Origin of the sequence: Paracoccus sp. SSJ (assembly GCF_030234105.1) — a bacterium.
Lineage (GTDB): Bacteria > Pseudomonadota > Alphaproteobacteria > Rhodobacterales > Rhodobacteraceae > Paracoccus > Paracoccus denitrificans.
In genome coordinates this window covers 115,344-167,510 of the sequence record NZ_JASSPE010000009.1, presented here as the reverse complement: position 1 = coordinate 167,510, position 52,167 = coordinate 115,344, and the positions used below count along the sequence as shown (strand labels likewise).

The 52,167-nt window shown below is 66.3% G+C and carries 62 protein-coding genes, 1 pseudogene and 1 riboswitch (1 of these 64 cut by a window edge); of the genes and pseudogenes, 42 read left to right on the top strand and 21 right to left on the bottom strand.

What is annotated here, in order from left to right; all coding sequences use genetic code 11:
- Positions 1 to 63 precede the first annotated feature (63 nt).
- From QPR87_RS12365 to QPR87_RS12335, 7 genes are all read left to right on the top strand, one after another.
- On the top strand, positions 64 to 321 hold the full coding sequence (locus QPR87_RS12365) for an H-NS histone family protein (RefSeq protein ID WP_285049695.1): 258 nt from the start codon (positions 64 to 66) through the stop codon (positions 319 to 321).
- Positions 322 to 336: 15 nt separating this feature from the next.
- On the top strand, positions 337 to 954 hold the full coding sequence (locus QPR87_RS12360; protein ID WP_017998435.1) for a plasmid pRiA4b ORF-3 family protein: 618 nt from the start codon (positions 337 to 339) through the stop codon (positions 952 to 954).
- A gap of 74 nt (positions 955 to 1,028) precedes the next feature.
- Entirely contained in the window at positions 1,029 to 1,397 is a 369-nt protein-coding gene (locus QPR87_RS12355) for a hypothetical protein (RefSeq protein WP_285049691.1), read from the top strand.
- Positions 1,394 to 1,777, top strand: a complete 384-nt coding sequence (locus tag QPR87_RS12350; RefSeq protein ID WP_028714414.1) for a DUF2200 domain-containing protein — start codon at positions 1,394 to 1,396, stop codon at positions 1,775 to 1,777. The genes QPR87_RS12355 and QPR87_RS12350 overlap by 4 nt, the downstream gene beginning before the upstream one ends.
- Before the next feature lie 209 nt (positions 1,778 to 1,986).
- A complete protein-coding gene (locus tag QPR87_RS12345; protein WP_028714415.1) occupies positions 1,987 to 2,403 on the top strand; it encodes a hypothetical protein in 417 nt (138 codons plus the stop codon).
- Between the two features lie 439 nt (positions 2,404 to 2,842).
- Positions 2,843 to 3,520, top strand: coding sequence for a DNA methyltransferase (locus tag QPR87_RS12340; protein ID WP_028714416.1), 678 nt, complete (start codon positions 2,843 to 2,845; stop codon positions 3,518 to 3,520).
- A 70-nt stretch (positions 3,521 to 3,590) separates the two neighbouring features.
- Complete coding sequence (locus tag QPR87_RS12335) at positions 3,591 to 3,893, top strand: hypothetical protein (protein ID WP_028714417.1); 303 nt, start codon at positions 3,591 to 3,593, stop codon at positions 3,891 to 3,893.
- A gap of 303 nt (positions 3,894 to 4,196) precedes the next feature.
- On the opposite strand, the gene QPR87_RS12330 is transcribed toward QPR87_RS12335, so the two are convergent.
- Complete coding sequence (locus QPR87_RS12330) at positions 4,197 to 4,622, bottom strand: VOC family protein (protein ID WP_028714418.1); 426 nt, start codon at positions 4,620 to 4,622, stop codon at positions 4,197 to 4,199.
- Positions 4,623 to 4,743: 121 nt separating this feature from the next.
- The gene (locus QPR87_RS12325) at positions 4,744 to 4,974 is read right to left on the bottom strand and encodes a hypothetical protein (protein WP_285049690.1); all 231 of its coding nucleotides are present in this window, start codon (positions 4,972 to 4,974) and stop codon (positions 4,744 to 4,746) included.
- A gap of 559 nt (positions 4,975 to 5,533) precedes the next feature.
- Between QPR87_RS12325 and QPR87_RS12320 the strand changes: the two genes are divergently transcribed.
- The 4 genes from QPR87_RS12320 (at position 5,534) to QPR87_RS12305 (ending at position 7,356) form a co-directional block, all read left to right on the top strand.
- Entirely contained in the window at positions 5,534 to 5,944 is a 411-nt protein-coding gene (locus tag QPR87_RS12320; RefSeq protein ID WP_104494140.1) for a single-stranded DNA-binding protein, read from the top strand.
- A gap of 550 nt (positions 5,945 to 6,494) precedes the next feature.
- Positions 6,495 to 6,698 carry a hypothetical protein gene (locus QPR87_RS12315; RefSeq protein WP_017998427.1) on the top strand — a complete coding sequence of 68 codons (204 nt, stop codon included), beginning with the start codon at positions 6,495 to 6,497 and terminating at the stop codon, positions 6,696 to 6,698.
- Between the two features lie 99 nt (positions 6,699 to 6,797).
- Positions 6,798 to 7,010 (top strand): hypothetical protein, encoded by a 213-nt coding sequence (locus tag QPR87_RS12310; protein ID WP_017998426.1) that lies wholly within the window; start codon positions 6,798 to 6,800, stop codon positions 7,008 to 7,010.
- 79 nt (positions 7,011 to 7,089) lie between these two features.
- A complete protein-coding gene (locus tag QPR87_RS12305; RefSeq protein ID WP_017998425.1) occupies positions 7,090 to 7,356 on the top strand; it encodes a hypothetical protein in 267 nt (88 codons plus the stop codon).
- Between the two features lie 110 nt (positions 7,357 to 7,466).
- Here QPR87_RS12305 and QPR87_RS12300 read toward each other — a convergent pair whose 3' ends face one another.
- Positions 7,467 to 7,724 (bottom strand): helix-turn-helix domain-containing protein, encoded by a 258-nt coding sequence (locus QPR87_RS12300; protein ID WP_017998424.1) that lies wholly within the window; start codon positions 7,722 to 7,724, stop codon positions 7,467 to 7,469.
- Between the two features lie 237 nt (positions 7,725 to 7,961).
- On the opposite strand from QPR87_RS12300, the gene QPR87_RS12295 reads away from it, so the two are divergent.
- The 4 genes from QPR87_RS12295 to QPR87_RS12280 all read left to right on the top strand — a co-directional run bounded on the left by QPR87_RS12295 (position 7,962) and on the right by QPR87_RS12280 (position 10,127).
- A complete protein-coding gene (locus QPR87_RS12295) occupies positions 7,962 to 8,222 on the top strand; it encodes a DNA -binding domain-containing protein (protein WP_024845688.1) in 261 nt (86 codons plus the stop codon).
- Between the two features lie 124 nt (positions 8,223 to 8,346).
- Complete coding sequence (locus tag QPR87_RS12290) at positions 8,347 to 8,655, top strand: transcriptional regulator domain-containing protein (protein ID WP_333484224.1); 309 nt, start codon at positions 8,347 to 8,349, stop codon at positions 8,653 to 8,655.
- Positions 8,573 to 9,124, top strand: a complete 552-nt coding sequence (locus tag QPR87_RS12285; protein ID WP_285049689.1) for a DUF2285 domain-containing protein — start codon at positions 8,573 to 8,575, stop codon at positions 9,122 to 9,124. Before QPR87_RS12290 ends, QPR87_RS12285 begins: the two co-directional genes overlap by 83 nt.
- 103 nt (positions 9,125 to 9,227) lie before the next feature.
- A complete protein-coding gene (locus QPR87_RS12280) occupies positions 9,228 to 10,127 on the top strand; it encodes a DMT family transporter (protein WP_028714423.1) in 900 nt (299 codons plus the stop codon).
- Between the two features lie 183 nt (positions 10,128 to 10,310).
- Here QPR87_RS12280 and QPR87_RS12275 read toward each other — a convergent pair whose 3' ends face one another.
- Together QPR87_RS12275 and QPR87_RS12270 are read right to left on the bottom strand one after the other, a co-directional pair.
- Complete coding sequence (locus QPR87_RS12275; RefSeq protein ID WP_072462948.1) at positions 10,311 to 10,709, bottom strand: type II toxin-antitoxin system VapC family toxin; 399 nt, start codon at positions 10,707 to 10,709, stop codon at positions 10,311 to 10,313.
- On the bottom strand, positions 10,706 to 10,945 hold the full coding sequence (locus QPR87_RS12270; RefSeq protein WP_017998419.1) for an AbrB/MazE/SpoVT family DNA-binding domain-containing protein: 240 nt from the start codon (positions 10,943 to 10,945) through the stop codon (positions 10,706 to 10,708). Before QPR87_RS12270 ends, QPR87_RS12275 begins: the two co-directional genes overlap by 4 nt.
- Positions 10,946 to 11,147: 202 nt before the next feature.
- On the opposite strand from QPR87_RS12270, the gene QPR87_RS12265 reads away from it, so the two are divergent.
- The 12 genes from QPR87_RS12265 (at position 11,148) to QPR87_RS12210 (ending at position 21,495) form a co-directional block, all read left to right on the top strand.
- Complete coding sequence (locus tag QPR87_RS12265) at positions 11,148 to 11,429, top strand: helix-turn-helix transcriptional regulator (protein ID WP_011749445.1); 282 nt, start codon at positions 11,148 to 11,150, stop codon at positions 11,427 to 11,429.
- Between the two features lie 10 nt (positions 11,430 to 11,439).
- Positions 11,440 to 12,585: a replication initiator protein A gene (locus QPR87_RS12260; protein WP_285049688.1), complete on the top strand. Its 1,146-nt coding sequence runs from the start codon at positions 11,440 to 11,442 to the stop codon at positions 12,583 to 12,585.
- 136 nt (positions 12,586 to 12,721) lie between these two features.
- The gene (locus tag QPR87_RS12255; protein WP_017998417.1) at positions 12,722 to 13,237 is read left to right on the top strand and encodes a DUF2840 domain-containing protein; all 516 of its coding nucleotides are present in this window, start codon (positions 12,722 to 12,724) and stop codon (positions 13,235 to 13,237) included.
- Positions 13,234 to 14,568, top strand: coding sequence for a DNA cytosine methyltransferase (locus QPR87_RS12250; RefSeq protein WP_285049687.1), 1,335 nt, complete (start codon positions 13,234 to 13,236; stop codon positions 14,566 to 14,568). Before QPR87_RS12255 ends, QPR87_RS12250 begins: the two co-directional genes overlap by 4 nt.
- Entirely contained in the window at positions 14,565 to 15,167 is a 603-nt protein-coding gene (locus QPR87_RS12245) for a S26 family signal peptidase (RefSeq protein ID WP_104494138.1), read from the top strand. Before QPR87_RS12250 ends, QPR87_RS12245 begins: the two co-directional genes overlap by 4 nt.
- Entirely contained in the window at positions 15,167 to 15,502 is a 336-nt protein-coding gene (locus tag QPR87_RS12240; protein ID WP_017998413.1) for a DUF736 domain-containing protein, read from the top strand. The genes QPR87_RS12245 and QPR87_RS12240 overlap by 1 nt, the downstream gene beginning before the upstream one ends.
- 93 nt (positions 15,503 to 15,595) lie before the next feature.
- A complete protein-coding gene (locus QPR87_RS12235) occupies positions 15,596 to 16,324 on the top strand; it encodes a lytic transglycosylase domain-containing protein (RefSeq protein ID WP_502921612.1) in 729 nt (242 codons plus the stop codon).
- 49 nt (positions 16,325 to 16,373) lie between these two features.
- Positions 16,374 to 16,955 carry a hypothetical protein gene (locus tag QPR87_RS12230; RefSeq protein ID WP_285049685.1) on the top strand — a complete coding sequence of 194 codons (582 nt, stop codon included), beginning with the start codon at positions 16,374 to 16,376 and terminating at the stop codon, positions 16,953 to 16,955.
- Positions 16,952 to 17,209 (top strand): hypothetical protein, encoded by a 258-nt coding sequence (locus QPR87_RS12225; protein WP_285049684.1) that lies wholly within the window; start codon positions 16,952 to 16,954, stop codon positions 17,207 to 17,209. Before QPR87_RS12230 ends, QPR87_RS12225 begins: the two co-directional genes overlap by 4 nt.
- A complete protein-coding gene (locus QPR87_RS12220; RefSeq protein WP_285049683.1) occupies positions 17,206 to 18,999 on the top strand; it encodes a relaxase/mobilization nuclease domain-containing protein in 1,794 nt (597 codons plus the stop codon). The genes QPR87_RS12225 and QPR87_RS12220 overlap by 4 nt, the downstream gene beginning before the upstream one ends.
- A 32-nt stretch (positions 19,000 to 19,031) precedes the next feature.
- Positions 19,032 to 21,032: a conjugal transfer protein TraG gene (locus tag QPR87_RS12215; RefSeq protein WP_074991008.1), complete on the top strand. Its 2,001-nt coding sequence runs from the start codon at positions 19,032 to 19,034 to the stop codon at positions 21,030 to 21,032.
- A gap of 13 nt (positions 21,033 to 21,045) precedes the next feature.
- Positions 21,046 to 21,495: a ribbon-helix-helix domain-containing protein gene (locus QPR87_RS12210; protein ID WP_017998408.1), complete on the top strand. Its 450-nt coding sequence runs from the start codon at positions 21,046 to 21,048 to the stop codon at positions 21,493 to 21,495.
- A gap of 183 nt (positions 21,496 to 21,678) precedes the next feature.
- Here the strand turns inward: QPR87_RS12210 and QPR87_RS12205 are convergent, their stop codons facing one another.
- Together QPR87_RS12205 and QPR87_RS12200 are read right to left on the bottom strand one after the other, a co-directional pair.
- The gene (locus QPR87_RS12205; RefSeq protein ID WP_072462940.1) at positions 21,679 to 22,056 is read right to left on the bottom strand and encodes a hypothetical protein; all 378 of its coding nucleotides are present in this window, start codon (positions 22,054 to 22,056) and stop codon (positions 21,679 to 21,681) included.
- 336 nt (positions 22,057 to 22,392) lie between these two features.
- Positions 22,393 to 22,791, bottom strand: a complete 399-nt coding sequence (locus tag QPR87_RS12200) for a type II toxin-antitoxin system VapC family toxin (RefSeq protein WP_285049682.1) — start codon at positions 22,789 to 22,791, stop codon at positions 22,393 to 22,395.
- A gap of 35 nt (positions 22,792 to 22,826) precedes the next feature.
- Between QPR87_RS12200 and QPR87_RS12195 the strand changes: the two genes are divergently transcribed.
- Positions 22,827 to 23,953, top strand: a protein-coding gene (locus tag QPR87_RS12195) for an IS3 family transposase (RefSeq protein ID WP_152988090.1) whose coding sequence is annotated in 2 segments (ribosomal slippage) — positions 22,827 to 23,091 and positions 23,091 to 23,953 — 1,128 coding nt in all. Because the reading frame shifts where the segments join, the coding sequence is not laid out codon by codon here.
- Between the two features lie 94 nt (positions 23,954 to 24,047).
- Here the strand turns inward: QPR87_RS12195 and QPR87_RS12190 are convergent.
- Positions 24,048 to 24,311, bottom strand: coding sequence for a FitA-like ribbon-helix-helix domain-containing protein (locus QPR87_RS12190; RefSeq protein WP_072462938.1), 264 nt, complete (start codon positions 24,309 to 24,311; stop codon positions 24,048 to 24,050).
- Between the two features lie 326 nt (positions 24,312 to 24,637).
- Here QPR87_RS12190 and trbB point away from each other — a divergent pair, with 326 nt between their 5' ends.
- From trbB to QPR87_RS12135, 11 genes are read left to right on the top strand one after another with little or no spacing between them, the layout of a single operon-like run.
- Positions 24,638 to 25,594 carry a P-type conjugative transfer ATPase TrbB gene (trbB, locus tag QPR87_RS12185; protein WP_425355731.1) on the top strand — a complete coding sequence of 319 codons (957 nt, stop codon included), beginning with the start codon at positions 24,638 to 24,640 and terminating at the stop codon, positions 25,592 to 25,594.
- Positions 25,591 to 25,923, top strand: coding sequence for a TrbC/VirB2 family type IV secretion system protein (locus QPR87_RS12180; protein ID WP_072462936.1), 333 nt, complete (start codon positions 25,591 to 25,593; stop codon positions 25,921 to 25,923). Before trbB ends, QPR87_RS12180 begins: the two co-directional genes overlap by 4 nt.
- Positions 25,923 to 26,204, top strand: a complete 282-nt coding sequence (locus QPR87_RS12175) for a VirB3 family type IV secretion system protein (protein WP_072462935.1) — start codon at positions 25,923 to 25,925, stop codon at positions 26,202 to 26,204. Before QPR87_RS12180 ends, QPR87_RS12175 begins: the two co-directional genes overlap by 1 nt.
- Before the next feature lie 12 nt (positions 26,205 to 26,216).
- On the top strand, positions 26,217 to 28,850 hold the full coding sequence (gene trbE / locus QPR87_RS12170; protein ID WP_285049681.1) for a conjugal transfer protein TrbE: 2,634 nt from the start codon (positions 26,217 to 26,219) through the stop codon (positions 28,848 to 28,850).
- Positions 28,847 to 29,632, top strand: coding sequence for a P-type conjugative transfer protein TrbJ (trbJ, locus tag QPR87_RS12165; RefSeq protein ID WP_181820543.1), 786 nt, complete (start codon positions 28,847 to 28,849; stop codon positions 29,630 to 29,632). Before trbE ends, trbJ begins: the two co-directional genes overlap by 4 nt.
- A 20-nt stretch (positions 29,633 to 29,652) precedes the next feature.
- A complete protein-coding gene (gene trbK-alt, locus QPR87_RS12160; protein WP_072462932.1) occupies positions 29,653 to 29,949 on the top strand; it encodes a putative entry exclusion protein TrbK-alt in 297 nt (98 codons plus the stop codon).
- A 6-nt stretch (positions 29,950 to 29,955) separates the two neighbouring features.
- Positions 29,956 to 31,281, top strand: coding sequence for a P-type conjugative transfer protein TrbL (trbL, locus tag QPR87_RS12155; RefSeq protein ID WP_072462931.1), 1,326 nt, complete (start codon positions 29,956 to 29,958; stop codon positions 31,279 to 31,281).
- On the top strand, positions 31,278 to 31,964 hold the full coding sequence (gene trbF, locus QPR87_RS12150) for a conjugal transfer protein TrbF (protein WP_285049680.1): 687 nt from the start codon (positions 31,278 to 31,280) through the stop codon (positions 31,962 to 31,964). The genes trbL and trbF overlap by 4 nt, the downstream gene beginning before the upstream one ends.
- 23 nt (positions 31,965 to 31,987) lie before the next feature.
- The gene (gene trbG, locus QPR87_RS12145; protein WP_285049694.1) at positions 31,988 to 33,010 is read left to right on the top strand and encodes a P-type conjugative transfer protein TrbG; all 1,023 of its coding nucleotides are present in this window, start codon (positions 31,988 to 31,990) and stop codon (positions 33,008 to 33,010) included.
- The gene (locus tag QPR87_RS12140) at positions 33,010 to 34,179 is read left to right on the top strand and encodes a TraB/TrbI/VirB10 family type IV secretion system protein (RefSeq protein ID WP_072462928.1); all 1,170 of its coding nucleotides are present in this window, start codon (positions 33,010 to 33,012) and stop codon (positions 34,177 to 34,179) included. The genes trbG and QPR87_RS12140 overlap by 1 nt, the downstream gene beginning before the upstream one ends.
- 4 nt (positions 34,180 to 34,183) lie before the next feature.
- Positions 34,184 to 34,435 carry a DUF2274 domain-containing protein gene (locus QPR87_RS12135; RefSeq protein WP_285049679.1) on the top strand — a complete coding sequence of 84 codons (252 nt, stop codon included), beginning with the start codon at positions 34,184 to 34,186 and terminating at the stop codon, positions 34,433 to 34,435.
- A gap of 1 nt (position 34,436) precedes the next feature.
- Here the strand turns inward: QPR87_RS12135 and QPR87_RS12130 are convergent, their stop codons facing one another.
- From QPR87_RS12130 to QPR87_RS12105, 6 genes are all read right to left on the bottom strand, one after another.
- Positions 34,437 to 35,381: a LysR family transcriptional regulator gene (locus QPR87_RS12130; protein ID WP_072462927.1), complete on the bottom strand. Its 945-nt coding sequence runs from the start codon at positions 35,379 to 35,381 to the stop codon at positions 34,437 to 34,439.
- A 421-nt stretch (positions 35,382 to 35,802) separates the two neighbouring features.
- A complete protein-coding gene (hutX, locus tag QPR87_RS12125; protein ID WP_072462926.1) occupies positions 35,803 to 36,306 on the bottom strand; it encodes a heme utilization cystosolic carrier protein HutX in 504 nt (167 codons plus the stop codon).
- Positions 36,287 to 37,744: a heme anaerobic degradation radical SAM methyltransferase ChuW/HutW gene (hutW, locus tag QPR87_RS12120; RefSeq protein ID WP_285049678.1), complete on the bottom strand. Its 1,458-nt coding sequence runs from the start codon at positions 37,742 to 37,744 to the stop codon at positions 36,287 to 36,289. The genes hutX and hutW overlap by 20 nt, the downstream gene beginning before the upstream one ends.
- A complete protein-coding gene (locus tag QPR87_RS12115; protein ID WP_285049677.1) occupies positions 37,737 to 38,099 on the bottom strand; it encodes a hypothetical protein in 363 nt (120 codons plus the stop codon). Before QPR87_RS12115 ends, hutW begins: the two co-directional genes overlap by 8 nt.
- 9 nt (positions 38,100 to 38,108) lie before the next feature.
- Entirely contained in the window at positions 38,109 to 40,133 is a 2,025-nt protein-coding gene (locus tag QPR87_RS12110) for a TonB-dependent receptor (protein ID WP_285049676.1), read from the bottom strand.
- Positions 40,134 to 40,845: 712 nt separating this feature from the next.
- Positions 40,846 to 41,454: a TonB-dependent siderophore receptor gene (locus QPR87_RS12105; protein WP_285049693.1), complete on the bottom strand. Its 609-nt coding sequence runs from the start codon at positions 41,452 to 41,454 to the stop codon at positions 40,846 to 40,848.
- 75 nt (positions 41,455 to 41,529) lie between these two features.
- Between QPR87_RS12105 and QPR87_RS12100 the strand changes: the two are divergent.
- A pseudogene (locus tag QPR87_RS12100) lies at positions 41,530 to 42,063 on the top strand (hypothetical protein); the annotation flags it as partial.
- Between the two features lie 168 nt (positions 42,064 to 42,231).
- Here QPR87_RS12100 and QPR87_RS12095 read toward each other — a convergent pair.
- From QPR87_RS12095 to QPR87_RS12080, 4 genes are all read right to left on the bottom strand, one after another.
- On the bottom strand, positions 42,232 to 42,858 hold the full coding sequence (locus QPR87_RS12095; RefSeq protein WP_072462922.1) for an anaerobic ribonucleoside-triphosphate reductase activating protein: 627 nt from the start codon (positions 42,856 to 42,858) through the stop codon (positions 42,232 to 42,234).
- A complete protein-coding gene (nrdD, locus tag QPR87_RS12090) occupies positions 42,851 to 43,033 on the bottom strand; it encodes an anaerobic ribonucleoside-triphosphate reductase (protein WP_072462921.1) in 183 nt (60 codons plus the stop codon). Before nrdD ends, QPR87_RS12095 begins: the two co-directional genes overlap by 8 nt.
- 14 nt (positions 43,034 to 43,047) lie before the next feature.
- Positions 43,048 to 44,793 (bottom strand): ribonucleoside triphosphate reductase, encoded by a 1,746-nt coding sequence (locus tag QPR87_RS12085; RefSeq protein ID WP_285049675.1) that lies wholly within the window; start codon positions 44,791 to 44,793, stop codon positions 43,048 to 43,050.
- 200 nt (positions 44,794 to 44,993) lie between these two features.
- Positions 44,994 to 45,206, bottom strand: a riboswitch (cobalamin riboswitch).
- Positions 45,207 to 45,452: 246 nt separating this feature from the next.
- Positions 45,453 to 47,531, bottom strand: a complete 2,079-nt coding sequence (locus tag QPR87_RS12080) for a TonB-dependent receptor (protein WP_285049674.1) — start codon at positions 47,529 to 47,531, stop codon at positions 45,453 to 45,455.
- A gap of 359 nt (positions 47,532 to 47,890) precedes the next feature.
- On the opposite strand from QPR87_RS12080, the gene QPR87_RS12075 reads away from it, so the two are divergent.
- Both QPR87_RS12075 and QPR87_RS12070 read left to right on the top strand, forming a co-directional pair.
- Entirely contained in the window at positions 47,891 to 49,558 is a 1,668-nt protein-coding gene (locus QPR87_RS12075) for a (2,3-dihydroxybenzoyl)adenylate synthase (RefSeq protein WP_285049673.1), read from the top strand.
- Positions 49,555 to 50,007, top strand: coding sequence for a chorismate mutase (locus tag QPR87_RS12070; RefSeq protein WP_285049672.1), 453 nt, complete (start codon positions 49,555 to 49,557; stop codon positions 50,005 to 50,007). The genes QPR87_RS12075 and QPR87_RS12070 overlap by 4 nt, the downstream gene beginning before the upstream one ends.
- Here the strand turns inward: QPR87_RS12070 and QPR87_RS12065 are convergent.
- The 3 genes in view from QPR87_RS12065 to QPR87_RS12055 are tightly spaced (at most 13 nt apart) and all read right to left on the bottom strand, a layout consistent with a single transcriptional unit that may run on beyond the window.
- On the bottom strand, positions 49,942 to 50,919 hold the full coding sequence (locus QPR87_RS12065; RefSeq protein ID WP_028716740.1) for an ABC transporter substrate-binding protein: 978 nt from the start codon (positions 50,917 to 50,919) through the stop codon (positions 49,942 to 49,944). The genes QPR87_RS12070 and QPR87_RS12065 overlap by 66 nt on opposite strands.
- A gap of 13 nt (positions 50,920 to 50,932) precedes the next feature.
- The gene (locus QPR87_RS12060) at positions 50,933 to 51,967 is read right to left on the bottom strand and encodes an iron ABC transporter permease (protein ID WP_285049671.1); all 1,035 of its coding nucleotides are present in this window, start codon (positions 51,965 to 51,967) and stop codon (positions 50,933 to 50,935) included.
- On the bottom strand, positions 51,964 to 52,167 hold the 3' portion of the coding sequence (locus QPR87_RS12055; RefSeq protein WP_285049670.1) for a FecCD family ABC transporter permease. Its footprint extends 795 nt past the window's final position; 204 of the gene's 999 nt are visible here — the last part of the coding sequence; its start codon lies off the right edge, out of view; its stop codon occupies positions 51,964 to 51,966. The genes QPR87_RS12060 and QPR87_RS12055 overlap by 4 nt, the downstream gene beginning before the upstream one ends.

Below are 52,167 nucleotides of genomic sequence, written 5' to 3'. Positions count from 1 at the left end.
AGACGCCGCTGGCCCGATCCGGTTGCGCTGTATGGAGGCTACACCGCATCGGGCCAGCTACCCGTGCTGACCAAGCGGGGTCATTATTGGGCGCCGAAAGGGGGTCAAAGTTGCGTGCCGATTGACACGGTGGCAAAGGAGCACGGTTTCTCGCTGGGCGAACTGGCGGAAATTACCCCGGCGCAAAAGCGCGCCACCGTGGCGCCGAAATACCGCCATCCGGAAAACCCCGAGATCACCTGGAGCGGTCGCGGCCGCAAGCCCGCCTGGATCGTCGAGGGCCTGGAGGCCGGCAAATCCCTCGAAGACTTCGCCATCTGACCGGGGAGGGCAGGGGTGTTCCAGCCTCCGAATGCGGTGCGGCTGCATGTCACCCTAGCCGAGATAGAGCCGGAGATCTGGCGGCGGCTGGTGGTTCCCTGCGACTGGACGCTGGACCGGCTGCATCCGGTCCTGCAGGCGGCCTTCGGCTGGACCGACAGCCATCTGCACGAATTCCGCATCGGCGGGCTGCGTTACGGCGATCCGGCCCTGCTGGATGACGGTTCCGGCAGCCCCCGCGTTTTCGACTATGCCGAGGTCCGGCTGCAGGATTTCGTCGGGCGTGACGGCAGTTTCACCTATGCCTATGATTTCGGAGACGGTTGGGCGCACCTGATCCGGATCGAGGATTGGCTGGCGCTCGACCCGGCGCCACGTCATGCCCTCTGCCTGGAGGGCGCGCGGGCAAGGCCGCCCGAGGACGTCGGCGGGCCGTGGGGCTACGAGGATTTCCTCGGGATCATCCGCGACCCGACGCACGATGACCATCGCTCCACGCTGCGATGGGCGGGCGGGCATTTCGATCCGGAATGGTTCGATCTCGACTTGATCAACAAGGATCTGCGCAATGCCTTTCGTGCGAACGCGCGGCGGCGGTTGCATCAGCCGAGGCCGAAGGCGCCGAAGGATTAGCAACGTCTCCCGTTGCGACCCTTCCCCGGCCTGCGCGAAGCTGACCATCCGCCCGACTCTTGCCACGACGCCCCATGACCGAGATCGCACCGCACCCCCGGATCAAGTTGTCGAAGCTGCGCGATATCGGCTGGTCGCTCTGGGATCCCATCGGATTGCTGGACCCGGAAGGCCGGCCGGGCAGATGGGACGACGAAGCCAACCTGTCCTTTGCGGACGAATATGACGGCTATCTGATCTCGGCGGCCTCGCAACTGCGCCGGGGAACGTCCCCCGATGAGGTCGTTGCGTTTCTGGTCGAGATCGAAACCCAACACATGGGAATGGGCGACAACCCGAGCGCCCGGCCAAGGGCGGAAGCGGTCGTGGATGCGATCCTCGCCGACGACAGCATCTGGACATGGCCCGATGCGCAGGGACGGTTCGGTCAGGAGGCGGGATGACCAGGCACCGGATCTTCACCACCAGCTTCGCCAGCGTCTATCCGCATTATGTGGCCAAGGCGGAGAAGAAGGGCCGGACCAGGGCCGAGGTCGACGAGATCATCTGCTGGCTGACCGGCTACACCCCGGAGGACCTGGCAGCCCGGCTGGAAGGCCGGACGGATTTCGAGGCCTTCTTTGCCGAGGCTCCGCGCATGAACCCGGCGCGCTCCCGGATCAAGGGCGTGGTCTGCGGCGTCCGGGTGGAGGAGATCGAGGATCCGCTCATGCGGGAGATCCGCTATCTGGACAAGATGGTCGACGAACTGGCGAAGGGAAAGCCGATGGAGAAGATCCTGCGGAAAGGGTCAGCCGCCCGTGGCGCGGCTGTGCCCGTCTGATCTGGCAAGTTGTCGCCGGCCGCCCGGGGCTCTTGGCATCTATCCGCATTATCTCCTTAGCCTTCCGCCTGTTCGCTTGACCCGCCAACGGGTCTTGGGAATGCTGTTTTTCGCAGCAACGGCGTAGTGAACCTTGGTCGCAGGCGGAGCGTATCATCTTCTGGCAGCCTGACGTGATCGATCCCTGGACCTTTTGTTTGGAGGCTTCCATGACGCTGATCCTGCTTGCCATCATGCTCACTGCGGTCGCCTGCGTCATCGCCTGGTATCTCGCCATCTACGCGCTGCCGGTGATGGTTTTTGTCGAGACGTTCAGCTTCATCCACGCGACAGAGACCGGTTTCCTGTTGTCCGCCCTTGCTGCGGCCGCCGCCGCATTGCTTTCGGTGGGACTGGTGCTTCTGGTGCTGTTCAAGGCGAAGAACCCGATCCTCTGCCTGCTGGCGCGGGCCGTCTTCGTGATCCCGGCGATGATCGCCGGATATGCCGTCGTCCACGGCATCGCCCATGATGCCATCGAAACCGCCATCGCGCTGAAACTGCTCTGCGGTACCGCCGGGCTGATCACCGGCATCGCCGCGCTGATGAACCTGAACGGGTTCGGAGAACTGGCGTCGCAGATCTGAGCCTGGGCTGATAACCTTCCCCGCCTGCCGCACCCACGCCTTGTCGCTTTGAACCAAGGTGATCCGCGCGGGCGCGGATCGCGTTTGCGCGGAAGCCGTGCCGGGGCCTCGACCGGGTCTTGCCCGGCTCACTCCCGGCCCGAAGATCTTTCCGTTTCCTGGATTTGTCCGCCACGCATCCGCCTGTCTGGCCGTCAAAGGGCAGGCGCCGCCTTGGGGCGTCGTCGGGGCGCAGGGCCGTGTCCTCGCCTGCGGCTGCGGGCCGCCCCACCCCTGCGCCCCGACCCATGACCGCCAGCCATGCGGCCGCGGGTCGGGCTGCGCCCTCTCCGCTCTGCCTCCGGGGAAACATGCGTTTCCCGAAGTCAGACCGGCGAGGCGCGGCCCATCGGCGGATCAGGGCAAGGGCCCTCCGCCTCGAACCCGAAAGGACAGAGACATGACCGGCAAGACCAGCACCCCCCGCAACCTCGTCATCAACGCCGATTGCATCGAGGCGATGCAGGCTTTTGACAGCGGAACGGTGGATTTCATCCTGACCGATCCGCCCTATGTGACCCGGTTCCGCGACCGGCAGGGCCGCACCGTCGCCAATGACGACAACGCCCGCTGGCTGCGCCCGGCCTTCGCCCAGATGCACCGGGTCCTGAAGGACGGCGGTTTCTGCGTCAGCTTCTACGGCTGGAACAAGGTGGATTTGTTTGTCGAGGCCTGGAAGGCGGCGGGCTTCCGCATCGTCGGGCATCTGGTGTTTCGCAAGCGTTATGCTTCATCCGCGCGGTTCCTGCGCTACGAGCACGAGCAGGCTTATCTGCTGGCGAAGGGCGATCCGGTTCTGCCGGCCCATCCGGTGCCCGATGTGCTGGACTTCCCCTATACCGGCAACAGGCTGCATCCGACCCAAAAACCGGTGGCGGCGCTGCGCAAGCTGATCGGCGCGTTCACCCAGCCGGGCGATCTGGTTCTGGACCCGTTCAGCGGCAGCGGTTCCACGCTGGCGGCGGCGCATCTGCTGGGCCGCGACTGGATCGGGATCGAGCTGGACGTGGCGCATTACCAAACCACCAACCGGCGGATGGCGGCCTTGCAAGAGCGGGACCGGAAGGCGGCGGCATAGGCTGGCGACCCAAGGTGCCCGTCATCGGGGCGGGCGCCACACCCCACAGCTTCACGGAAAGGATTTTGATATGCGCTGGATTGTGACGAAGGACCATCACGGCGGTTGCATCGGACTGGGCGAGGATGCCGACGGCGTTCCCGCACGAGGCAAACCCGAAGAAGGCGATGCCCTGCCGGTGGAGTTCCGGCTTTATACCGCGCGCGGCAAGCTGCTGTTCGAAGGCCGTTGCGGCGACATCGCCGCCGACTGGTGGCACGGCATGGAGCCGCTGCTTTACGCCTGGGCCACGTTCCGCTGCCGCCGTCTGACCTGGCGCCCGGCAGGGACGGGTGAATCTTGGCGCCCGCTGCGGCCATGGATTCGACACTAGCCCAAAGCATCACGGCCGCCGGTCCATCGGATCGGCGGCCGTCGCGCGTCCGATCCCTGCCGCACGCCCCCAAAAAAATCGCGCTCGCCGGGCATGGCCCGGCTCGCAAGACAAGGCGAAGATATCGGCAGACGCGCCAATGGCTGATGCGAACGGCGCGAATGGCGCGGCGTGATCCGGACGGGCGGAGACCACCCCTATCGGAGCCCGGCCGGATCACGCCGGGGGCGGGGAGAGGCGATGCTGCGAGGAGTCCCGGGAGCCACTGGCCCCAGTGAGGGGTCAGCGGCTTCCGGGGGTTACTCAATCGCCTGTCGGAAGCAGGTCCGGGTTCCAGACGATTTCCCACAGATGTCCGTCGGGGTCGCGGAAATAGCCGGCATAGCCGCCGTAGAACGTGTCCTGCGGAGGTTTAACGATCTCTGCCCCTGCCTGTTCGGCAGCGTCCATGATTTGATCGACCTCTTCCCGCCGCATGACATTGTGGCCGATGGTGAAGGCGGTCGGACTGACCGGCCGCATCGGCAATCCGGTATCGTGGGAGATGTCGGCCTGTGCCCAGAGCGCAAGTTTCAGCCCGCCGGAAAGATCGAAGAACGCCACCGCGCCATGCTCGAATTCCTGGCCGACGATGCCTTTCGTGGGCAGCCCAAGCCCGTCGCGGTAGAAGGAAAGCGATCGTTCGAGATCGGCGACGCCGAGTGTCAGAACGGAAATCCTGGGTTTCATGTCACGCCCTTTCTATCGGCGCCTGCACCGCGCAGGGCCTTGATAGTCTTGGGCCGTCGCCAGCAACGGAAGGACCCGCAGGGCGCGGGGGGCGGGCCAACCTTCCCGAGCCTAACCTGTTTCAGACCGGCAAATGATAGGCCGGGTGCCGCAGGCGGTCAACGGTGCCGGTGTCCCGCTTTGCGTCCGCGATCTGCTGCGCCCGTGGAAACACCAGACGGTTGACACCACCAAGCCCTCGACCTCCAGCGCAAAGGGGAATGTCATCGCTGATGAACCGGCCCGCGTCGTTGTTTTCGGCCGGCAACACCCGGCTGCGGAAATCCTGCATCGCCGCCGACCCCGCTGCCATATCGATCCTTGCCCTCCGCATCCTGCCATTGCGTGCCGTGAATGCCCGCCGCGATGCGACCCGCTTCCTGCCAGCCCCGCAGTATCGCCGGACGGTCCAACCCAGCACCGATGAGGTGGCAGTCATGCCATCTCGCGCCCCCGACCCGACAGCCCGATCCTTCCCGTCCCGAACGACCCGGCCTTCCGAATAGCGCGGGCGCGAGGCTGACCAGCAAACCGAAGCGAAGCGGCACCGCCGCGGGAGGTGCGGATTCCGGGGGCTTTGCCGACAGGACGGCACCGGCGAGAACGCCGCCGTTCTGCGATATGTCCCCGTCATGCCCCCGGACGCACCAATCCCTCCGCCTGTCCGAACCCCTAACTCCGTGCGGTTTTCACCGGCAACCCCCAAGGCTCCGGACCGTGTTGCCGCGCAGGGCGCGGCTGCCCGCACCACTCCGAAGCCTTGCGGGCAAGCTGCCGCCCGAAGGGGGCGGCAGTTGCAGGTGCCTCCCGACGGACTTTGCCGGGTCTCGTCGGAGGGAATGGTCCCTCCTGTGAGGCAACGGAGACCTACAATGCAGAACATCGTCATCCTCGCCGGCACCATCCGCCAGGCCCCCGAGACCCGCACCACCCGCACCGGCACCGACGTTACCCGCTTCAAGCTGGTCACCTCGCGCCCGCGCTATTCGGAAGGCCGGGTCGTGCGCGACGAGAAGGGCTATCGGGTCGAGGACGCGGAATGGCACCGCATCGTCGCCTTCAACGGCCTGGGCCGGACCATCCGGCAATATTGCGAATCCGGCACGAAGGTTCTGGTGCGCGGCCGCATCCACTACACGAAATGGCAGGATGCGGAAGGCCAGGACCGCTACGGCTGCGAAATCGTCGCCGAGACGGTGGATTTCCTGAGCCGGGCGCCGCAGGCCGAGACCGACGGCGAGGACGAGGGCCGGTTCATCGACGAAGACGACATTCCCTCCTGAACGGGAGGCCCAAGAGCCCGGCGGTTCCAGCCGCCGGGTTTTTCCATGTTTGCGGCGGATCGCGCCTTTGCCACGCCGGCAAGAGAAGGCTTCCCGACCGGATCGACCGGCCGGGAAGCCTCCGGCGGAGCCTGCTGCCTTCCCCCGACCCCATCCTTCTCCGCTGAAGAAGAAACAGGGGCTTGGGAAAAAAGGGGCTGGGGAGCGAGGCTGCTCCACAGCGCTACCGATGAGCTTTGCGTGATCGTCGGCGCGTGGTCGCGAAGGGCGTATTTAGCTTCGGAGCGGAAGGGAACGGGTGTCCACCGGCGAACGGGGTGGACACCCGTGGGCGTTTCGGCGGCTGCGGAAGAAAGTTGAAATGCCGATAACTGACTGAAAATAATGGAGAAAACGCCACAATCGGCTTGCGTTAGCGCCTTGTTTTTGCTAAACTATTCGTAAGGCACCAACATGGTCGCCAGCCACCGGTGCCATGCTCCCCGCAATGCGGGGCCGGGGTGGTGGAAGGGGCCGGATGGATCGGTCCCGGAAACCGGAGACAAGCCCGATGCATACCGCGACATTCGAGATCAACATCCCCGGCAACCCCCTGGCGAGCCGCATCCATCTCGAGGACATCGAGATGGGCATGGACGCCGATACCGGGGTCAAGGCCCGCGCCAGCCGCGACAGCATGACCCTGACGGTCATTGTCCGCGCAACCGACGCCCCTGACACCGCCAACTGGCTTCAGAAGGCAGGCTTGATCTGACCCCACCGACGGAAGCGCACAGCCCCAGGCGGAAACGCCCGAGGGGTCGGGGCAGCAGAAGCGCCCGGATCGGACCGGGGCACAGATCGGAGAGCGACCATGAACCACCCGACCACCGTGACCGAACTGATGGCCGAAGCCGCCAACGCCCTGATCCGCCGCGACCCGCACCGGCTCGAGGAACTGGAGCGGATCACCCGAGGATGGATGCAGACCTCCGACGAGGAACTGGCCCAGATCATCCTCCTGCAGGCGATGACCGAAGCCGCCGACCTCCTCCTCGATACCCCGAGCGAGATCGAAAGCGCCTGATGCCGCCGGCGCCGACAATCTGGCCCCGCCGTCGCGGGGCTTGCGGCAGCAGGAAACCACCCCACCGGGAGAAACGGACATGACCACAGCCGAACTGACCGCCCGCCGCCTCGCCAATGCCGCGACCCTCGCCACCGCCTTTGCCGAGGGCCGATTCCGCAAGGTAACGGTGCAGGAAGCATGGGGCCTCGGATGGGACGCCGAGGCCGACGAGCCGGAGATTTTCACCGAAGGCGGGTTGCACGCGATCCTGAGCGCCGATCGTACCGAGATCCAGATGATGGCCGACGATGAAGGCGAATGCTGGACCATCCAGATCGCGAGCGGAGAGTTTTGCCCCGCTTGACCCTCCACCGGGACCAGAGATCCCGCCGAGGCAAATTGACTTGCGGGCTCATGCGTCCGGCTTGTGCGGCAGGCAGGTGCCCGCTGGAAACGCAGCGGCGTCGCTCCGGGCTACTTGTCTGGCTTTGGCGGCTCCGCAGATGGCAGCCGTTTGCCTTCCGCAGGCCGCTTAAGCAGGTCGGATGCTTCCATTTCCAGGACCGAGGCCAGGCGATCCACGACATCGATGCTGGCGCCGTAAACGCGGCGCTCCAGTGAGCTGATATAGGTTCGATCGATATCCGCCCGATGCGCGAGCTCTTCCTGCGACAAGCCTCTGGCTTGCCGCGCCGCCCGCAGATTGTGCGCGAATATCTCCCGAATCTTCATCACCAACAGATCGGTGACTTGATGAGCATTCAACCACGGAGTATTCTCTACAAATCGGATGCCGAGGTGTTTGCTCCGATGTGCAGGCATTCGGAGTGGCGCCCGGTGACTGTGCCTGATTAACGATGCGGAGCAGGATCCGTCGCGTGGAACACGGTTTGTTGTGGAACGTGGCCCGGCATGGAATAGTGCTGCTGCGAGAAAACATCGCGATCACCGCCCGGACGGGAGAGGGATGTGACGGAAAAAGACTATCTGGAGGATGTGCCGACCGGCCCGGAACTGACCGATTACGACCGCCGGCACCAGAAGCTCTATATGCGGCTGCACGATTCCGCTGACGACGGAGCGGACTGGCGCGAAGCCGTCCAGATCCTCTTCGGTCTCGATCCAGAGCGCGAGCCGGAACGGGCGCGCAGGATCTACGACAGCCATCTCGCCCGTGCGCGCTGGATGAAAAAAGACGGCTACAAGCTGCTGTTGCGCGACGGCCGCTGATCGCAAGTAGAAATCCGCCGATTTGCCTCTGCCGCACCCTTCCTTGCCCGGCAGGGGGTATTAGCGCAGACAAAAACTTCCAACCCTTGGCTGAACGCGCGAGAACTGGCTTCAACCTTGGGGTATGGATATGAAACCCGACCTGTCGAAGTGGCGATCCTCGCCGAGCTACGATTTCGTTGACGAAGTTGCAGCGCCCGATCTCGCCTGGGAATGGCTGCGGCGCAACGAGGACTATCAGCAGGACTATCGCGCCGTCGCGCGGCAAGAGGCAATGGATGCGCCGGGCATCCTTCGGTTCCGGAATCGCTGGGGGCTTACGTTTCCCGGTTCGGCCGGGACTGTCCTGCGTGGATACGCCGGTCTACTGGCTGCCGTCCTGCGAGACCGGCAGCCTGGTGCTGGATGCGCTACCCTCCGTTCTGCCTGCTGAGGGCAACCTGGTCGACCTTCTCGCGGTGAAGGATGTCAGGATAGCCGATGGCACATATTTCCGTTGCGACATCGGCGGCGGCCGGAGCCTGCATCTCTTGCGGCTGGCGGGCGTCGATGCGGATGCGCCGCTGGCCGTCGTCATTCCGCTCGACGCCGATGGGCTCGACCGGATCGAGGCCGCCACGCGCCTCCTCTGCTTTCTCATGCGGCGGAGCGTGCCGCCGGACCGGCGCTTGACCGAACGCCAGCGCCAACGGGCACGTCAAATGCTGCAGGCCATCGACGGGCGCATGAGCGGGGCGAGCTATCGCGACATCGCCTGCGCGATCTACGGCACTGACCGGGTCCACGCAGAGGCCTGGAAGACGTCAGCCCTGCGCGATGCCGTCATGGGCTTCGTCAGGGACGCCCGCGCGATGATCGGCGGCGGCTATCGCCGCTTGCTGCGGCGGCGCCGGCGGAAGTAGCTGTCGGGGCTGTCGGGATGGTGGCCTTCCAATCCTTCGCGCAACGTCGCAAGGTCTGCCCCGGGCCAGATGCCCGCCTCAATTCCGCTTCCCGAGAACGATCATGACCAATACGCCGGATTTGCTACGACTGATCGCGACAGTCTTCATCGCGGTGACCTGCGTGGTCATCGGGGATACGGCGGGCAAACTGCTGACCGGCGGGGGCGTCGATCCGTTCATCGTGGCATGGTCGCGGTTTCTGCTGGCCGCGCTGATGCTGCTTCCCTTCAGCGGATTGACCAGGCAGGAACTGCCGGCCTTGCTGACCTGGCGCGTCCTGCTGAGGGCGGGGTTCATCGTCTGCGGGATATGCTGCATCCTGACGGCCCTGAAGACGGAACCGATCGCCAATGTCTTCGGAGCCTTCTTCGTCGGCCCGGTCGTGTCCTATGTCCTGGCGATCCTGTTCCTGGGTGAACGGCCATCGACGCAGAGAAGCCTCTTGCTGGCGATCGGCTTCGCCGGCGTGATGCTTGTCGTCAAGCCGGGTTTCGGCAGTTCCGTCGGCATGGCTTTCGCCCTGGCGGCGGGGACGTTCTACGGCGCCTATCTGGTCATGACCCGTACCCTGGCGGGAACATTCCGGCCGCGCTTCCTGCTGATCTCGCAACTGTTGATCGGCGCTGTCGTCTTGACGCCCTTCGGCCTGCAAGCCGATTTTCCCGCGCCGGACATGCTCCTGCTTGCGCTTCTTCTGGTCAGCGCCGTCGGCTCGGCCCTGGGCAACTTCCTGCTGGTCACGGCCAGCAGGAAGGCCGAGGCCAGCCTGATCGCGCCCCTGGTCTACAGCCAGTTGATTTCGGCCACGGCACTGGGGATCGTCGTCTTCGGCGATTGGCCCGATCTCGTATCACTGGCGGGGCTGGTGTTGATCGCGATCTCGGGGCTGGGCTCGCTGCTGGTTCACCAGCGTGCGGGTAGGGGGCGCCTATCGACCCCGCCTTGCCCGCGCACGCCGTGATGTCGCTGGACGTCTGGAACCGCCCGCATGGAACCTCGGTAATCCTGCGTCGTCGGAAGGACGCGCGGTCCCGCCGTCTTCCGCAGGCGCCTTTGCGCGATCAATCCGAAACAGTTCGGGCTTGAATGAACCCTCCGGCGGCAACGCCCTCCTCGTTGGGGCGGCTGGGCTTGCCGCTGCCTGTCAGGATTCGAACAGCCGCATGCCGGCATGGCTGGCGGCGCCGCGGTCGAAGGTCACGGTTTCGCTGCAGCCCGCCAGCCGCCCGCCATGCGCGATCAGCGCATCCGCGAAATCCGCCTTGGTGGCGCGATAGGTGGCCAGCGCCAGATAACCGGCCTCCGTGTGCTCCACGATCAACTCGCGCGACCGCAGCAGCACCTCCACGGCATCGGCGATGGCCTCGCGCGTCATCCGATAGGCACGCGTCAGCACCCAGACGGTTTCCACCAGCACCACCTGCGAAACGAAGCCGGGCTCTTCCGGCGTAAAGCCCTCGACGATCTCCGTGGCGATGGCCGCCTGTGCGGCGTCGTCCTGCGCCAGATAGCGCACCAGCACATTGGTATCGATGCCGATCATGCGCCGGTCGCTTCGCCCAGGATCGCCGCCTGCATGTCCTCGAGGCTCACCGGCTTGTCGGGCCGCGGCACGATGCCCTTCAGCGCGCGGATCGAATGCGAGGCGGGCACGACCGCGTAATGGCCGTCGTCCATGCGCACGAAATCCACCCGGTCGCCGGGCGTCAGGCCCATGTCGAGGCGGACCTTCTGCGGGATGGTGATCTGGCCCTTCGAGGTGATGGTCGCCGTCGGCATCGGAGCGGTCCTTTCTGTCGGTAAGGATACAAGTAAGGATGACATAGCATCACGTCAAGCTTCGTGGTCTGGGAGGCAGCCAGGGGGGTGAGAATTAGTCACCCCCAACTTCGCACTCCCTGCGGCCGTTTCTTCTTCGTCACCCTGTCCTCCATACGCCGCTGCCCGCCAGCGGCCCCGCGAACCGCACGGAGGCCCGACGATGAAGCCCGATCTTACCGACCTGCCGCCGCGCTTCCTGCGCACACCGGAAGCCGCGTATTTCCTCGGCCTCTCCGGCCGGACGTTGGAAAAACACCGCAGCTTCGGCACCGGCCCGGTCTTCCACAAGCTCGGCGGCCGCGTGGTCTATGCCGTCGACGACCTGCAGGCCTGGGCCGAGCGCGGCGCCGTCACCTCGACCTCCGATCCGCGCGGCACGGTGCTGCCCGCCAAGCGCCATGCCGTGGCGCCGCCGGCCCATGCCGGCCGCTACCGGCGCTGAGGGGGCAGCGATGAGAACGTCCCGCCGCACCCGTCTTTCCGGCGAGCGCCGCCGCCTCAGCCCCTTCGTGGTGACGGGCACGGGCGGCGAGGTCCGCCCGCGCGATCAGCGCGATCTGATGGAACGTCCGTTCTTCTCGCTCGCAAAGACCAAGCGCCTGACGCCCATTCACTATGAATCCGGCGGTGTCCAGGTCCATGTCCAGGGCTTTCCCGAGCACGGCATGGCGACCATCTGGGATGCCGACGTGCTGATCTGGGCCGCCAGCCAGATCGTCGATGCCGAGAACGCCGGGCTGCAAACCTCGCGCTTCCTGCGTTTCACCCCCTACCAGCTCCTGACCGCCATCGGCCGCCAGACCGGCGCCCGCGACTATCGCCTGCTGAAAGGCACGTTGGCGCGGCTGCAGTCGACGGTGATCCGGACCACGATCCGGCATGGCGAGCACTGGCGCCGACACCAATTCTCCTGGATCGGCGAGTGGGAAGAGATGACGACAGCCGGGGGCCGGGTCGAGGGCATGGAATTCGTGCTGCCCGAGTGGTTCTATCGCGGCGTGCTCGACCGCTCGCTGGTGCTGACCATCGACCCGGCCTATTTCCGGCTCAAGGGCGGCATCGAGCGCTGGCTCTACCGCGTGGCCCGCAAGCATGCCGGCCGTCAGCCGCAGGGCTGGTGCTTCGATATCCTGCATCTGCATGCGAAGTCGGGCAGTCTGGCCAAGCCCGCCGATTTTGCCTGCGACATTCGCCGCATCGCTGCCCGCCAGTCTCTGCCCGGATACCGGCTGCGGATCGAGCGCGTCGATCACGTCGAGATGCTGCGGATCCTTCCTGCGAGTTATCCACAGTCGCCTGTGGATAACTCGGTGAGCGGTATCGGGACTTCGGGCGTCGAAACTGTGGGCGGTATCGGGACTTCGGGCGTCGAAACTGTGGGCGGTATCGGGACTTCAGGCGTGCCGATATCGGGACTTCGGGCGTGCCAGGGGCAGTCAAGCCTTTGGTCCGACGAACGGAATCCGGCCCGTAACTTATCTAACTTAAAAGACTCTAACATGGTAGGGGCGCGCCGGGCGGTGGATAACCCCCGCTCGGGCGCCGATACGGCCCCTCATTCTCGGACCCGGCGCGGGTCGGAAGGGGACGGAGAATGACCCCGCTCGCGCATCCGCCGTCGTGCCCAGGAGCATGCATCCGCTTTTCACGACGATACCACGATCCGCTGCGAGCACCTACGATATCCTCCGCCCCGATGCGCTTGTCTGCCGATCGGATGTCGCGGTGGCCGTCATGACGGACAGGATCGTTCCATTCGGTGAAAATGGCCTTGAGACCGCAGAGAACCCCACCCTCACCCTTGTTGACCTGATCTGGCAAGAGAAGCGGGTCGAGCACTGGCTGCGCTTCGGACGACCCAGCTCCGAACACCGGATCGACAGCCAGCGCCGGACCCTCGGCTTCGCGCCCGGCAGCATCTTCGCGCTGGTGCGCTGGGCGGGCAACGAGTACGGCACCGTGGTCTCGCGTCTCGACATCCTGCGGGCCGTCGGGCCGCGCGAGCCGTTCCAGACGCTGCCCTGCGTCCGTCCGGGCGCCGAGATCCTGCTGCGGATCAGCGGCTGGCCGAAGGTCGAGCGGGTGCTGCAGGCGGTGGATGCCGTCGAGGCGCTGGGCATCGATCCCAGCACCGTCTCGCCCGAGCACTGGCGGCATGTCCACAACCGCATTGCGGCGGGAGAGCCGTTCCGCACCTACACCAGGGCCCAGCATGCCGCATGGCTGAAGCGCCGGAAGGTGGGCGTATGAGCGCCCGTCGCACCCACCTTTCCCTGCCGTTGCGCGTACTCGACCTGTTCAGCGGCGCCGCGGGCGGCTGGTCGCTCGGCCTGCATCGGGCGGGCTTTGTCACCATCGCCGCCTGCGAGATAATCGCATGGCGGCGCATCCTCCATTCGGAGAATTTCCCGCATGTCAGACTCTACGCCGATATCCGCGACCTCACGGCAGCTCGACTTGTTTCCGACCTCGGATGTTTGCCGGAGATCATCGTCGGCTCGCCGCCCTGCCAGGACATCAGCAGCGCCAACACGAAGGGCAAGGGCATCGAGGGCGAACGCTCGGGCCTCTACCTCGAAGCCGTCCGCCTGGTCGGAGAGTGCCGCCCTCGCTGGTTCGCTTTTGAGAACAGCAGCAATCTCCGAACTCGCGGTGCCGACCGGCTGCTCGATGCGCTGGAAGCGCTCGGCTACGCCTGCTGGCCGTGCGTGGTGGGTGCTGCGGATATCGGCGCCAACCACGTCCGCAAGCGGTCCTGGCTCATCGGCTGCGACCCGCAGCAGCTTGCCCACGCCCGTGTCGCAATCCCGGCAGGGCGGCTTGCGGATGGAGGGCGGATCGGCGGCACGGAAGGCGATGAAGGAGTCGGGTCTCTCCGACCTGTTCCGCAACCGTCCGCTGCCGACACCGATGGCCTCGGACGGGAAGAAGGACGGCGCCGGCGGCGGCGCGGGATCGACATATCCGCTGCGGATGATCCTCGCCACGCCGCGCAAGACGGATTCGGATCGGGGTGGCCGGGGCGATCTGCTGAGCCAGCTGCAGAGGCACAACAGCCGCCATGCGGGGATGCTACAGGCCCCCGAGATCCTGCCGACGCCGACCAAGCGGGACAGCCGCATGGACGGCTGGAGCCCGGCCTACGACCGCCGGAAATCCCCGACCATGGACGCGATGACCGACCGGGCGCCGGACAAATGGGCCGGGGCGCGGGCACTGGCGGCGATCTTGCGGAGCCATGGGCTGACTGGAACGGCGGCATTGCCCATCACCTACGCATGGATGATGGGGTTTCCGCCTGGCTGGCTCGCACGCGCCTTGCGCTCGGCAGTCGCAAGGGGACGTCTGCGGCGAGCCTGATCGTCGAGGCCTTCGGCGATGCGGTGGTGCCACAGATCCCCGAGGCCATCGGTCGCGCCATCCTGCGCACAGAAGCCGCGCTGAACGCGGTGCTCGGCGGCGCATCCCCGGATGACGCGGTCACCGTAGTCGAGGCATCCATCTGCGCAGACGGCGGTAGCGCCGGTGCGGATGGTCATGCACCTGCCGACGATCCTGCGGATCGCGGAGGCGCGTTATGACCCGTCGGATTCGCAACGGATATCTCACCGCGACTGGTCTCGCCGTGCTGGTGATCGGCGGCATTTCCGTCGCCGAGATCATACCGAGGCTGATCTGGAATGCCAGCGCCAGCTTGCCGCTCGGGCTCTATGCCGTTCAGCCAATCGGTGACCTGACCATTGGCGATCTGGTCGCGGTCACGCCGCCAGAACCGATCGCCCGGTTCATCGTGGCGCGCGGCTACGTCGGCCCCGGTGTGCCGCTGCTGAAGCGCGTCGCCGCGCTTTCCGGCACGCGCGTCTGCCGCACCGGCGCCACGATCATCGTCGACGACCAGGCTATCGGCGAAGCACGCGAGCGCGACCGCCTCGGCCGGCCGCTGCCCGTCTGGCAAGGCTGCCGGCTGGTCGGCGAGGGCGAGGTATTCCTCATGAACCGGGACACCGAGGACAGTCTCGACGGTCGCTATTTCGGCCCGCTCCCGCTCAGCAACGTCACCGCCCGCATCGTCCCGCTCTGGACCGATGCGGCGGGCTACGGCAGCTTCCGCCGGCCCATGGCCAGTGCGGAAGGCGGCTCCCAGAACCTCTCTCCAACTGCAACCGAAAGGACCAACTGATGCCACAGATCGGTGAATTCACCCGCACGCAATCGGGCTACGAGGGCCGCATCCGCACCGTGACCCTCGACCTCAACCTGGTCTTCGTGCCAACCCACAACGCCGATGTCGAGAAGGCTCCGGATTACCGCATCCATCTCGACGGCGAGGACGGCCCGGAGATCGGCGCCGGCTGGACCCAGAGCGGCGAGAAGGCCGGGACCTATATCTCGGTCGCCCTCGATGATCCGGTATTCGTGCAGCCGATCCGCGCCCGGCTGTTTCAGTCCGACGAGCAGGGTCGGACCTGGGGCCTGCACTGGTCGCGCCCGAGAAAGCGCGACGAGCGGGACTGAGACATGCGGATATCCGTCCATCACCTTGCAGACGGGCGGGCTGGCGCCGCCCGTCGTGCCGCAATCCTTGTTCTTTCCGGCCTGACCTTTGCCGTGCTGCCGGCTGCCGGCCCGCTGGCGCAGACCGTGCCGACGGTCGTGCAGGAAAGCCGCGATCTCTTCGCCGCCCATGTCGCGGAAGCCTCGCTGCGCTTCGGCATTCCGGCGCACTGGATCCGCGCCATCCGGCATATCGAAAGCCGGGGTAATCCGCAGGCCGTCTCGCCGAAGGGCGCCATGGGGCTGATGCAGATCATGCCGGAGACATGGGCGGCGCTGCGCGCGCGCCATGGTCTCGGCAATGATCCCTTCGATCCCCGCGACAACATTCTTGCCGGCGCCGCCTATCTGCGCGAGATGCACGACCGCTACGGCAATGTCGCCGCCATGCTGGCCGCCTACAATGCCGGTCCGGGGCGCTACGACGAGCACCTGGTCTCGGGCCGGACCCTGCCGGCCGAGACCCGCGCCTATGTCGCCGCGCTCGCGCCGATGCTCGGCGGCGAGCCGATGCCCGGCGCTGGTTTCGCTGCCATGCCGCCGCCCGACTGGCGCGTGGCTCCGCTCTTCGCCAGCAGCATGACCGGCGATCTGGATTCGGCACCACCCCAGCCCGGCGGTCTGTTTGTGCGCCGGTCCGCTGCAGAACCAGCGCTGTCCGATGGCGCAGTGGCTGCCGATCCGGAACCGCCTGCCGAACCGTTCGACACCGCTTCAGACGCCATCGCACCGCAATCCGACAACCTGTTCATCCGCCGATCCGACGCGGGAGCAGCGCAATGAAAAATCATTCCATTCGTTTCGCGATGCGCGCAGTTAGAGGGTCCAATCCATGAAGATCGCCTATGCGGACCCGCCCTATATCGGCTGCGCGCATCTCTACCGCGACCGGCCCGACTATGCTGGCGAGGTCGATCACGCGGCGCTGATCGCACGGCTCGAACGCGACTACGACGGCTGGATCCTGCATGCCGCCGCGACACCGCGTTCCATCGCCGTTCTCGCGCCGCTGGTCGAGCCGACCGGCGCCCGCTGGATGGCCTGGGTGAAGGGATTCGCCGCCTTCAAGCGCAACGTGCCGGTCGCCTGGGCCTGGGAGCCGGTGATCGTCAAACCCGCCCGCAAGCCCGTGGTCAGCAAGCGGCTGGTGCTGCGCGACTGGCTCCAGGAAAGCATCACCCTGCGCCGTGGATTGACCGGCGCCAAGCCCGAAGCCGTCTGCCACTGGTGCTTCGAGATGGTCGCCGCGCGGGCCGAGGACACACTCGATGACCTGTTTCCCGGCACCGGCGCGGTCACGGCGGCGTGGCATAGCTGGCAGCGGAAATTCACCCTGCCGGAGGATCGGTTTCCCGCTCTGCCGCCCCTGGATGGCGCCCGCCGTGGGCGATCCCGTCCGGGAGGCCCGTCATGAGCCCCGATCGCAGAAATCGCACTCTGGCGTATCCCAGCGAAGGAACGGGCGGCGCGGCCCTTGGAGCCACGCCGCCCTTGGGGCTATGGCAAGGTAAAAGCCCCGGCCCGTCAAAGACCTACGCCATTGACATGGCGGGTCTTTTTCGAGGCCGGTCGGACGGCGGCGGTGCCGCGTTTTTGGGGTTTTCACGCGATTTCAACGGTGTTTTTGGCACTGTTGCGCGGATCGCGGGGCAGGGAGGGCTGTCATGAGCAGCGACGACCGCGAATTCCGCATCCGTCCGGGCCGGCCGCGCTCGACCCGGGCACCGCGCAGCGGCAGCTTCGTCAATCAGGTGTTGCGCGCGACGCGGAAGGCGGGGCCGGTCCGAAAGGCGGGACCGGACGGGGGCTCGTCGTCCTCGGGACGACCCGTCCGCACCGGCCACTCGACCTTCGGGCGCGGGCGGGCGAGCTTCGGCCGCTCGCGGCTGTTCTCGCCGCAGCGCCGGGTGGTGGTGAAGGCGCGTGTGGTCCGGCACAAGGGGCGATCCTTCCGCTCCGCCCCGATGACGGCCCATCTCGCCTATCTCAAGCGCGAGGGCGTCCGCCGCGACGACAGCGACGGGCTGATGTTCGATGCCACCTCCGACGATGCCGACGATTCCGGTTTCGCGGAACGCTGCCAGGACGACCGGCATCATTTCCGTTTCATTGTCTCGCCCGAGGATGCGTCCGACATGACCGATCTGCGCGCCTTCACCCGCGATCTGGTGAAACAGATGCAGGCCGATCTCGGCACGAAGCTGGACTGGATCGCCGCCGATCACTGGAACACCGACAATCCGCATGTGCATCTGCTGGTCCGCGGCGCGGACGAGACCGGCAAGGATCTGGTCATCTCGCGCGACTATATCGGCTACGGCTTGCGCTCCCGCGCCGAGGATCTGGTCTCCCTCGAACTCGGCCCCAGGCAGGAGCACGAGATCCGCTTCGCCCTGGAACGCGAGGTGACGGCGGAACGTTGGACCCGGCTCGATGCCACGATCCGGCGCCAGGCCGACGAGATGGGATTCATCGACCTGCGCCTCGACGCCCCGATCCGGGGCGAACCCACCGGGCGCAGTCCCGAACCGCGGCGGTTGATGATCGGGCGGCTGCAACATCTGGAGAAGATGGGGCTCGCCACATCGGCCGGTCCCGGCGAATGGATGCTGGGGCTGGAGGTGGAGCGCACCCTGCGCGACCTGGGTCGGCGTGGCGACATCGTCAGCCGGATGCATCGGGCCTTCGCCGGGCGGGGCGAGGAACGGGGCGTTCTCGATTTTGTCACCGACAGCGGCCGGGACGGCCCGCCCGTCATCGGGAGGCTGGTCGATCTCGGGCTGCATGACGAGTTGACCGGCGAGGCCTATGCGGTGGTCGACGGTGTCGACGGCCGCGCCCATCATATCCGCCTGCGCGGGATCGAGGCCTTCGACCAGGCCCCGCCGCTCGGCGGCATCGTCGAGTTGCGCCGCTTCGGCGGGCCGGAGGATCCGAACCCGACGCTGTGGCTCGCCCATCGTTCCGATCTGGATCTGCAAAGCCAGATCGCCGCGCCGGGCGCCACCTGGCTCGATCACCGTCTGGTCGAGCGCCGGCCGATGCCGCTGGCCATGGGCGGTTTCGGCAAGGAGGTGCGCGAGGCGATGGATGCCCGCGCCGAGCATCTGGTCGGGGAAGGCCTCGCCCGGCGCGAGGGTGGGCGCATCCTGGTGCGGCGCCATCTGCTCGCCACCCTGCGCCGCCGCGAACTCGATGCGGTCGGTGCCGAGCTCGCCCGGAAAACCGGGCTGCGGCATGTGCAAGCCAGAGCTGGCGACAATGTCGCCGGCACCTGTGGCCGGCAGCTGTCCCTCTCGTCGGGCCGCTTCGCCGTCATCGACGACGGTCTGAGCTTCCAGCTGGTGCCCTGGTCGCGCGACCTCGAAGGCCAGATCGGCCGGCATGTCTCCGGCGTGGCGAAACCGGGCGACGGCATCGACTGGTCGCTGGGGCGCAGGCGCGACCTCGGGCTGTAACGCAAGAACCCTTGTTGAAAGGAGGTGTTTCCATGTCCGGCACGAAGATCCTCTGGGGCCAGATCAGCGTGGTCTTCCTGATCGTGCTGATCTTCGTCTGGTCCGGCACGCAATGGACGGCCTGGCGGCTCGGCTTCCAACCCCAGCTCGGGCCGCCCTGGTTCGAGGTCTGGGGCATTCCGGTCTATTACCCGCCGGCCCTGTTCTGGTGGTGGTATTTCTACGACGCCTATGCCCCGCGCATTTTTGTCGAGGGCGGTATCATCGCCGCCTCGGGCGGGTTCCTCGCCATCGGCATCGCCATCCTGATGTCGGTTTATCGGGCCCGCGAGGCTGCCGATGTCGACACCTATGGCTCGGCGCGCTGGGCTGGCCGCGCCGAGATCGAACGAGCAGGGCTGCTCGGTCTCGATGGGGTGGTGCTGGGCCGCTACGATCAGGGCTACCTGCGCCATGACGGGCCGGAGCATGTGCTCTGCTTCGCGCCGACCCGATCCGGCAAGGGCGTCGGGCTGGTGGTGCCGACGCTGCTGACCTGGCCCGGCTCGGCCATCGTCCATGACATCAAGGGCGAGAACTGGCAGCTGACCGCCGGGTTCAGGGCCAGGCATGGCCGGGTGCTGCTCTTCGATCCTACCAATGCGGCCTCGGCTGCCTACAATCCCTTGCTGGAGGTCCGCCGCGGCGAATGGGAGGTGCGCGACGTCCAGAACATCGCCGATATCCTGGTCGATCCCGAGGGCTCGCTGGAAAAGCGCAACCATTGGGAAAAGACCAGCCACGCGCTGCTGGTCGGCGTCATCCTGCATGTGCTCTATGCCGAGGAGGACAAGACCCTCGCGCGCGTCGCGGCTTTTCTCTCCGATCCGCGCCGCTCGATCGAAGCGACGCTGGCGGCGATGATGAAGACCCCGCATCTGGGCGAGGCCGGACCGCACCCGGTCATCGCCAGCGCCGCACGGGAACTGCTGAACAAATCCGAGAACGAACGCTCCGGCGTGCTGAGCACGGCGATGTCCTTCCTCGGCCTTTATCGCGACCCGGTCGTGGCGGCCGTGACATCGCATTGTGACTGGCGCATCGCCGATCTGATCGCGGGCGAGATGCCCTCGACGCTCTATCTGGTGGTGCCGCCCTCCGACATCTCGCGCACCAAGCCGCTGATCCGGCTGGTGCTGAACCAGATCGGCCGCAGGCTGACCGAGGATCTGCATGCGAAGGACCGCGGGCACCGGGTGCTGATGCTGCTCGACGAATTCCCGGCGCTGGGGCGGCTGGACTTCTTCGAATCCGCCCTGGCCTTCATGGCCGGCTATGGGCTGAAGGCTTTCCTGATCGCGCAGTCGCTGAACCAGATCGAGAAGGCCTATGGCCCGAACAACTCGATCCTCGACAACTGCCATGTCCGGGTCAGCTTCGCCACCAATGACGAACGCACCGCGAAGCGGGTCTCGGAAGCGCTCGGCACCGCCACCGAGATGAAGGCGATGAAGAACTATGCCGGCCATCGCCTCGCGCCCTGGCTCGGCCATATCATGGTCTCGCGCTCCGAGACCGCCCGGCCGCTGCTCACACCGGGCGAGGTGATGCAGCTGCCGCCGGAGGACGAGATCGTCATGGTCGCGGGCACTCCGCCGATCCGGGCCCGGAAGGCGCGCTACTATGCCGATCCGCGCTTCAGGGAGCGGATGCTGGCCCCGCCCGATCCGCGCGAGGTTGCTCCATCACCGCGACCAGACGACTGGACCGGGCTGAAGCCGCCGAAGCAGGCGGCGGATCGGGCAGGGGCCGGTGAAACGTCCAAGGCAAAACGCCAGGACAAGGCCAATTCCGGCCTGCGCCGCGAGCCGGAACTGCCCGAGCATGTCGAGATCGTCCACGAACGGAAGGAACCGTCGCCGGAGGACGAGTTCAGGCAGCTGCTCGGTGACGATCAGGCGGATGCCGCGCGCCAGCGCCAGGCGCTGCGCCGCAAGATGGCTGGTGTCGCCCGGCAGGCCTCGATGGATCCCGGCGACGATATTCCCATGTAAGGAGTCAAAAAACATGCGCCAACGACTGAACGTCTATTTCCCGCCCGCACTGCTGCGGCAGATCTCGGATCTCGCCGACAGCAGGAAGGTCTCGCGCTCGGCCATCGTCGAGGCCGCCGTCGCTTCCTTTCTCTCGCCCGACGATGCCGACCGGCGCGAGGCGGCCTTTACCCGCCGGCTCGACCGCATGTCGCGCCAGATCATGCGGCTCGAACGCGATGTCGGCCTCTGCGCCGAAACCCTGGCGCTCTTCGTCCGCTTCTGGCTGACCGTCACGCCGCCGGTCCCGGCCGAGGGCTACGCCGCCGCCCAGGCCAAGGGCCGCGAACGCTTCGAGGGCTTCGTCGAGACCCTCGGCCGCAGGCTGCAATCCGGCGAGAGCTTTCTCAAGGAGATACCGGAGGATGTCGCGGGGGCGGGGGATGAGCCGGCCAAACTCGACCCTGCCGAAGGGGCCGTATGACAACACTTTCTGTTCCGGCGGGGCGGTAGCCAGGACCGTTAAATGGCGAGGATTCTTATTCGAGGATCATTGCATCAAGAGCGGGAGCGTGTCGTTTCATCTCGAACACCCACCATGGCGGGCTCGCCGCTTCCCGCCAACACAGGCCTTTGTTTTGCGGGGAATTATTGCCATTGGGGATGGTTAAGGCGCGAGACGTTCCGCTAGCCTATCAATTTTCCCCTCATCGCCCGGCTCCATCGGGAGGACCTGGATAAGCACGTCCGTGAACCCCTCCTCGTGGAGGGCATAGATCCTATGCCGGCCGTCCATGACGTCGAAATCGTCCCCGCCCCTGAGACTCAGTTCCGTCGGCGTGACCTGGCCGCTAGTCCGGATGATGTTTTTCCAATGGGAAAGCTTTCCCGGTTTGAAGTCCGCATACTGACCAAGCCTTGCCTCCTTCGAAAGGGTCCAGCGATATGGATCCTCCCTCATCTTCTCGTCGATCTTTGCGATCGACGCCCAGAAGGTCTTCGCAGCCGGAAACTCAGCTTCGGTCCAGTGCGGGTATCGCGGCATCTGCTCCCCTTGAGAAAACGAACGTGGTCGGACAGCGTATGGTACGCCAGCCGGAGCGCAACCCTTGATTTCTTCCGCAGGCCCCTAACCTCCGAGAGGCTAGCAACGGTCAAATCCACGGGTAACAACTTACTGCCACAAGCACTCTCCCACGCCTCGCACTCCAGGGTTCCGGTTCGCCGGCTCATCCGAGGTATCGGCAAGGTCGCTTTTTCCCTCATTCGTGCGACCGCTAAAGGCTTTTCCCAGCGGCCCTCACGGGAGTTCCTTAGGTCAGAAAACTGACGGAAATATTCGGCATTTGACGAAAATGGCGGCCCGATACGGCTTCCGGGTTCATCTCGCCTCCTCCCATGGATTGATGACGGTGATGCCGGCAGCCAGGAACGGCGCGGTATCGCGCGTCGCGACGGTCAACTCGACGGCGGCGGCGATTGCGGCGATGAAGCCGTCCGCCTGGCCGATGATCGTTCCCCTGCCGCGCGCCTGCGCCATCAGGCTTGCGTAGCATTCCGAGGCTGCGAGACCGAAGGGCAGGATGCGGTCCTCGAACAGCGGCAGGATCTCTTTCTCGAAACGGGAATGCAGGCGGGCCTTGCGCTTGCCGTCGGGAAGCACAGCAATGCCGAACCGGATCTCGGCCACGGTGATGGCCGAAAGGTGCAGAGTCTCGATCGCCTGCTCATCGATCCAGCGGACGACTCTGGAGTGCCCCCACTGAAGTGGTCCACCCACTGGGATAGAAATATCCTGTTCAGGAGGACCATCAGATGGCAGGCAAGCGAGACAAACCGGAAGACATCGTTCTGAAGCTTCGACAGATTGAAGTGCTTCATGGACAGGGAATGGCAATTTCCGACGCGGTGCGGCAGATCGGCGTGACCGAGCCGACGTATTATCGCTGGCGCAAGCAGTATGGCGGCATGAACCGGGATCAGCTGAAGCGTCTCAAGGAGCTTGAGGCGGAGAACCAGCGGTTGCGGCGCGCGGTGTCAGATCTGACCTTGGACAAGATGATCCTGAGCGAGGCTGCACGGGGAAACTTCTAAGCCCTTCGCGCCGTCGCCAGTGCATTGACCATGTGCGGCAGGCGCTCGGCATATCCGAGCGCCGCGCCTGCCGCATCCTCGGGCAGCACCGCTCGACGCAACGCAAGGTTCCTTGCGGCGCCCCGGACGAAGAACGGCTGACGGAAGACATCATCACGCTCGCTCGCACCTACGGGCGATATGGCTATCGGATGATCACCGGATTGCTGAACAACGCCGGTTGGCATGTAAATCATAAACGCGTGGAACGGATATGGCGGCGTGAAGGGCTGAAGGTCCCGCAAAAGCAGGCAAAGAAGGGTCGGCTCTGGTTGAACGACGGGTCCTGCGTCCGTCTCCGGCCGGAGCACCCGAACCACGTCTGGTCCTATGATTTCGTTCAGGACCGGACACATGACGGACGGCTGTTTCGGACGCTCAATATCATCGACGAATTCACGAAGGAGGCGCTGGTGATCCGTGTAAACCGCAGGCTCAATTCCACCGACGTAATCGACGCCCTGACGGATCTGTTCATCTTGCGTGGCCCGCCTGCGTTCATAAGGTCCGACAATGGCGCGGAATTCATTGCCAAGAAGGTGCAGGGCTGGATCGGCGCAGTTGGTGCCAAGACCGCGTTCATCGAGCCGGGTTCACCCTGGGAGAACGGGTATTGCGAGAGCTTCAACGCTCGATTCCGCGACGAACTCCTGGATGCAGAAGTCTTCTATTCGCTCAGGGAGGCCCAGATCCTCATCGAGCGATGGCGCCGCCACTACAACACTGTCAGGCCGCACAGCTCCCTGGGATACCGCCCACCCGCACCGGAAGCCGTCATCCCAATAGACCAGCGGCCGACGATGCACTAACAATCAACCCGGACCACTCGGTGGGGGCAGTCCAACTCTCCGGCATCCGGCGCGTCCCGCATCGGTTCGGAGACCACATTCGTGTCGAGCAGGATCATTCGTCGAAATCGATCGGTCGGGCAGGGGTCCGGTCACGCCGGATCGCAGTCTCGAACAGGGCGTGCTCTTCCTTGCTCATCCGCGCTTCGCGGCCGATCTCGGCCAGCAGCGACCCCAGCCGGACGCGGTTCTGCGGTCGCGCTGCCTGTTCGAGGATGTCGCGCACTTCGGCCTCGGTACTGCGCCCATGCTGCGCCGCGCGCATCTTCAGCGCCCGATGCGTCTCGGCGGACAGATTGCGGATGGTGATGGCGGGCATGGCGATTGCGACTCCCGGAAACTGACATCATTGATATCGTCACTGAAAAAATGATGTCAAGGTTAGTGGCTGGTGATGCTGATCATACCGGAGTTGATTCGTCAGCCTGCCGCCACCTGCGCTGGTTTTCCCGAAAGGGCAAAACCGCCGTTTCCCTGTCTTTCTACGCCAGACTACGACGGCAGCTGAATAGCTGTTGCACTCTCTCGTTTTGAGGCTCTTTTAGTCGACCCCATCCGGGGCTTTCCTCTCGCCGCCCCGGTGGAACGGGGGACGGGATGGCAGGTTCGGACCACATCGAGGCAAGGGTGGAGCGCGGCGCCCGCATGCTCCGCACCGCGCTCGGGCCTGCCATCTCCGCCCTCTTGCGGGATCCCGATATCGTCGAGGTGATGCTGAACCCCGACGGGCGGCTCTGGATCGACCGGCTTTCCGAGGGTCTGAACGACACCGGCGAACGGCTGTCCCCTGCCGACGGCGAGCGGATCATCCGACTGGTCGCGCATCATGTCGGCGCCGAGGTCCATGCCCGGTCCCCACGCGTCTCGGCGGAACTGCCCGAGACAGGGGAACGCTTCGAAGGCCTGTTGCCGCCGGTGGTCGCCGCGCCGGCCTTCGCGATCCGCAAGCCCGCCGTGGCCGTGTTCACGCTCGACGACTATGTCACCGCCGGGATCATGAGCCGGATGCAGGCCGAGGCGCTGCGGCTTGGCGTTGTGACCCGCGCCAATATCCTCGTCGCCGGCGGCACCTCCACCGGCAAGACCACGCTGACGAATGCGCTGCTGGCCGAGGTGGTGAAGACGCTGGACCGCGTCGTCATCATCGAGGATACCCGCGAGCTGCAATGCGCCGCGCCGAATTTGGTGGCGATGCGCACAAAGGACGGCGTCGCGACGCTTTCCGATCTGGTCCGCTCATCGCTGCGATTGCGGCCCGACCGCATCCCGATCGGCGAGGTGCGCGGCGCCGAGGCGCTGGATCTGCTCAAGGCCTGGGGCACCGGCCATCCCGGCGGGATCGGCACCATCCATGCCGGATCGGGCATCGGAGCCCTGCGCCGCCTCGAACAGCTGATCCAGGAGGCCGTGGTCACCGTGCCACGGGCGCTGATCGCCGAGACCGTGGATCTGATCGCCGTTCTGGCCGGACGCGGCAGCAATCGCCGTCTCACCGAACTGGTCCGGGTCGAGGGCCTTCGGCCGGACGGCGAATACCGCATCGCACCCGTGATTCCCGACACCGAGACCGACACCCATCAAAACATCGGAGATTCTCCATGATCCGACCTGCATTGAAGCTTCCCCGCCGTATCGCGGCATCCGCCAGCTTCGCCTATGTCAGCCTTGTATTGGCGCCCGCCGCCCATGCCGCCGGTTCCTCGATGCCCTGGGAGGCGCCGCTGCAATCCATCCTCGATTCCGTCGAGGGACCGGTGGCCAAGATCGTGGCGGTGATCATCATTATCGTCACCGGCCTGACGCTGGCATTCGGCGATACCGGCGGCGGCTTTCGCCGGCTGATCCAGATCGTCTTCGGCATCTCCATCGCCTTCGCGGCCAGTTCGTTCTTCCTCAGTTTCTTCAGCTTCGGCGGCGGGGCCTTGGTCTGATGACGCAGGGCTTCGAGCAGCTTTCCGACGTACCGGGCTTTTCCGTCCCGGTGCATCGCGCCCTGACCGAGCCGATCCTGCTCGGCGGCGCGCCGAGAAGCATCGCCATCCTGAACGGCACCCTGGCCGGCGCCGTAGGTCTCGGCCTCCAGCTCTGGCTGGCCGGCATCCTGATCTGGGCGGTCGGTCACATCGCCGCCGTCTGGGCGGCGAAGCGCGACCCGCTCTTCGTCGAGGTTGGGCGCCGCCACCTGCGTCTCCCCGGCCATCTCTCGGTCTGACGGAGGTATGCGATGATGAATCTCGCCGAGTATCGCCGCACCGCTTCCCGCCTCGCCGACTTCCTGCCTTGGGCGGCGCTGGTCGCGCCGGGCGTGGTGCTGAACAAGGACGGTTCGTTCCAGCGCACGGCGAAATTCCGCGGCCCCGATCTGGATTCCGCCGTGGCCGCCGAACTGGTCGCGGTGGCGGGGCGGCTGAACAACGCCTTCCGCCGCCTCGGCTCGGGCTGGGCCATCTTCGTCGAGGCGCAGCGGTCCGAAGCCGCCACCTATCCCGACAGCCGCTTCCCCGATCCCGCCTCGGCGCTGGTCGATGCCGAGCGCAAGGCCGATTTCGAGCAGGAAGGCAGCCATTTCGTCTCGGACTATTTTCTCACCCTGCTCTGGCTGCCGCCGGCCGAAGAGGCGGCCCGCGCGGAAAGCTGGCTCTACGAGGGCCGCGAGACATCTGGGGTGAATCCCTGGGAACTGCTGCGCGGTTTCATCGACCGCAGCGACCGGGTGCTGGCGCTGCTCGACGGCTTCATGCCGGAATGCCGCTGGCTCGACGATCCAGAGACGCTGACCTATCTGCATTCCACCATCTCCACCAACCGGCAGCGCCTGCGCGTGCCGGAAGTGCCGATGCATCTCGACGCCCTGCTCGCCGACCAGCCGCTGACCGGCGGGCTGGAGCCGCGGCTCGGCGAGCAGCATCTGCGGGTGCTGACCATCACCGGCTTTCCGACCGCGACGACGCCCGGCATTCTCGACGAGCTGAACCGCATCGCCTTTCCGTACCGCTGGTCGACCCGCGCCATCCTTATCGACAAGACCGATGCGACGAAACTGCTGACGAAGATCCGGCGGCAATGGTTCGCCAAGCGCAAGAGCATCGCCGCCATCCTGAAGGAGGTGATGACCAGCGAGCCCGCGGCCCTGGTCGATACCGATGCCGCCAACAAGGCCGCCGACGCCGACATGGCCTTGCAGGAACTCGGCGCGGATGTGGCCGGCATGGGTTATGTCACCGCGACGATCACCGTCTGGGACGCGGACGCCAGCATCGCCGACGAGAAGCTGCGGCTGGTCGAGAAACTGGTGCAGGGCCACGACTTCACCGCGATGATCGAGACTGTGAACTCGGTGGACGCCTGGCTCGGCTCGCTACCGGGACATGCCTATGCCAATGTGCGCCAGCCGCCGATCAGCACTTTGAATCTCGCCCATATGGTGCCGTTGAGCGCCGTTTGGGCCGGCGAGGGGTCGGACGAGCATTTCGATGCACCCCCTTTGCTCTTTGGAAAGACCGAAGGCGCGACGCCGTTCCGCTTCTCGCTGCATGTCGGCGATGTCGGCCATACCCTCGTGGTCGGTCCGACCGGGGCGGGCAAGTCGGTGCTCTTGGCGCTGATGGCGCTGCAGTTCCGCCGCTACGAAAGATCGCAGATCTTTGCCTTCGATTTCGGCGGCTCGATCCGGGCGGCGGCGCTGGCCATGGGCGGCGACTGGCATGATCTCGGCGGCGGGTTGTCCGAGGATGCGGAGAATTCCGTCGCCCTGCAGCCGCTGGCCCGCATCGACGATGCGGCCGAACGGGCATGGGCGGCGGACTGGATTTCCGCCATCCTAATGCGCGAAGGCATCGCCATCACCCCAGAGGTGAAGGAGCATCTCTGGACAGCGCTGACCTCGCTGGCCTCGGCGCCGGTCGGAGAACGCACCATCACCGGCCTCGCGGTGCTGCTGCAATCCAACGATCTGAAGCAGGCGCTGCGCCCTTATTGCATCGGCGGTCCTTGGGGCCGGCTGCTCGACGCCGAGAGCGAGCATCTGGGCGCGGCCTCGGTGCAGGCCTTCGAGATCGAGGGCCTGGTCGGCACCGGCGCCGCGCCGGCGGTTCTGTCCTATCTCTTTCACCGCATCGGCGACCGGCTGGACGGGCGACCCACGTTGCTGATCATCGACGAGGGCTGGCTGGCGCTGGACGACGAGGGGTTTTCCGGCCAGCTGCGCGAATGGCTGAAGACGCTCAGGAAGAAGAACGCCTCGGTCGTCTTCGCCACGCAGTCGCTGTCGGATATCGACAATTCCGCCATCGCCCCGGCGATCATCGAGAGCTGCCCGACCCGGCTGCTGCTGCCCAACGAGCGTGCCGTTGAGCCGCAGATCACCGCGATCTATCGCCGCTTCGGCCTCAACGACCGCCAGATCGAGATCCTGGCGCGGGCGACGCCCAAGCGGGATTATTATTGCCAGTCCCGGCGTGGCAACCGGCTGTTCGAGCTGGGCCTCAGCGAAGTCGGTCTCGCGCTCTGCGCCGCATCCGCCAAATCCGATCAAACGCTGATCGGTCAGGTCCTCGCCGAACATGGACGTGACGGCTTCCTCTCCGCCTGGCTGCGCGACCGCGACGTGGACTGGGCCGCCGAGCTGATCCCGGACCTCGCCAATCTGGCGCCGGAAGCCACCGGCATGCCTGTATCTGAACCGATCAGTTCAGAAACGGCACGCACTGATCACGGGGCGGGACCGGACGATGCCGGGTTCACCGACGCGGAGACAGGACCTGCCGGTGACGCGGTCGCGCCCGGCGACGCCAAGGCAGCATCCACCCTCGCAGAGGCAGGACCAGAAACAAGCACAGAAAAGGAGACCGCGCCATGACGCGCAGACCATCCATGATCACCCGTTCCGTCAGCACCACGGCACTGGTCCTTGCGCTGGCGGCACCGCTGGCGCTGGCCCCGGTCCTGACTCCGCCAGCCCAAGCCTTCTTCGGCGGCTTCGGTCGCATTGTCTACGACCCGACCAACCATACCGAGAACCTGCTGACCGCGGCGCGCACGCTGGAGCAGATCAACAACCAGATCGCCTCGCTGCAGAACGAGGCGCGGATGCTGATCAACCAGGCCCGCGATCTCGCCAGCCTGCCGCATAGCTCGCTGCAGCAGCTGCAACAAAATGTCACCCGCACCCAGCAACTGCTGGACGAGGCCCAGAACATCGCCTTCGAGGTGCAAGAGGTCGACCAGGCGTTCGAGCAGGAATACGGCACGCCCGATCTCTCGATGTCCGAACAACAACTCCTGGCCGATGCCCGGACCCGCTGGAGCAACACCATGGGCGGGTTGCAGGACGCCATGCGCGTCCAGGCCGGCGTCACCAACAACATCGAGGCGCAGCGGGCCGAGATGGCGACGCTGGTCGAACAGAGCCAGGGTGCCACCGGTGCCTTGCAGGCCAGCCAGGCCGGCAACCAGCTGCTGGCCCTGCAATCGCAGCAGCTTTCCGATCTCACCGCGCTCCTCGCCGCCACCGGCCGCGCCGAGGCGCTCGCCGAGGCTGAGCGCGCGGCGGCCACCGAACAGGGCCGCATCCAGCGCGAACGCTTCCTGACGCCCGGCATCGGCTACCAGCCCGGCAATGCCCGGATGTTCAACAACTGAAGCCCCGAGGAGGCGCAATCATGGGAGGCAAGGCGATGGCCCGGCTCATTGCCATCCTGTTCCTGGCGATCGTCATGACCGTCACCCTGATCCGGATGGAACGGACCGGCGATCTGCCGCCGCTTCCCGGGCAGCAGAGCCAGTCGCAGCCGGAAGATCCGCTGCGCGAGGGCCAGCGCCGCTGCCAGCGGTTGGGCGAAGCGGCGGCGGACGATGCCGACTGCCTACACATCTGGGCCGAAACCCGCGATCGCTTCCTCGGGCGCAGTCCCAGCCCCGAGCCATCCCGCCCTGCCGTCTCCCCTGAAGCGGAGTGATCATCCATGGGCGGGTCTGGGGTCATCGACCATTTCCTGGCGGTCTTCACCAGCTATATCGACTCCGGCTTCGGCCTGCTGGGCGGCGAGGTCGCCTTCATCGCCACCACGCTGATCGTCATCGACGTGACCCTGGCCGCGCTGTTCTGGGCCTGGGGCGCCGAGGACGACATTCTGGCGCGCCTGGTCAAGAAGACCATCTTCGTCGGCGTCTTCGCCTGGCTGATCACCAACTGGAACAGCCTCGCCCGCATCGTTTTTGAGTCGTTCGCCGGGCTCGGGCTGATGGCCTCCGGCACCGGCTTCACCGCCGGCGATCTCATGCGCCCCGGCCGCGTCGCCCAGACCGGGCTCGATGCCGGCCGGCCGCTGCTGGAATCGATCTCCGACCTGATGGGCTGGGTCGCGGTCTTCGAGAACCTCCTCCAGATCCTCTGTCTGTTCTTCGCCTGGGCGCTGGTCATCCTCGCCTTCTTCATCCTCGCCGTGCAGCTCTTCGTCACCCTGATCGAATTTAAGCTCACCACGCTGGCGGGCTTCGTGCTGATCCCCTTCGGCCTCTTCGGCAAGACCGCCTTCATGGCCGAGCGCGTGCTGGGCAATGTCGTCTCGTCGGGCATCAAGGTTCTGGTGTTGGCGGTGATCATCGGCATCGGCTCGACGCTGTTTGGTGCGTTCACCAGCGGCTTCGGCGGCGTCGCCCCGACCGTGGACGACGCCATGGCCATCGTGCTGGCGGCGCTGTCCCTCTTGGGCCTCGGCATCTTCGGCCCCGGCATCGCGACCGGCCTGGTCTCCGGCGGTCCGCAGCTTGGGGCCGGGGCGGTCGCGGGGACAGGACTGGCCGTGGGCGGGGCGGCCATGGCCGCCGGTGGCGCCACGGTGCTCGGCGCGAAGGGCATCGCCGCGACCGCGCGCGGCGGGGCCGCCACGGCGGGCGCCGCCTCCGCCGCCTATACCCTGAACTCGGCCGGACAATCCGGGATCGACGGCGCCCTCTCCGGTGCCGCCGGCGTCGGCAAGGGCGCGGGCATCGCTGCCATGACCCCGCTGCGTCGGGCGGCGGCCAGTCTCAAGGCCAAGCGCGAAGCCGGCGTGAAGGCCGGTTTCACCAGCACCGGGGGATCGACCACGCAGGGCACGCTCGGTGGCCCCGCCGCTGATGCGGGTGGCGCAAACACCAGTGCCGGCGGCAATGCGCCCGCCTGGGCGCAGCGCATGCGCGGGCAGTCCCTTGGCCGGGGCGCGACCGTTGCCGCCCATGCCGTGCGCTCGGGCGACAGCCATGGTCCCGGGACATCCGTCTCCCTTTCCGAAAGCGACAAGCCATGAACCTGTTCAGACGTCCGACCACGCATTACGGCAAGACGCCGGAACCGGTCACGCCCTACCAGAAGGCCGCGCAAGTCTGGGACGAGCGCATCGGCTCCGCCCGGGTGCAGGCGCGGAACTGGCGGCTGATGGCCTTCGCCTGCCTGATCCTCGCCGCCGGTTTCGCCGGCGTCCTGGTCTGGCAATCGGCGCGCGGCACCGTCGTGCCCTGGGTGGTGCAGGTCGACGATCTCGGCCAGGCCCAGGCCGTCGCGCCTGCCGCGGCCGACTATCGCCCCACCGATCCGCAGATCGCCTGGCATCTCGGCCGCTTCATCGAGCAGGTCCGTTCGATTCCTGCCGATCCGGTGATCCTGCGGCAGAACTGGCTCCGCGCCTATGACTGGACCACCGATCGCGGCGCCGCGGCGCTGAACGACCATGCCCGCGGTAACGATCCCTTCTCGAAACTGGGCGAGCGGCAGGTCTCGGTCGAGGTCTCCTCGGTCATCCGCGCCTCGCCCGACAGCTTCCGGGTCGCCTGGACCGAGAAACGCTATGAGAACGGCCAGCTGTCATCCACCGAGCGCTGGACCGCGATCCTGACCGTGGTGATCCAGACGCCCCGCACCGCCGAGGTCCTGCGCGCCAATCCGCTCGGCATCTATGTCAATGCGATCTCATGGTCGCGGGAGTTGAGCTAATGACAATTGTTCTCACCGAAGGAATGATCGGCGCCCGGGCGAGAAGCTTGCCCCGATCCGTACTGGCCGTGGTCCTGCTGTCGGCCACCGCGCTGGCGGGCTGCGCCACCAGCAAGACTCCTCAATTCAGCTATGACGACACCGTGCCGCCCCTGCCATCGCCTCCTGCCGCCGTTGCAGAACCAGCTCCGAAACCGCTGCATGTGCCGCCGGGCTGGACCCCGGCAAAGGGCGGCAACGCGGCGGAAAACCCGGAAAGCCGGGTGACGAACGCCAATCTCGCCGCGCGGGTCGAGCCGCGCCGCGAGGGCTACTATAATGCCATCCAGGTTTATCCTTGGTCTGAGGGCGCGCTCTATCAGGTCTATGCCGCGCCCGGACAGGTCACCGATATCGCGCTGGAGCCGGGCGAGCGCCTGACCGGCACCGGACCCATCGCCGCCGGCGACACCGCCCGCTGGATCATCGGCGAGACCGAGAGCGGCAGCGGCGCGTCGCGCCGCGTACATGTGCTGGTCAAGCCGACCCGGCCCGAGATCAGCACCAATCTGGTGATCGCCACCGACCGGCGCCGCTATATGCTGGAACTGCGCGCCGACGCAGAAACCTGGATGCCGGCGGTGTCTTGGCACTATCCGGAAAGCGCGTCGTCTTCGGCAGTGGTGCAGCGACAGGCGCCTCCTGCAGCACCGGTAATCCCTGGGAAATCGGCGCGCAACCATCGCTACGGCTTGCAGGTCCAAGGCGCGAGCCCGCCCTGGCGGCCGGTCTCGGTCTTCGACGACGGTCGCCGGGTCCATGTGGTCTTTCCGCCCGGCATCGCGCAGGGCGAGATGCCGCCGCTCTTCGTCATCGGCCCGGACGGTGCGCCCGAGATCGTCAACAGCCGCGTCCACGGCAACGTGCTGATCGTGGACCGGCTCTTCGGCGTGGCCGAACTGCGCCTCGGGTCCGGCAAGCGCCAACAGGTGGTGCGGATTATCCGTATGGAACAGACACGGGCGGTCGCCCAACCGACCCGCGCACCGACGAAAGGCTCGTCCTGATGAGCGACAGGAACACCTCTGCCGCGCCGATGCGGCTGCGCGCCGAACCGCCGCGCGTCACCCGGCTGTCGCGCAAGGTGCTGGCGGGGATGGCTGCCATTGCCGCGCTCGGCATCGGTGCGGCGCTGATCTTCGCCCTGCAGAGTAAAGATGTGGAACGTGGCGGCGAGGAGCTGTTCTCCACCGAAAACCGCGCCACTGCCGACGGGCTGGCGGAACTGCCGCATGATTATAGCGGCCCCGCCCTCGGCCCGGCGCTGCCCGGCGATCTCGGCAAGCCGATCCTTGATGCCCGCAACCGCGGCGCGCCGGTGCCTGCAGCGGACATCTCCGCGCCGCTCGAGGCCGCACCCGCCATGGACGCGGCCGAGCAGCAACGGCTGGCCGAGGAGGAGGCCGCACGGCTCAGCGGCGTGTTCTTTCAGGGTGGGCCACGGCCTGCGGGCGGGTCGGACATGGGCGCAGGGCCAGCCGGTCAGACCCCAGGCGCGCTTGGTACCATGGGACAGCCCGGCGCCGCAGCCACGCAGGATCCGCATGCGGCGTTCCTGGGCGGCGCCGCAGATCGCATCACCGTTGCCCCGGATCGCGTCGAAGCCCCGGCCTCGCCCTACGTCCTGCAGGCCGGCTCGGTGATCCCGGCGGCGCTGATCACCGGCATCCGCTCCGACCTGCCCGGCCAGATCATCGCCCAGGTCACCCAACCCGTCTACGACAGCCCGACCGGCTCGTTCCTGCTGATCCCGCAGGGCACCCGCATCATCGGCGAATACGACGATGGCGTCCGTTTCGGCCAGCGCCGCGTGCTGCTGGTCTGGAACCGGCTGATCTTTCCCGACGGCCGCTCGCTGGTGCTGGAGCGCCTGCCGGGCGCCGATGCCGCCGGTTACGCCGGACTCGAGGACGGGGTCGATTATCACTGGGGAGAGTTGATGAAGGCCGCCGGTCTCTCGACCCTGCTGGCGGTGGGCACCGAACTCGCCGCCGGCGACGAGGAGGACCGGTTGATCCGCGCCATCCGCGACGGCGCCCAGGACACCGTCAATCAGACCGGCCAGAAGATCGTCCAGCGCCAGCTGCAGGTCGCCCCGACGTTGACCATCCGGCCGGGCTTCCCGGTCAGGATTCTTGTGGGGCGAGATTTGGTGTTCGAGAATGCGGGAGGATGACACCATGACGAAGCTGAAGCTGGGACCAATCGCGGATGATACGCCCGTGAAGCTGACCGTCGAACTGCCCGCCAGCCTGCACAGGGATCTGGTGCTTTACGGCGAGTTGCTGGGCCGCACAGGCTCGGGCGGAACGCGTGCCGCGGTCCCGCCGCAGAAACTGCTCGTGCCGATACTGGAGCGGTTTCTGGCCTCGGATCGCGGGTTCGCTAAGGCAAAACGGGGCGTCAGTGCTGGACGTCGACCTGGTGACTGACTCATCGTGCCTTGCTGTCTTGCGCCGACAGGGTCCGCGTCAGGCTGAGCAAGCGGCGCAGGGCCGGATTGTCGTTGCGTGGCGACCAGACCGCGCAGAAGGGCAGGGGCTCCGTTGCGAGCGGCCGGAAGACGACGCCGGGAAAAGTCGCGCCGGTTGTCGCTTCGCTGGTGAGCGTCAACCCGTTGCCCAGGGCGACCAGTTGCATCAGCGTGTCACGGGAGACTGGGCAGCGCTCGACACTGGGGTGATGACCCAGTTCCGACAGATACCGGACCAGATAGTCGTGGATCTCCGGTCCCGGACCGGCCTCGCTGACGACGAAATGCCGGTCACGCAATTCGGACCAGGCGATCCGCTTTCGGACCGTCAGATCGTCGTCCTTCGGAAGCGCCACGAACACCCGCTCCTGCCAGAAGACCTCGACATCGCATTCCGCCGCTTCGGGTGTGCCGGTCAGGAAGGCCACGTCCATGCAATGCTGGCGCACGGCGGCGATGTGATCGCTCGGGTTGCCTTCCACGATCACGCATCGCACACCGGGATGATCGTCGTTGTAGCGGCGCAGCAGATCGGCGAGGAAGCCCGAGGCCAGCGAGGCGAAGATGCCGATCCGCAATACGCCATGCTCGACCCGGCCGGCCGCGCCGACATCCTTGACGGCCAGGTCGACCTCGTTGAGCGCCCGCCGGGCATGCGTCAGGAACCTCCTCCCTGCATCGGTCAATGTCACACCGCGCTTGTGGCGGATGAAGAGCGCTGCGCCGGTCTCGTCCTCGAGATCGCGGATGCGCCGGCTGATCGCGGATTCCCGCACGCCGAGTTCACCCGCCGCCGCGCTGAAGCTGCCATGCTCCACCGCTGCGATGACATAGCGGAGGTGGCGCAATTCCATTATCCGATTTTTTCGCTGGTCGTCGGTCCATTTTTCATATCGGTTGGCCATAATTAAAAACTCCGCCGGCCCGCCGTTGGATATGTTTATATTAAGATACTGACAGCATTGGGCTGGGTCAATTATTGAGCTGTTGAAGATCAAATTTTATCGAGACTGACTTCCCTTCTAGTGTAAGCTTTGTTTCCCAGATTTTTGAGTGTAGTGTTGTTTATATAACGGGCATTCGTCGCAAAACAATAGTGTGGGGCTTTGCGGGGGATACGTTTAATTGAGGCGATTTGAGGTGGATTACTCGCCTGTGTAATCGGGGCGGTCTCAAATGGCCATTATTTATATACTTCTTCATTTGACTTCTCCTTGCGCTTGACATCAGCTCGCGGAACTCTGGTCAGTGAGTTGACACGCAGACAGGCGAGCCGATTAAAGCGTGACGGTCCCAAAACTTACGAGAGTCTTCGCCGTCACGGGTTCAAGCAGATATGAGGCGCGCTTCAAGCGCGTCGAAGGCGCTGATCTGCTCTGCCTTCAATTGTCGGCCCTCGTCGCGACCCAAATAGATCTTAAACATACAGAGGCCGTCCTTGGCGTAGAATTGTACTGAACGTGTTTCGATGCCGAATAGCTTTCGACGTACAAAAGCCACACGAGCGCAGGCTTCATATTTGATATGTCCCCCGATCGGCTTTCCGTGAAGGTTAAGCATGCCATTGCCGATTTCACTGTGGCCGAGCGGGGCCTTTACTTCCAGGATCACAGTCGGGGTGTGGACGATCAGGGTGATCTCACCCCAGCGGGCTATATCCTTCAGCACCTCGGGCAGTGTGGTGCCCGGCAGAGAGACAACCTCGCCTTCGGGCAGGGCGTCCAGAACGGCCAACGGTGTAGTGGCAGCCTTGCGGGCGATATCCTCGAGTGCAGCATGGGGCGTTTCGGCCAACGCGGCGCGAATGGGGTCAACTGTCAGGTCTGCCATGTCGGTCTCCAAGGTCAGGATGCTGGCGCAGCCAGGTGATGAGCCGCCCGGTCATGGCTACTTGCCAGAAACGGCCGGCCCGGGTCAGGCGGTGGAAGCGATGGTAGGGCTCCAGAAGACCAGCGCGGCTCCATTGCGCCAGCAGGGGGGCGGCATGGGTCGAGAAGCTGGCGGCTTCCGATCCGCAGACCCTTGCCAGCGCGGCGTCTACGGCGACTGTGTCGAGGCGTCCCCGCTCCATACCGGATTTCAGCGCATTGTGGATCGGGGCGGCGGGAGTGGCGCGCATCATGGCCGCGGTCAGGCAGGTGCCGGATCCTGCACGGGCGGCAAAATCGCGCAGGTCTGCCGTGATGCGATAGTTGAACCCACCCAGGAAGCCTCCCGCCCCGGCGCCGAAGGGCAGGCAATCGGCCCCTGTCTTGACCGCGAGATTGTAGACGTTGCGCTCGCGCAGGCTACCCTGCCAGTGGGTGGTCGAGATGGCGGACCAGCCCTCGGCCATCGCTGCCTCCTCGCCGGCGGCGAAATACGTCCCCAGGCTGGAGCCGGCCGCCGGATGCAGCTTTCCCTTCTCGATCGCGCTCAGCAGGGGCGTGCCCGCAATCAGACTCAGCGAGTAGAGATCCAGGCCGTCAAGCCCCAGTTGTGCGCAAAGCCGGACATCCCCGGCCACGTCCTCGGGGCTCTGCTGCGGCAGACCATAGATCAGGTCGACGACGACGGCCCCGCGATCCAGGCCGACGAGGCTCTCGAGCAAGGAAATGACGCCCGCGGTCCCCGCGCGCCGTCCCAGGGGGCGGCGAATGCGTTCCGAAAAGCTCTGGACTCCGACAGAGATGCGGTTGACGCCGGCATCGAAGGCGGCAAGTGCCTTGTCGCAGTCGAAGGACTGGACGCGGCCCTCCAGGGTGATCTCGCAATCGGGTACCAGCGGCAGACAGCGGCGAATGGCCATGACAAGTCGCGCAAGGTCGGGCGAGGCAAGCGCCGTCGGCGTACCGCCGCCGAGATAGACCGCCTGCAGCGGCGGGCCGTCATGTGCTGGGCTTCGTGCGAAGGACTCGAGCTGTGCGATCACCGCATCCACATAGGGCGGCCCTACGCTTGCGGACCACGGGTTCTGGTAGAAGCCGCAAAACAGGCAGTGGTTCTCGCAGAAGGGAACATGAATATAGGCGACGCCACGGTTCCTTCGCGGGCTCCTGTAAATTTCGTCCCAGTGTCTAGGAACAGTTCCTTCGGGCACCGGATCCATGCCGATGAAGGGATGGACGGCGCGCTTTCCGGGAAAGGCGTCGGCCAGCGGTTGCGGGCTTTCCGCAGCAAAGAGGTCTTCAAGCGTCGCTCTTTCCGCTGTTGGTGGAGCACTTCCAGGCGCGGCTGGAGGCTTTTCGCGCCGATGCGTCGGCGCCGCGACGAGGGCGGGCCTAGCCATCCGGCAGGACCGCCTGCGCCGAACGCGTGCAATAGATCGCCGGCTCCGCATGCTCCTTCGTCGTGCAAGCCTCTCCCTCGGCGAGGGGCGTGATGGCGTATCCGCCGGCCGAGGGCAGTTCGACCCGGTAGCGGTGGGTTTCTTCGGCCGGTCCAGCGCCGTGGACGAAAGGTGTCAGGCGCAGAGCCGTCTGCCCGCAAAGCGCGACCAGTGGCGGCTCCCCGGCATCGGTAAGGATGCCTACCACCGTTTCGCGGTCGATTTCGCATTCGGCCGCGTCCGCAGCGGGCGACAGCGTGACCCGCAGATCGCCGTCGGCGGTAAGCGTCAGCATCAGCAGCGCGGTTTCCAGCATGGCTTGCCCCTAGAAGGTTCTGGTCAGGAACAGGTTGAACGAGCGCTCGGCGCCCTCCATCTGCCCATAGGCTCGATACGAGCGGTTGGTGAGGTTGTTCAGTTCGACGGTCAGCGCAAGGCCGTCAGCAAGATCGGCCGAGGTGTGCAGGTTCAGCGTCGCGAATCCGCCGGTACCATCCACCACTTCGCCCGTATCGGCGCGCATTTCGACCCTGCTTTCACCGCGCAGGAACAGGTCGAAGATCCCGGCGACCTTGCCCAGGGACCAGTCCTTGCGCAGCCCCATGCGCCCGGCCAGTGCCGGCGTGCCGCTATCGCGGGTCTGGTAGCCGTTGGCATAGGTGAATTCGCGCTGCATCGCGCTGGCGGTGATATAGGGCGTCAGGCCGGCCGCCTCAAAGCGGCGCTCGGCATGCAACTCGATCCCCCAGGTTCGTGCGGCGTCGATGTTGCGATACTGGCTGACCGGATTTCGCGGATCGCTCGGGTCGATCACCACCGAAGCGATGTAATCGGTGGCGTCGCTGTAGAACAGCGTGGCATCCAGTAGCAGCGCGTTCCGGTCATAGCGCGCTCCCAGTTCGTAGGTCGTGGCGCGCTCGGGCTTCAGGTCGGGGTTTCCGATCAGCGTGCCTGCGCCGCCCGCAGTCGTGGACAGGAACAACTGGCTCAGGGAGGGATGGATGTAGCCCTGCGAGACATTGGCGCGTAGCGCGAAGCCGTGGTCCGACGACCACACCAGCCCGGCCGAGAACAGCGCAAGGCTGTCGTCGTTGGAACTGCGTGGCAGATCGGTGCCATTCTCTCGCGAGACATCATGGGTCGCTTTCACATCGTACCAGCGCCCGCCCAGGGTCAGCGTCATATCCCTGGATAGGTCGACCTCGTGCTGGCCGAAGACCGAGACGGTGCGGATGGCGGCATCGTCATAGCGCAGTCGCGTGGTGACGCTGGGAAAGGGCAGCATCGGCCCGCTGACCGTGGTGACCGTCACCTTGTCGGCCTTCAGCCGGTCGTCTTCGTATTCGATGCCGACGACGGTGCGGCTGTTGGTCGAGAACTGCATCTCGGCGCGCAGGTTCGCCCCCCAGGTCAGCTGCTCGTCGCGGGAATCCGACAGGACGTTCAGGCGCATGGGACCAGGGAACTGCGTTACCTCGTTGCGGAACACGCGGTCGACCGTCTGTCCGTAAAGATCGAAAGTCAGCCGGGTCAGCCAAGGAGCCAGATCCGTGCCTTCGTAGAACAGGCCGAGTTTTCGCAGGTCGCGTTTGGGAAGTTCGATGGCGAATAGCGGATCGCCCGTATGCACATTTGCCGCCAGATCATGGTTCAGCGCCTTCAGTCCGAAGTAATGGTCGCCGAGACGATAGCCGACATGGGCCGAGATGGTCCGGTCTTGCGTGTCGGACTGCTCCAGCACGCCTTCGGGCGTCCGGCGGTCGCCTTGGTCCATGCGGCCCACAGTTAGCCGGTAGTCCAGCTCACCCGCGCCAGCCGCGACCGTGCCCGCCGCACTGGCCGAGGCCCGATAGCCCTCGGTGGCCGAGATCCAGCCCGCGCCGGTCGTCACCTCCAGCGGCTTGGCGGCGCCGCGCTTGGTGATGATATTGATCACGCCGCCGATGGCCTGGCTGCCCGAGACCACCGAGGACGAGCCGCGCACGATCTCGATCCGATCGATCGAGGTGGGGTCGATCAGCACCGGCTGGCCGTAGTTCGTGTGATCGGTCAGCTTCTGCCCGTCGATCAGGATAGCGACCCGACGCGAGCTTTCGCCGCGGATCGAGATGCGCTCGATCCCTTCTTCGGAGATCTGGACGCCGGGCACGTCGCGCAGTAGCCCGGCCACCGAGACCGGGGTGCTGGCCGTGATCTTCTCGTGGTCGATCACGGTGATCGAGGCTGGGCTTTTCAGCAATTCGGTGGGCAGTGCGGTTGCGGTCAGGGTGATGGTGTCCAGCACCAACGGCTGGTCCTGGGCAAAGGCCGGAACTGGGCCGGTCAGGACAAGAACGAGGCCAAGGGTCATTGGGCCCGGAGATCGCGAGATCGACATGGCGTTCCTCTCTGCCCGCTCGGGGTGCATTCAGAGATTTGGGGAAAACCTAGCGATCCGCTGGGACGGAAGGGATGGGAGCATCCTTTGCCGATCCGCTAGCATATCCGGCAGCCGAATGCCTTGACTTTGATCAAGGCGGATTTGAAAATCCCACGTTCCAGCCGAATGGCTGGGACTAGACGCAAGACGCAAGCCAACCTCAACGGTAATCGCCTGTTCCTTGGATCGTGGATCACGCACCGATCGGGCGCAAGGCTGTCCATCCCGGCGTGAGAGCCTCGGCGGCATTTAGTTGCGAACGGCGGGTACAACAGCTTTCCTCTGAGCAAGAGGATTGCATTGTTTCATCCGTGTTTCTGTAAACCGGCCTGGCAGCAAACGGGGGCAAGGCTCGCAAGGGCATTACGTGCATATTTCCGTACGGCTGGGTATTGCAGCCGCAGCAATTGCTACATCCTCATCTACTGGAAGCACAGGATACCCAAGGGAAGCCCGGCTATTAGAAATGAGCGCAAGGATTTCTGAAAATTCGGTGGCGCCCTTTGGTCATGAGACCCTCTCGTTCTCCGTGCAGCATAAACTGCTTCCTATGACACCCAAGCCCAGCGGCTCAAAAAACAGTTGCAAGCCTTCTGCGCAATTCCTCGGGCTAACTATTCTCACCATATTGCCGGCCCCCGGATCACCACCGATAGTCGAGCGTGGCGATCACCGAGCGTCCTTCGCCGTAATAGCAGTTGGCCGAGGTCAGCGAGGCGCAGGAGGTGACATGGCGCTTGTCGAACAGGTTGCTGGCGCTCAGCCGAAGCATCACCCCCGCAAGCGACGGATCCTGTTTGCCGAAATCATAGCTCAACGCCGCATCGACCAGGGTAAAGGAGGGCAGCTCGATCTGGTTGTTCAGGTCGCCGAAGCAGCGCCCGACATGACGCAAGCCGCCGCCTATGCCCAGGCCCTCCAGCGCGCCGCTCTGGACGGTGTAATGGGCCCAGAGCGTCGCCTGATGCTCGGGCACGAGCTGGAGCTGGTTGCCCAGCTGCGCGGCGGTGTTGGTCCGGGTGATCTCGGAATCCTGCCAGGCGTAGGAGGCGACCAGATCGAACCCGGCCGCCAGATTGGCCTTGCCTTCCAGTTCGAAGCCGCGGACCTGCACCTCGCCGGTCTGCACCTGCGCCCAGGGGTTGCTGGCCGGCGGGTCGGGATCCTGAGTCAGGACGTTGGACTGCGTCAGCCGATATCTGAAGGCCGACCCGGTCACCAGTAGGATGTCGGCGGTGCGGGACCGGCGCATCATCATCGTCGATGCCCACCAGATCCATGCCGGGATCCGCATCCCCTCGGGCATCGAGGCCGGTGGCGCGCGGGAATGACCGTTTCCGCGACAGTCCCTGTCCGGCGACGGTCCCCGGGCCTGTCGCGGCTGATCCTTGGGCTGGCGGCGCTGATCGATCTCGCCCGCCGGCTGGGGCCGAGGATCGGCGACCTGTCCCGGGTGGACAGAATCGTGATCCACACCAGCCACCATACGCATCATGTCATCGGCACCGGCGCCAACGACCCGCAGAAGCTGGACCCCAAGGCCTCGCGCGAGACGCTGGACCATTCCATCATGTATATCTTTGCCGTGGCGCTGGAGGATGGCGGCTGGCACCACGAACGCTCCTATGCCCCCGAGCGCGCGAACCGGCCCGAAACCGTGGCGCTGTGGCACAAGATCACCACCGTCGAAGACCCGGAATGGACGCGGCGCTATCACGCCCGCGACCCGCGCGAAAAGGCGTTCGGCGGCCGCGTCGCGGTCACGCTCAGGGACGGCCGGGTGATCGAGGACGAACTGGCGCTGGCCGACGCCCATCCCGACGGCACCCGCCCCTTCGTGCGGGAAAACTATGTCCAGAAGTTCCTGACCCTGTCGGACGGCATCATCGCCACCGCCGAGCAGCACCGCTTCCTCGACGCGGTGCCCGCAGCGTGCTGCCCGCGCAGGGCGCAAGCGCTTACCGCTCCGCCGGTCCATCCGCCAGCAGCTTCGCGGCGATATGCCGGCCGCGCGGAAGGGGCCGGACCTTCAGTCCCGCAGGTGAACGGGTCGGCTCCGCCGCACGCCGGTGTGGCGGCAGGTCTGCAAGACATGGTCGGCGACACCCAGCGCCGCCAGTTCCGCGCCCATCTGCGCCAGTGCCGCCTCGTCGATCAGTTCGGGATCGACCGTCGTGCGCACCTGATGGGCCGTGCCGCTGGCCAGCAGCAGCCGCAGGCTTTCCCTGGCCCTGTCGCCGCTGCCGGCCGCGCCCGTCACCCGCCGATAGCCGGAAAACGGCGCCTTCACGTCGAAGCCGACCCAGTCGCAAAGCGGCAGCACCGCCGCAAGCCGGGCCGGGTAAGGGCCGGCCGTATGCAGGCCGGTCCTGAACCCCAGGTCCCGGACCGCCCGCATCGCCTGGGGCAGGCCGCGCTGAAGCGTCGGTTCCCCGCCCGAGAACACCACGCCGTCGAGCAGGCTGCGCCGTCCCGCCAGAAAGCCCAGGATCTCTTGCCAATCCAGCGCCCCCTCGGCCTCGGGCGGGATGAGATGCGGGTTGTGGCAATAGGGGCAGTCCCAGGGACAGCCCTGCAGGAAAAGGGTGGCGACCAGCTCGCCCGGCCAGTCGCAGCTGGAGAGGCGCTGCAGGCCGCCGATGCGGATCTCAGCCAAGATCGGCCTGCCGCTCGCTGAAATACAGCCGCTCGCGGAATTCGCCCTTCTTGCCGCGGTTGAACGAGGATACCGGGCGGTGATAGCCCATCACCCGCGTCCAGATCTCGCAGGGCTGGCGTTCCTCATCCGCCAGCAGGATCTCTTCCGGTCCGGTTTTCCGGTCGTCGAACATGGTCTTTTCCTTTCTCAATGCGCGGCCGATTGCCGCTTTTTCGCGATAAGCTCTTCGTCGCAGCGCGGGCAGAACGCGTGTTCGCCCGCGATATGGCCATGCCTGGGGCAGACCGAGAATGTCGGCGTGACGGTGATGTAGGGCAGGCCGAAGTTCTCCAGTGCCCGGCGCACCAGCTTGCGGCAGGCCTCGGCCGAGGACAGCTGCGTGCCCATGTAGAGATGCAAGACCGTGCCGCCGGTGTATTTGCGCTGCAGCGCCTCTTGCCGTTCCAGCGCCTCGAACGGGTCGTCGGTAAAGCCGACCGGAAGCTGGCTCGAGTTTGTGTAGTAAGGCTCGTGTTCGGTGCCGGCCTGGAGAATGCCGGGGAAACGCTTGCGGTCCTCCTTGGCGAAGCGATAGGTGGTGCCCTCTGCCGGCGTCGCCTCCAAGTTATAGAGATGTCCGGTCTGTTCCTGGAAGGCGGTGATGCGCGCCCGCAGATGGTCGAGCAGCCGCAGCGCGAAGCCATGGCCCCAGCTCGTGGTGATGTCATGTGCATCGTCGGTGAAGTTGCGGATCATCTCGTTGATGCCGTTCACGCCCAGGGTCGAAAAATGGTTGCGCAGCGTGCCCAGGTAGCGCCGGCTATAGGGAAACAGCCCGTCGTCCATCAGCCGCTGGATCACCCGGCGCTTGATCTCCAGGCTGTCGCGGCCCAGGTCGAGCAATTCGTCCAGGCGACGCCGGAGCCCGGCCTCGTTGCCCTTGTGCAGATGGCCCAGCCGCGCGCAGTTGACGGTGACGACGCCCAGCGAGCCGGTCTGCTCGGCGCTGCCGAACAGGCCGTTGCCGCGTTTCAGCAGCTCGGTCAGGTCCAGTTGCAGCCGGCAGCACATGGACCGCACCATGTTCGGCTTGAGGTCCGAGTTCAGGAAGTTCTGGAAATAGGGCAGGCCGTATTTCGCCGTCATCGCGAACAGCAGCTTGGCGTTCTCGCTGTCCCAGGGAAAGTCCGGCGTGATGTTGTAGGTCGGGATCGGAAAGGTGAAGACCCGGCCCTTTTCGTCGCCGCGCGTCATCACCTCGATATAGGCGCGGTTGATCATGTCCATCTCGGCCTGCAAGGCGCCATAGGTGAAATTCATTGGCTGACCGCCGATCACGGGCACCTGGTCGCGCAGATCCTCGGGGCAGACCCAGTCGAAGGTCAGGTTGGTGAACGGGGTCTGCGTGCCCCAGCGCGAGGGGACGTTGAGGTTGAAGATCAGCTCCTGCATGGCCTGCCGCACCTCGGCATAGCCCAAGCCATCCTTGCGGATGAAGGGGGCCATATAGGTGTCGAAGGAACTGAAGGCCTGCGCGCCGGCCCATTCGTTTTGCAGCGTTCCCAGGAAGTTCACGATCTGGCCGATGGCGCTGGACAGGCGTTTCGGCGGCCCGGCCTCGACCTTGCCGGGGACGCCGTTGAAGCCCTCGGTCAGCAAGGTGCGCAGCGACCAGCCGGCGCAATAGCCGGCCAGCATGTCGAGGTCGTGGATATGCAGGTCGCCCCGGCGGTGCGCCTCGCCCATGGCAAGCGGATAGACATGCGACAGCCAGTAGTTGGCCACCACCTTGCCCGAGACGTTCAGGATCAGCCCGCCGAGCGAATAGTCCTGGTTGGCGTTGGCATTCACCCGCCAATCGGCACGGTTCAAGTATTCGTTGACCGACGAGGCGACATCGACGGCGACATCCCTTGCCGGCGCGGCGGGCGGGGGCGTAAGCGGCGCCGGCATCAACGCGCCCTCCCTTGCCTGCGGCTTGCTGCCGCCCTTGCGGTGCTGCGGACGGCGACGCCGGCCTCGGCAGGTCTGGTGGTGAAGAATGGCCGCATCTGTTCCCCGTGCTGCTGTGGGCGGGGCAGGCCAGGACGCATGGAGCCCTGCGGCGACAAGGCCGCATTGCCAGGCGCACCGCCGGGACACCCCGCCCGTGGTTCATCGTCATCGTCACGGCAGGTCTCCTGGCTCGCAGGTCGCGGCCCTTGCCGGCCTTCCCAATGCCGTGCGGCACCAGTGGCGTGATCCGGCGCAGGCTCGCTGCTTACAGTTGCGGGGGCAGCGCCGGCCTTGCTCCGAAAGGCGCACCGGCTTCCCTCTTCGCTTTCGGGCCGGATCGACCCGAAAGAACCGTGATGCCTACATATAGGGATTAAGGCGCCGTATCCGTCAAGATGTTGTATTGACCTGCGACACTTTGTCCAAGAGAGGAAGTCAGACCGCTCACAACAACGGGTGCAGCGGACCTGAAGCAGGCCGATACGGTTTTGTACATGCAAATTTTCTGCTCGTGGTAGAGCGTCGTACAATTCGGAACCGGCCAGTCCAGGCCCGATGGATCAGCAGGCTCTTAGAGAAGATGAATGCCCCGATCCTTGTCGGGGCATTCGTTCGCATCAGAAGGTCATCTTCAGGCCGATACCCAGCTCGCGTGGCTCGACCACGGTGGCCTCGAAGCCGCCGATCGAGCGGCTGGCCCGCAGATAGGTCACCGAGCGGTCGTCGAACAGGTTGTTGACATAGGCGAAGGCCTGCAGGTTCTCGCGCGGTTGCCAAGTCAGCCGGGCATTGGCCACGGTATAGGAATCGACCCAGGTGTCGCGGTCCTCGTTGTCGTCGGAATAATAGCCGTCGGTATGGCGCAGCTGGCCGCTGAGCCGCCATTCCGGGGTGATGTCCCAATCGGCCGCCAGCGAAAGCGTATAGTCCGGGGACCGGCCGAAGCGATGGCCCTGGTAATCCGCCGCCGCGCTGGTGAAGCGGCTGATCTCGGTATGCAACAGGCCCAGCCCCGCCTTGACCCGCAGATTGTCGCGCAGCAGATAGTCCATCCCCAGTTCCAGGCCATAGGACTTGGCGCGCTCGGCATTGACGGTGATCGAACTGCCGATGTTCTCGGGCAGGCTGGTCACGACATAGCGCTGCGCATCATGGAGCTGGGTGTAGAACAGGTTGCCGGTCAGTTCCAGCCGGTCGTCCAGCAACCGGGTGCGGCCGAAGATCTCGTAGTTCCACGAGGTCTCGGCATCGAAGGGCACGTATTCCCCGCTGGTCAGGTTCAGCGTCACCCCGCCCGGGTTGTAGCCCTTGCTGATCATGGCGCCGATGCGGGTCGACTCGTCCAGGTCATAGGCCAGCGCGATCCTGGGCAGCCAGGCGTCGAAGCTTTCGTCGTAATCCAGCACGTTCGGGGTAAAGCTCGACACGCCGCGCCGGGTGATGTCGTCGCGCTGATAGCGCAGCCCGCCGGTCAGGCTCCAGCGGTCGGCAAGGCGCCAGGTGGTTTCGGCGAATATCCCCAGGCTGTCCTTGCGGTCGTCATAGGTGGTGGTGCCGCGGTAATCCAGAAGCTCGTCCGAATCGGTGCGCGAGACGAACAGTCCCGCTACGCCGCTGATCCGGTCCTCGGGCGTCCCGAAGGTTACGCGCGTCTCGTTCGAGGTCACGTCCTGATCCAGGATCGCTGTGCCCGCGCTGACCGGCTCGGTCGAGCGTTTGACCCAGATGTCGGAATATTGCAGCTGGTTGAACAACGTCCAGCCATTGCCGAATTCATAGCTGACATCAAGGATGGTGGTGTTCGTGCGCAGCCGCCAGCTGGGATTCGAGGCGGTGGCGCTTTCCAGATCCTCATAGGGCTCGGTCGCGGCTTCCCAGTTCGGCCGGTTGGTCAGGCTGTGCGAGAAGGTCAGCTTGCCCTCGAGCCCCGGGATCTCCTGCGGCTGCCACAGCAGCTTGGCGCGGATGGTGCGGGATTCATGGTCCTGGTCGGTCGAGCCCACCGCGAAGTCGGGGTTGGTATAGTCGATGTAATTGTCGCGCGCCCAGTAGTCGACGGCGATGCGCCCGGCCAGATCCTCGGACAAGGGCCCCGAGGCCATCAGGCTGGCGCGGCGGCGGCTGTGGCTGCCATATTCCAGCTGCGCGGCGCCCTCGGGCTGGAAAGTCGGATCCTTGGTCTTGACGATGATCGCCCCGGCGATCGAGTTCGCGCCCTGGGTCGCGGTCTGCGGGCCGCGAAAGACCTCGATCGACTCGACGTCCCAAAGCGCCTGGCTGCCCCAGACGATCTCGTTGTAGCCCAGATAATGCCCGTCCAGATTGAAGGCCAGCCGCGGGGCCGTGCCGCCGAAGAAGGCCACCGCGCCGGAATTCGGACCCTCGCTGTCCTGCCCGCGAATGGTGGGGGCGCCGCCTTGGCCGCCCGAGGCGACATAGGTCACGTTGGCGATGCCCGTCGCCGCATCGGCGATGCTGTCCTGCCCGCCGCTCTCCTCAAGGTCGCGCGTGGTCAGGACGGCCACCGAAGAGGCGGTATCCTTGATGCTGCGCGCCTGCTTTTCGCCGGTCAGGACGATTTCGTCCAGCCGCAGCGTCTCGGCCATGCCCTGATTGTCCTGAGCCAGCGCGGGGGCCGTGGCCAATGCCAGCATGGCGACCGTGCCAAGCAGCACCGGGATTTTATGTCCATTCATCTCCAAACCCTATCCAGATCTACTGCGGGCTGGCGAATGCTGGCTGCGATTTGCGATTCCGTTCCGCCGGCGGGAAACCGCCGAGCGACAGCGCCGGGTTAACCGATTGACAAGGCTTGGGGCAAGGGGTGGCGGCGCCTGGGAATCCAGGGCGTGACCCCTGCGCCACAACCTGCGCCGCAGGATCACTTTACACCCATCTGCAGTTGTGCGACAGTAATCCGATAAAAAAGATAAGATACCGTGCGTTCAGCCCTCCGCCAGTCGTCACGGTCGGGATTTCGGCGGAGCGGACATGGTCCTCCCTATCAAGGAAGATTTGCCCACCCTTCGCCAGCGGATTGCGAAAGGAGATTGCTGTGGCAGATCACGCTCTGGACTGGCAGGCCCGCTGCCCGTTCTGGCCCCGGGACGTCGCTGACCGTTACCGCGAGGCCGGGATCTGGCGATACGAGACATTCTTCGACCTGCTGGCGCGGCAAGCCGGGCGGCTGGGTCGGCGGATCGCCCTGATCGACGATGCGCGGCAGATCGGTTACGACCGGTTGCACCGCGATGCGCTGGCATTGGCGGGCGGGCTTTCGGCGCTGGGACTGGTTCGCGGCGACCGGGTGGTGGTGCAATTCCCCAATTGCGGGGAATTCGTCACGCTGTTCTTCGCGCTTTGCCGGCTGGGCGTCGTGCCGGTGCTGGCCTTGCCCGGGCATCGCGACCTTGAGCTTGGCCAGTTTGCCGATTTCACCGGCGCCCGCGCGATCCTGACGGCGCAGGAGCCCGGGGGGTATGACATGGTGGCGCTGGCCCGGCGGGTGCAGGACAAGGTTCCCTCGGTCCGGCATGTGGTGGTGCTGGGCGACGGCCGGGACGCGACGCCCTTCGACAGCCTGTTCCGTCCCGATCTCCCGTTGCCGGCCGGTCCCAATGCCGAGGACGTGGCCTGTTTCCAGATCTCGGGCGGGACGACCGGCGTGCCCAAGCTGATCCCGCGCCGGCACATGGAATATCTTTACAACATCCGCATGGCGGTGGCGGCCAGCGGGCTGGACGGCGATACGCGCTATCTGTGCGTGCTGCCGATGATGCACAACTTCCCGATGGCCTGCCCGGGTTTCCTGGGCACGCTGCAGGCCGGGGGCACGGTGGTCGTCGCACCCGAGCCCGAGGCCGGGATCTGCTTCGACCTGATCGCCCGCCATCGCGTCACGATGACCGCGCTGGTGCCGCCGCTGGCGCTGCTGTGGCTGGATGCGCAGGCCGGGCTGGGGGCGGACCTGTCCTCGCTGCAGCTGCTGCAGGTCGGCGGCGCCAAGCTGAACCCGTCCAGCGCCCGGCGCATCCGGCCGGAGCTGGGCTGCCAGCTGCAGCAGGTCTTCGGCATGGCCGAGGGGCTGGTCTGCTTCACCGCGCTGACCGACAGCGAGGAGCGTATCGTGAACACCCAGGGCCGGCCCATGTCGCCCTGGGACGAGCTGCGCATCATCCGCCCGGACGGGCGCGAGGCCGCCATCGGCGAGCCGGGCGAGCTGCAGGTCCGCGGCCCCTACACGATCCGCGGCTATTACGACATGGCCGGGCACAATGCCCAGGCCTTCACCGCCGACGGCTTCTATCGCTCGGGCGACATCGCGCGGCGCGACGCCGACGGCGCGATCACCGTCGAGGGGCGGGCCAAGGACCAGGTGAACCGGGGCGGCGAAAAGATCGGCGTGGACGAGGTCGAGGATCTGCTGGTCGCCCATGCCTCGGTGCTGGATGCGGCGGTGGTGGGGCGGCCCGATGCGCTGATGGGCGAAAGGCTTTGCGCCTTCGTGCTGGCCGCGCCGGGCACCACGCCCCGGCCGGGGGCGTTGCGCCGCCACCTGGCCGAGGCCGGGCTTGCCGCCTTCAAGATCCCCGACGAGGTGATCGTGCTGGATCGCTTTCCGCAAACCGGCGTCGGCAAGGTCAACAAGCGCCAGCTGCGCGAGCAACTGCGCGAGGCGCATTTCCCCGATCCCGTCGCCGCGCGGCAGGAGGAGCGTGCATGAGCCCGGCCGTCGTGGTGCCCGAGGATCTGGCGCCGGACCTGGTCCCGCCGGAAGCGGTGGCGGGGCTGGGCGACGTCCGGCGCGGCATCGACATGATCGACGCCCGCATCGTCGGGCTGCTGGGGCTGCGGCTGCGCTATGTGCTGGCCGCGGCGGACTTCAAGCCCGACATCGCCTCGATCCCCGCGCCGGAGCGGGTGCGGCAGATGCTGGACGAACGCGCGGCCTGGGCCGCCGAGGCGGGCCTCGCCCCCGATTTCATCGGCCCCCTGTTCGGGCAGGTGGCGGAATGGTTCATCCGCCAGCAGGTGGCGCATTGGCGGGCCTGCCGCGCAGAGCGGCCGGCCGCAGACCGCCGGTCGTCGGCCCCGGCGCCCTCGCCGTCAGCGCGGCCCCCCGGCCAGCCAGCCCTCGACCGCGTCGAGCGTGTGCATGGCGCTGGCGACTGAAGGGCTGGTGACCCTGGCGGAATCCAGGAACACCACCCGCCCCTCGCGCGCCGGGGCCATGAAACGGTCCCAGCCGGGCGAAAGCCGGTCCAGCGCCGCGCGCGCGGCCGCCTCGTCCCGCGCCGGGGCGGCGAAGCTGGTCATCACCAGCAGCAGGTCGGGGTTCAGGCCGGCCAGGCTTTCGGCCCCGACGGGCAGGATCAGCATCGAGCGCGACTGCCGGGTCGAGCCCTCGCCGGCGATCTCGGCCCGGCGATAGCCCAGGTCCTCCAGGGCCTGCACCGCGCCGGACATGCCGGCCACGACATTGGCCTGGTCGGTCAGCATGACGATGAGATAGGTCCTTTCCCCCGGCGCCTTGGGCAGGCGATCGGGAAACCGGCCGCGCAATCCGTCAAGCCGGGCCTGATAGGCGGTCCTGAGTTCGCGAAAGCGGTCCTCGCGATGCAGGACGCGCGCCAGCTCCTCCTGCACGCTGAAGCCGTGGGCGGTCGCGGCGCTGCTGTTCTGCAGATAGACCGGCGCCGCCTGGGACAGGGCCTTGGCCTTGCCGGCATCGTAATCGGTGCCGATGATCAGGTCGGGCCGCAGCGCGCGCAGCTTTTCCAGGTTGATGCTGCCCACCGGGCCGATCCCGGGGATCGGGTCGGCATCCTTGGAACGTCCCAGCATCTCGTGCAGGAAATCCACCGCGGTCAGGCTGGAGCCGTCGTCGCCCCGGCCGTAGATTCCGACGACCGGCACGCCCAGCTCGATCAGCGGCACCGCCAGCACCGGCTCGTGCAGCGCCACGACGCGCTGCGGGTCGTCGGGGATCCGCACCTGCCGCCCCGTATCGTCGGTCACCTCGGCGGCCTGTCCCGTCCCGATGGCGGCCAGCGCCACAAGGGCGGTCATCAGCAATCGGCGCATCTCGTCCTCCTTTTCAGCTTGAACTCATCCGCAGGAACAGCCGCATCCGCATCGCCAGCACGAAAAGCGGCGCGCCCAGCGTCACCAGGACCAGCCCGACCGGCAGGCCGATATCGGTGCCGGCGTTGCGCGCCAGCATGTCGGCCGCCGTGACCAGCAGCCCGCCGGTCAGCGCCGCCAGCACCAGACGCGCCCGGCCCGAGGCGGGCGACAGCGCCGCCGCCAGCTGCGGCGCCATGACCCCGAGGAACATCAGCGGCCCCACCGCCGTCAAGGCGGCCGAGCTCAGCAGCACCGCAACGATCAGGACCGCCACCCGCGCCCGTGCCGCATCCAGCCCCAGCGCCATCGCCATGGGCGCGCCGAGGTCGATCAGCCGCAGCGCCCGGCCAAGCAGCAGGATGGCGATCGGGCTGGCGGCGAACCATGGCGCCAGCATCGTCACCCGCGGCCAGTCGGCCAGGGCCAGCGACCCGGCCATCCAGCCGGCCAGCGCATGCGAGGTCTCGGGCGGGGTATAGAGGACCAGCACCGCCGTCACCGCCGAAAGCGTCGATTCCAGCGCAATGCCCATCAGCAGCACGGCCAGCCCGCCGGCATGGCCGCGGACCAGCGCCAGCAGCAGCGCCGCGACCGCAAGGCCGCCCAGCAGCGCCGCGCCCGGCAGCCATGCCGGCGGCAGGCCGGGGGCCAGCACGGTCAGGACCATGATCGCCACCATCGCGCCCTGCGACAGGCCCAGCAGGCCCGGATCGGCCAGCGGATTGCGGGCCAGCGATTGCAGCATGGCGCCGGCCAGCGCCACCGACCAGCCCGCCATGAAGCCCAGAAGCAGGCGCGGCAGCCGCACCTGGTAAAGCGCGAAAGCCTGATCCGCATCCCGCGGCGCCAGCAGGTCCAGCCGCGTCTCGCCCCAGGACAGCGAAACCGCCCCCAGCCCCAGGCTCGCCAGCGTCAGGGCCAGCGCGGCGGCCAGATTCGCCAGTCCGATCTGCATCCCGCCCGGCAGGCGCAGCACGCGGCGGCCGTCCAGGGCGCGGCTGCTCATGCCTCGGCTCCGCGCAGGTAGAAGCGGCGCACCATCAGCATGAAGGCGATGCCGCCCAGAAGCTCCAGCACGACGCCGGTATGCAGCGCCAGGGGGGCAAGCGCCATGCGCGCGATCAGGTCGGCCAGCAGGCACAGGCAGGCCCCGGCCAGGGCGCAGCCCGGCAGCAGCGCCCCGAAGCGCGCGCCGGTCAGCGGCCG

Bases quoted from the DNA above. Each gene is read 5' to 3' on its own strand.
- QPR87_RS12355 (WP_285049691.1), top strand. From the start codon at position 1,029: ATGACCGAGATCGCACCGCACCCCCGGATCAAGTTGTCGAAGCTGCGC.
- QPR87_RS12350 (WP_028714414.1), top strand. From the start codon at position 1,394: ATGACCAGGCACCGGATCTTCACCACCAGCTTCGCCAGCGTCTATCCG.
- QPR87_RS12345 (WP_028714415.1), top strand. From the start codon at position 1,987: ATGACGCTGATCCTGCTTGCCATCATGCTCACTGCGGTCGCCTGCGTC.
- QPR87_RS12340 (WP_028714416.1), top strand. From the start codon at position 2,843: ATGACCGGCAAGACCAGCACCCCCCGCAACCTCGTCATCAACGCCGAT.
- QPR87_RS12335 (WP_028714417.1), top strand. From the start codon at position 3,591: ATGCGCTGGATTGTGACGAAGGACCATCACGGCGGTTGCATCGGACTG.
- QPR87_RS12330 (WP_028714418.1), bottom strand. From the start codon at position 4,622: ATGAAACCCAGGATTTCCGTTCTGACACTCGGCGTCGCCGATCTCGAA.
- QPR87_RS12325 (WP_285049690.1), bottom strand. From the start codon at position 4,974: ATGGCAGCGGGGTCGGCGGCGATGCAGGATTTCCGCAGCCGGGTGTTG.
- QPR87_RS12320 (WP_104494140.1), top strand. From the start codon at position 5,534: ATGCAGAACATCGTCATCCTCGCCGGCACCATCCGCCAGGCCCCCGAG.
- QPR87_RS12315 (WP_017998427.1), top strand. From the start codon at position 6,495: ATGCATACCGCGACATTCGAGATCAACATCCCCGGCAACCCCCTGGCG.
- QPR87_RS12310 (WP_017998426.1), top strand. From the start codon at position 6,798: ATGAACCACCCGACCACCGTGACCGAACTGATGGCCGAAGCCGCCAAC.
- QPR87_RS12305 (WP_017998425.1), top strand. From the start codon at position 7,090: ATGACCACAGCCGAACTGACCGCCCGCCGCCTCGCCAATGCCGCGACC.
- QPR87_RS12300 (WP_017998424.1), bottom strand. From the start codon at position 7,724: ATGAAGATTCGGGAGATATTCGCGCACAATCTGCGGGCGGCGCGGCAA.
- QPR87_RS12290 (WP_333484224.1), top strand. From the start codon at position 8,347: ATGGATATGAAACCCGACCTGTCGAAGTGGCGATCCTCGCCGAGCTAC.
- QPR87_RS12280 (WP_028714423.1), top strand. From the start codon at position 9,228: ATGACCAATACGCCGGATTTGCTACGACTGATCGCGACAGTCTTCATC.
- QPR87_RS12275 (WP_072462948.1), bottom strand. From the start codon at position 10,709: ATGATCGGCATCGATACCAATGTGCTGGTGCGCTATCTGGCGCAGGAC.
- QPR87_RS12270 (WP_017998419.1), bottom strand. From the start codon at position 10,945: ATGCCGACGGCGACCATCACCTCGAAGGGCCAGATCACCATCCCGCAG.
- QPR87_RS12265 (WP_011749445.1), top strand. From the start codon at position 11,148: ATGAAGCCCGATCTTACCGACCTGCCGCCGCGCTTCCTGCGCACACCG.
- QPR87_RS12260 (WP_285049688.1), top strand. From the start codon at position 11,440: ATGAGAACGTCCCGCCGCACCCGTCTTTCCGGCGAGCGCCGCCGCCTC.
- QPR87_RS12255 (WP_017998417.1), top strand. From the start codon at position 12,722: ATGACGGACAGGATCGTTCCATTCGGTGAAAATGGCCTTGAGACCGCA.
- QPR87_RS12250 (WP_285049687.1), top strand. From the start codon at position 13,234: ATGAGCGCCCGTCGCACCCACCTTTCCCTGCCGTTGCGCGTACTCGAC.
- QPR87_RS12245 (WP_104494138.1), top strand. From the start codon at position 14,565: ATGACCCGTCGGATTCGCAACGGATATCTCACCGCGACTGGTCTCGCC.
- QPR87_RS12240 (WP_017998413.1), top strand. From the start codon at position 15,167: ATGCCACAGATCGGTGAATTCACCCGCACGCAATCGGGCTACGAGGGC.
- QPR87_RS12230 (WP_285049685.1), top strand. From the start codon at position 16,374: ATGAAGATCGCCTATGCGGACCCGCCCTATATCGGCTGCGCGCATCTC.
- QPR87_RS12225 (WP_285049684.1), top strand. From the start codon at position 16,952: ATGAGCCCCGATCGCAGAAATCGCACTCTGGCGTATCCCAGCGAAGGA.
- QPR87_RS12220 (WP_285049683.1), top strand. From the start codon at position 17,206: ATGAGCAGCGACGACCGCGAATTCCGCATCCGTCCGGGCCGGCCGCGC.
- QPR87_RS12215 (WP_074991008.1), top strand. From the start codon at position 19,032: ATGTCCGGCACGAAGATCCTCTGGGGCCAGATCAGCGTGGTCTTCCTG.
- QPR87_RS12210 (WP_017998408.1), top strand. From the start codon at position 21,046: ATGCGCCAACGACTGAACGTCTATTTCCCGCCCGCACTGCTGCGGCAG.
- QPR87_RS12205 (WP_072462940.1), bottom strand. From the start codon at position 22,056: ATGCCGCGATACCCGCACTGGACCGAAGCTGAGTTTCCGGCTGCGAAG.
- QPR87_RS12190 (WP_072462938.1), bottom strand. From the start codon at position 24,311: ATGCCCGCCATCACCATCCGCAATCTGTCCGCCGAGACGCATCGGGCG.
- trbB (WP_425355731.1), top strand. From the start codon at position 24,638: ATGCTCCGCACCGCGCTCGGGCCTGCCATCTCCGCCCTCTTGCGGGAT.
- QPR87_RS12180 (WP_072462936.1), top strand. From the start codon at position 25,591: ATGATCCGACCTGCATTGAAGCTTCCCCGCCGTATCGCGGCATCCGCC.
- QPR87_RS12175 (WP_072462935.1), top strand. From the start codon at position 25,923: ATGACGCAGGGCTTCGAGCAGCTTTCCGACGTACCGGGCTTTTCCGTC.
- trbE (WP_285049681.1), top strand. From the start codon at position 26,217: ATGATGAATCTCGCCGAGTATCGCCGCACCGCTTCCCGCCTCGCCGAC.
- trbJ (WP_181820543.1), top strand. From the start codon at position 28,847: ATGACGCGCAGACCATCCATGATCACCCGTTCCGTCAGCACCACGGCA.
- trbK-alt (WP_072462932.1), top strand. From the start codon at position 29,653: ATGGGAGGCAAGGCGATGGCCCGGCTCATTGCCATCCTGTTCCTGGCG.
- trbL (WP_072462931.1), top strand. From the start codon at position 29,956: ATGGGCGGGTCTGGGGTCATCGACCATTTCCTGGCGGTCTTCACCAGC.
- trbF (WP_285049680.1), top strand. From the start codon at position 31,278: ATGAACCTGTTCAGACGTCCGACCACGCATTACGGCAAGACGCCGGAA.
- trbG (WP_285049694.1), top strand. From the start codon at position 31,988: ATGATCGGCGCCCGGGCGAGAAGCTTGCCCCGATCCGTACTGGCCGTG.
- QPR87_RS12140 (WP_072462928.1), top strand. From the start codon at position 33,010: ATGAGCGACAGGAACACCTCTGCCGCGCCGATGCGGCTGCGCGCCGAA.
- QPR87_RS12135 (WP_285049679.1), top strand. From the start codon at position 34,184: ATGACGAAGCTGAAGCTGGGACCAATCGCGGATGATACGCCCGTGAAG.
- QPR87_RS12130 (WP_072462927.1), bottom strand. From the start codon at position 35,381: ATGGCCAACCGATATGAAAAATGGACCGACGACCAGCGAAAAAATCGG.
- hutX (WP_072462926.1), bottom strand. From the start codon at position 36,306: ATGGCAGACCTGACAGTTGACCCCATTCGCGCCGCGTTGGCCGAAACG.
- hutW (WP_285049678.1), bottom strand. From the start codon at position 37,744: ATGGCTAGGCCCGCCCTCGTCGCGGCGCCGACGCATCGGCGCGAAAAG.
- QPR87_RS12115 (WP_285049677.1), bottom strand. From the start codon at position 38,099: ATGCTGGAAACCGCGCTGCTGATGCTGACGCTTACCGCCGACGGCGAT.
- QPR87_RS12110 (WP_285049676.1), bottom strand. From the start codon at position 40,133: ATGACCCTTGGCCTCGTTCTTGTCCTGACCGGCCCAGTTCCGGCCTTT.
- QPR87_RS12105 (WP_285049693.1), bottom strand. From the start codon at position 41,454: ATGCGCCGGTCCCGCACCGCCGACATCCTACTGGTGACCGGGTCGGCC.
- nrdD (WP_072462921.1), bottom strand. From the start codon at position 43,033: ATGTTCGACGACCGGAAAACCGGACCGGAAGAGATCCTGCTGGCGGAT.
- QPR87_RS12085 (WP_285049675.1), bottom strand. From the start codon at position 44,793: ATGCCGGCGCCGCTTACGCCCCCGCCCGCCGCGCCGGCAAGGGATGTC.
- QPR87_RS12080 (WP_285049674.1), bottom strand. From the start codon at position 47,531: ATGAATGGACATAAAATCCCGGTGCTGCTTGGCACGGTCGCCATGCTG.
- QPR87_RS12070 (WP_285049672.1), top strand. From the start codon at position 49,555: ATGAGCCCGGCCGTCGTGGTGCCCGAGGATCTGGCGCCGGACCTGGTC.
- QPR87_RS12065 (WP_028716740.1), bottom strand. From the start codon at position 50,919: ATGCGCCGATTGCTGATGACCGCCCTTGTGGCGCTGGCCGCCATCGGG.
- QPR87_RS12060 (WP_285049671.1), bottom strand. From the start codon at position 51,967: ATGAGCAGCCGCGCCCTGGACGGCCGCCGCGTGCTGCGCCTGCCGGGC.